This is a genomic window from Mycoplasmatota bacterium, assembly GCA_018394295.1.
Classification (GTDB): domain Bacteria; phylum Bacillota_I; class Bacilli_A; order Haloplasmatales; family Haloplasmataceae; genus JAENYC01.
On record CP074573.1, the window covers coordinates 2306854 to 2364524 of the forward strand.

Consider the following 57671-nt stretch of genomic DNA (forward strand, 5'->3'; position numbering starts at 1 on the left):
ATTTTAATGGAACGGATTTAATCGTTTTAACATTATGGGAAATATTTTCTCCTGTTACCCCATCACCTCTCGTTGCTGCATAGGAAAATAAACCATTCTGATAATGAATAGATACTGCCAGACCATCAATTTTTAATTCGCACATATACTCTGGATTAGGTATTATTTCTTCTACTCTTCGACTAAAATCTAAAATTTCAGTTTCATTAAAAGCATTACCTAAAGATAACATAGGTACTTCATGGGTTACTTTTTCAAATTGAGATAATACTTCTCCTCCAACTCTTTGTGATGGAGAATCTTCTGATTGATACATAGGATAATCTTGTTCTAAACTAATTAATTCCTGCATCAATCGATCATATTCGCGGTCACTAACAGTAGGTTTATCTAAAACATAGTATTCATAATTATATTTATTAAGTAAAGTTCTAATCTCTAATATTCTTCTCTTAATTTGTTCCATAAATTCAACTCCTAAATTATTCATTATCATTATATCTTATTTTTTTCATTGTTTCTATCTCTTATTATTAAAAATTTAAAAACCTTGAATATATTCAAGGCTCTTTTAGGAGAGAGAATTTATAAAATAGCTCTTTGTTGATTCTTCACTTAAATAGCGATCTAAGAATAAAACAAACTCTTCGTAATTATAACTTGCTAAAGCGTATTGAACGGCTTTTTTTGCTTTTAGTTGATACTTAAGCTTTTTAAAATCATTTTTACACCAGACATATAAAATACCATAGATAATTGAGATAATTGAAACTAAACCATATTTATTAAGAATAGATTGGAAGTTAATTCTCTTCATGAATAGAATTATGATAGTAAAAGAAAAAATTGTCAATCGTGTTTGTTTTAAATATTTATAGATGGTAAAAATATTAGGTTCATGTAGTTCTTTGTAAGTATTTGAATCTTTAAAATTATGATTCTTTTCTCTTAAATAAACTACATCATGAATATAAATCAAAAGATTTATATCGATTATTAATGATTTCATTTTTTCATTTTTCATCCTATTTCCCCCCAAATAAATATTCTCTTTTTGTAGAATAAATTAACGTCGTGACAGTTATTAATTATATTTGTTCTCTATTGTCACTGTCTGTCGAAGTTTATGAATATAAAGATATTTTATAACTTTTAAAACAAATAGCATATGATAATTGATGAATACTATTATTAGAATCTTTATCTTAATTAGAGGATATGCTATAATTGAATTATTAAATAATGGAGGTAAATTATGGAATCAATTAAATATGATTTAAATGCCTTATACCCTAGTTTTTCAAGTAGTGAATTCCAAAATGACTTAAAGAAATTAGAAGAAGATTTAAAATCTTATAGCCAATACGTAGAAGAAAACTGTATGAGTTATGATGATTTTGATAAAAAATTAGAAAAATTAATCAAAATGGATGAAGCATTCACTAAGCTTGTAGGAAGAATCTATCCTTTTATTTCATTAACAAGAAGTGCAGATACAACAAATGAAGAAGCTAATAAATATTTAGCAAAAGTACAAATGATACTTGCTGAAGCTACTTTACCATTCACAAAATCTTCTAAGTTCATTGGAAAATATGAGTATTTAGAGGAATTAATGGATAAGGAACCATTTATTAACTATCAATTTTACTTATCACAAATTAAAAAAGAAACAAAGCATTTATTAAGTGATGAACAAGAAGCAATCATCAGTAAAATGCGTCAAACAGGTTCTACTGCTTGGAGTCATCTTCAATCGTTACTTACTTCTAAACTTGAAGTAAGTGTAAAGTTAAAAGATGAAACAAAAATAATGACGATATCAGAAGTCGGTAATTTAATGCATAGTCCTGACGCTGATACAAGAAAAGCTGCTTATTTAGGTATACAAGATGCCTATCAAAAAATAGACGATAGTATCGCAATGAGTTTAAGTAGTATTAAAGGTGAAGTAAATTTCGTTTCTAAATTAAGAGGATACGAAACTGCATTAGACCAATCACTTGACGTATCACGTACAAAAAAAGAAACTTTAGATGCGATGATAAGTGCTATGTATGAGTATTTACCATATTTCCATCAATATTTGAAAAGAAAAGCAAAACTTTTAGGACATGATGGTGGAATCCCTATCTATGATTTATACGCACCGCTTGGCGAAGTTCATAAATCTTATACAATAGAAGAAGCAAAAGATTTTATTATTAAAAACTTCAAAACTTTTGATGATAAATTAGCGAATCTAGCAAAAAAAGCTTTTGAAAATAACTGGATTGATGTTTACCCAAGAAAAGGTAAAGTGGGCGGAGCTTTCTGTTCAAATGTTAGATCAATTAAAGAGAGTCGTGTTTTATCTAACTTTAACGGCAATTTAACTGATGTTATTACTTTAGCACATGAATTAGGACATGCTTATCATGGAGAATGTATTTTTGAAAATAATATCTTAAATACTTCATATCCAATGCCAGTAGCAGAAACAGCATCAACTTTCTGTGAAACAATTGTGATGAACGCAATCATTAATGCAAGTAATGATGAAGAAAAATTACCACTCATTGAAAGTGAACTTCAAGACCATACCGCAATTATTTGTGATATTTTATCTCGCTTTATTTTTGAAAAAGAAGTATTTGAAACTAGATTAGATCATCCACTAAATTCAAAAGAACTTCAAAATATCATGAGAAACGCTGTAAAAGAATCTTATGGAGATGGATTAAATCATGACTATGTTAATCCATTTGCTTGGTTAAATAAACCACATTACTATAGTGCTGGCTTATCATTCTATAATTGGCCATATGCTTTTGGACTTCTATTTGCGAAAGGTTTATATGCACAATACTTAAAAGACAATAAGACCTTTATTGATAACTATGATAATTTATTAAAAGCAACTGGAAAGATGAATGTTGAAGATGTTGCTAAACAAGTAAATATTGATGTAACAGACATTAATTTCTGGCGAAGTTCATTAGAAATTATTAAGAAGAATATTGAATTATTCTTAGAATTAACTGAAGAAAAAATAAAGTAATCTTTATTTAAAGTTTAGAAAAAAAGTATCACCAAATTAAACTGTACCCTATGTCAAGGACATATTGAAAAAAAGAATATATTATATTATGCTGCTTTAAGCTGATTCCTGAATTCAATAGGAGTCAGCTTATTTAGTTTCCACTGATATCTTTGGTGATTGTAATAGTACATATAATCATCTATTTTTAGTTCTACATCTTTTAATGTTTTACATTCTGAAAAGTCTATATAGTCTTTCATATGGCCAAAGAACGATTCTATAGGTGCATTATCCCAACAGTTACCTCTACGAGACATTGATTGAAGTAAGTTTCTTGACCTCACTTCTTTTGAGAATTTAGGACTTGTATAATGACTTCCTTGGTCCGAATGTATAATGGCATTTTCGGGTAAGTTTATATTGTCTAATTCTTTAACTGTATCCAATACAAAGTCAATTTTAAGATTATTTGATACCTTATAAGCAACTAATTCTTTCGTACTACCATCTAATATGGTAGATAAATATGCGAATCTATTATTATACCTTATATACGTAATATCAGTCAGTAACACCTTATATGGAGACTGCTGATCAAAGTTTCTATTTAAATGATTCTTGTGTACTCTATGGTTTTGATCTGCTTTTAACATCTGCTTATAAGGATCCTGTCTACGTATTTTACATACTAGACCATATTTACTCATAATTCTTCTAATGGACTTCAAATTCATGTTTTCCTTTAAATGCATCTTAATTTGTTTAGCACCATACTTTTTCTTTCCAACCTCAAATACTTCCTTGATGAGTTTAAATCTTTTCTTATCATTTTGTTCCTTTTTCATTCTATTCTTCTTTGATTTTTCTGAATGGTAGTTATAGTAACCACTTCTTGATACTTCTGCCACACTACATAAATAATCTTGTATTCCTGGTCTTCTAGATTTATGGATGACTTTTTTGATCATCTCAAATTTATCACTTTTTCTTATTTCTTTCCCATTCCTCCTTTCGCTTTCGTCGAGCTTTTTTAACATATCATTTTCCATTTCTATTAAAGCAATTTTAGCCTTTAATTTCTCAATCTCTTGTTCTTCGGTTTGAATTTCATGCTTATATCTTCCTCGATTATCTTTACGGGAATCATCAAGTGAAACAACGCCTCCGTCATTATAAAGTCTCTTCCATCTAGTTGCACATTGTTCTATTCGTTTCATCCCTATAATATCAACATCAAAACCATGTTCAATAAATATTTGACGTGGTAATTTTCCGCCTCTATATTCATGCATAAAGTCAATCTTGAATTCAAGGGTATAAGTAATAGATTTACTTGACACACGCTTAACATTTGGATTATTTTTTATTAGTTCAATTTCTGTTTCATTAAATACATTAATGCTCATATCCTCTTCTCCTTAATACACACTAAAATTATTATAACATACAAAAATACCCTATAGAGGGAACACTTTCTTTTTCAAAGTGTCCACACTATAGGGTATATTTTAAAATTGTGATACTTTTTTTTACATATTATCATATACAAAATCTTTTAAATAACTATTTTTTAAATCATATAAGGCAACTTTATTAATATCTATCCTATCAGCTGTTACAAGTCCTGTTTTTAAAAAATTAACACTATTTGCATATTCAACGGTATGGTCATCATAATATTTTCGATCTAACTCATAAATATCTGTTAATACTTCTAAACCATAGATTCCTTGATAAGTAGATCCGTAAGCAGAAAATTCAATTTGAGTTTCTTTTAATTCTTCTTTTAGAATATCATTAAATAATAGTGGAAACAAACCCAGTGGCCAATCATGAACATTAATCACATCAACGGTTTGATCAAGCTTTTTAATCGTTTGAATGGATGCTTTCGCTAAAAAAGCAAAACGTTCTGCATCATCTGGATAACCATATACTTCACTACGATTAAAATAATCACTATCAACCAAATAATAATCACTATGTTCATAAGTTGTTTTATAAACTTTACCTATTTTATTTTGATGATTAACACTTATATTAAGTTCAAGAACACCATCTAATAATTGACTATCAAAATGATATTTAGGCATAATAACAATTGTTTTATTTCCCTTTAATTGATTAAATTTTATTTTATTCTGTACCATATCCCCTAATCCTTTTGAGATAAAAGGGGAACATTCCATCGCTATTAAAACAATCGTTTTTGATTCTTTTTTTATTTCTTTTACTTTTTTTTCAAAATCTATTGTATCTAATTCATCTATCAATTTTTCAGGAACCAGTGATAAATGATTTTTAACATGTTTAAATCCTAACTCATGTAATTTTTTAACCACATCTTTACTTTTAATATTTCTATTTCTAGCGTATTCATATATTTTCAAATTAAACACCTCTATTAAATAATAAATGACAGTAACACACTGTCATTTATATCTATGTATCTCACTTATTTAAAAAACTCAATGCTCATAAATTGATTCTGTTTTTTTCCACAAGCAACAATTCCAATTCCAGAATACAACCTTGCAACATTCTTTTTATTGATAAAGAACTCTTTATTAAAGTATTTCCCAAAACTCAAATAAATATCACGGTTTAAAGCGTCTAAATTAAATCCAATTCCATTATCTTTAAATTTGAGTTTTAGTAAAGTTTCATTATCTTTGTTTAAGAAATGTCTAAAGTAGGAAATGTCTTCCTTAAAATCAATGGTTTTTGAACCAATTTCTAATTGATGTTTTAAGATAGATTCCTTCAAATTACCTGATAGGTTAAAAAATATTACATGACTTAAATTAATAGGAAAATTGGTATCATACTCAATTAATATCATATTATTCAGCAATGAATACTTTACAATAATATAGTCATCATTATTGCGATATGTAAATATTAACGTATTATCTTCAAATGTACATTCAAAGTAATAATTTAAACCACAAGGCTCTAAATGAGTAAATTTCTCAGTGTCAATCAAACATCCAAGATGATATGGATTTAGTTTATAATCTTTATAATCATAATACCTTAGGATGATGTTTTCTAATTTATCATTTTTATTTGGTACAATCATCTTAGTAATCGTTGCACCGATATTAATAACACTTAAACTATACTTGCCATTTTTAATTGTATATTCATTGACTGGTTTGTTATTGAAATTATAAATATATCTAACTTCAAGCATTTATATCACATCATTATATAACATTAACTATTCATAAGCCTTTCAATATCTTCTACACTTTTAATAATGTCCTTTGATAAGTTTTCATATCCATCTTCAGTTACTAGAACATCATCTTCAATTCTAATGCCAATACCTTCTTCAGCGATATATAAACCTGGTTCAACGGTTAATACCATACCTGGTTCAAATTTTCGTTCCAAAAAGTCTCTTCTTCCAACATCATGTACATCAAGTCCTAAGAAATGACCCACACCATGATAATAGTATTTTCCTACATCTTTTTTATCTTTAATTAATCCTAACTTAATACATTCTTCTGCCAACATGTTTTTTGCTGTATCTAAGAAATCTTTATAAATTAAACCTGGTTTAATGATCTTAATGATTGCTTCATTGACTCTTAAGACACTTTCATAGACTTCTTTTTGACGAGGAGTAAATTTTCCATTAACAGGAATAGTACGTGTAATATCAGAACAGTAATGCTCGAATTCAGCCCCTAAATCAAATAAGACTAAATTCCCATCTTCTAAAATATGATCATTTTCTTCATAATGCAAAATGGTCGCATTTTTACCATTTGCCATAATGGTTTTAAATGAGCAGCTATCAGCCATATGATATTTTATTTCGAAATCAAAATAAGCCTCTAATTGTTTTTCATAAATACCACTTCTAGAATTTTTCATAATGGCTTCTATTCCGTGTTTTGTTATCTCAATTGCTTTCTTTATATATTGAATTTCTTCTTTTTCTTTAATTGTTCGAAGATCATGAATGATATAATTAGCATTTGATATTTTAAAATGTGGATAATGTTTATTTATATGTTCAGAAAATGATAGACCATTTAAGAAGGTGTTTTCATGGTATTCAGTATCCAAATAAATATTTTCAAAATATCCAGAACCTGTAATTTGTTCGAACAAGGTTGGAAATGACTCAATAAAACTAATATTTTGAATCCCTGATACCTCTTTTGCTTCTTCAACACGCATTCTAATCCCTGTCCATTTTTCAATATCTGGATTTGGTTTTGTGATGAATAATTGCGTATTGGTTTTACCTTTATATTTTCTGATAAGTAAAATAAATTCTTCACGTTTTATACCTGTAACATAATAAAAATTACGATTAGGTGTAAATTGATAAGCTTGGTCAGCACTTCTATGAGGTGCTTTACCTGCAAATAAAACAAGTAATGAATTATCTTTCATTTGAGAAAGTAATTTATCTCGGTTTTTAATAACTAAATTTCTATCCATAACATACTCCTTAACTTAATTTTTCAATTCGATCTAAAACATACTGTTTAATCTGATTATTTTTGTTTTCACTTTCTTGTTTGTCCTCACTTGTGACACCAACATAGATTTTAAGTTTTGGTTCAGTCCCAGATGGTCTTAAAACAAACCAAGAACCATCTTCTAAAGTAAATTTAATCACATTTGATTTAGGTAAAGTAAGTAATGAAATACCATTTGTATCATATCGTTTTCCTTCTAAATAGTCTTCTACTACAATAACTTTTTGACCAGATACATTTTCAGGTCTATTTTGTCTAAAATCAGTTAATATTTGTTTAATTTTCTCTTGACCTTCGATTCCTTTTAAAGAAATATTAACTAGAGATTCTATATAATAACCATATTCTTCATACAATTCTAATAATACATCATATAAAGTTTTATTTTGTTGTTTATAATAATTTGCAGCTTCACAACACATTAATACTGACTGTATAGAATCCTTATCACGGACAAAATCAGCGATTAAATAGCCATAAGATTCTTCGTATCCAAAGACAAATGTTTTATCTGTATTCTCAATTTCTTTTGCTTTTTCACCAATGAATTTAAATCCAGTTAATGTAGACTCAACTTCTAGACCATATTTTTTAGCTATTTCAGCACCAAAACTAGAAGTTACAATCGTATTAAAAACAACACCTTTATTTGGTAATGTACCCTGTTGTTTTCGTTGAGATAATATATAACTTAGTAAAATAGCACCTGTTTGATTACCAGTCAATAATATATACTCATTTTGATGATTCTTAACAGCTAATCCAACGCGGTCAGCATCTGGGTCTGTTGCGATTAAAATATCAGCATCCACCAATTCACCTTGTTCAATTGCTAGTTGAAAGGCATCTCCGTCTTCAGGATTAGGAAATTTTACTGTAGAAAAGTTAGGATCTGGTACACATTGACTTTTGACAGGATAAACTTGTGAATATCCACATTCTGATAAAACTCGTTGAGCTGGAATATTTGCCGTCCCATGGAGTGGAGTAAAGACAATTTTAATATTCGATTTATCCATATCCTTATTAAGTTGAATTCCTTTTACTTTCTCAATATAAGCATCATCAACCGCTTTCCCTATAGTAACAATTAGCCCTTTGTTTCTTAGGTCTTTTTCTTCCTCGATGTGAATTGAAAAAATATTTTGAATGTTATTGACATTTTTTATGACTTCATCAGCTAAATGAGGAACCAATTGACATCCATTCTCATCATATATTTTATAACCATTATATTGTGGTGGATTATGACTTGCAGTCACAACAATTCCACCAATGGCGTTTAAATGGCGTACCGCAAAAGATAATTCTGGGGTTGGTCGTATGCCATCAAATAAATAAGTTTTAATACCATAAGTGGCCATCACTTTTGCACTTTCAATCGCAAATTCACTTGAAAAATGTCGATTATCATAGGCAATTACAATTCCACGGTCTTGACTGTTTGGAAAATGATTTGATAAATATTGGGCAAATCCAACATTTGCTTTTCTAATAGTATATATGTTCATTCGATTTGTACCAGGGCCAACTTCACCGCGCATGCCACCTGTTCCAAATTGTAAATCTGTATAAAATGCCTCTTCTAATGCTTGACTAGTCATTTGAGATAATTGTTTTCGCAAATTATTTTCTAGATTTGGATAATCTATCCAATGATTGTATTGTTTCTTCCAGTTCATTTATTTCCTCCAAAAAATAATATATAAATATAGTATACCATATCTTAGTTATTTTTACATAATAGCCTTATAAATATTTAAAAAAGTGACTTAAGCTAATCATAGTAAATTACCTTAAATCACTTCATGTAATTCATTTTTACTTCACTTTTTCGATAAAATCGACAATATCTTTTACTGTTTTAATATTCATTAAAATATCATCCCCTACTTCAATATCAAATGCATCTTCAACTGACATGATAATTTCAACAGCATCTAATGAATCAGCCCCAAAATCTTCTTGTAGATTTGAATCTAATTTAACCTTATCTACATCTAAACTAAGTTTCTCAGCTACAATAGCCTGTACTTGTTCAAAAATCATAATTATTTCCTCCATATTGTTTATTTCATTCTTTATTATAAACGATATTTGAAAATATGCAAATATTTTTATTAATTATTCTTTAATTTCATTAATATAATGAAGTAAGAGGTGATTATATGCTTGGCTTAATTTCTTCACCAATTGCCAAATTAGGGAATAAAGCTCATAAATCTAGTGAGAGATTAGATGAAGTTTTATATGGTTCTTCTGTTGAAATACTAAATGAAGAAAACTCCTATTTCTATATTAAATCTTTCTATCATTATAAAGGTTATGTTAAAAAAGAGGATGTTACTCTTATTAAACGACCAATTAACCATATCCATGAATATAATGGAATCTTAGTTAAGCACTTTGTTGATATTTTAGATCAACCAAACGTTAAAAGTTTACCCATTATAAGTTTACCTAGAGGTTCATATATTAAGATTATTCCTGAAGATATAGAAAATGGATTTCAAGCAGTAGAACTAATCAATAAGCAAAAAGGATACATAAAAAAGGATTGTTTTAGATACCGTAATATATTAAATCGAATTCAAAATGAGGATATCTTAAGAAAAAATCTCGTTAGCAATGCGATGATGTATTTAGGAAGTCAATATCGTTGGGGTGGGAAAACAATCTTAGGGATTGATTGTAGTGGTTTATGTCATATGAGTTATTTATTAACAGAGATGCATATATGTCGAGATGCCATTTTAAATAATGAATTAATAAACCAATACCATATGAGAAGAATAAACAAAGAAGATTTAAAAATGGGAGATTTAATTTATACCCCAGGACATATCATGATGTATATTGGTAATGAACAATACATTCATTCATCATCTATCACATCAGGTGTTACCATCAACTCTCTTCAAGAAGATAATTCTAATTATATCTCTAAATATGCACAGAATATCACTGATTGTGTAACCCTATTTTAAAAAGAGAGGAAATAATTTCCTCTCTTATACATTTGGTCTTTGTTTTAATGTAAGGGTAATTGGTATAGAATCTCCATTACGATAAACAGTTAATGTAACTTGGTCGCCAACTTTAGCGTTAGCTAGTTGTAATCTTAAATCATCAAATGTGATGATCTCAACATCATTATACTTAAGAATAATATCTCCTTCTTGTAAGCCACTATTAGAAGCACTTGAGTTATCAACAATCGAACTAACCAGTACGCCAGTAGTAATTCCCTCTGGAAGCTCAACTATTTCCCCTACATATACTCCTGCTTCTATATTATTATTATTTTGAATTATATTCGCTACACCACTACCAATGATTCCTAACGATGGTCTTTCAACTTCACCATTTAATTCAAGTTGATTAATAATATATTTCACAGTATTAGATGGAATCGCAAATCCTATATTACTTACTGTATTCTCCACAATTTTCATATTATTAATACCTATTAATTTACCAGATATATCAAATAATCCACCACCACTATTTCCTGGGCTAATAGCTGCATCGTGTTGAATAAGCGTTGCATACCAATCAATAACATGATCTTCATCATAATCAATCGCCATATCTCTTGATAACCCTGAGACAATTCCAGAAGTTACAGAACCATAATATTCATAACCTAATGGATTTCCAATCGCTATTGCAAATTGTCCGATTTGAAGTTCATCAGAATCAGCAATTTCTACCACAGGAAAACTAACTGATGAAGTAAATTTTATAACTGCTAAATCTGTTATCGCATCAGCACCTATTAATTCTGCATCGATATACGTATTATCAGCTAAAACAACACTTAATTTGTCAGCATCTTTAACAACATGCTCATTTGTGATCATATAATATTCATTCTTATCTAAAGTGTGTTTATAAATAACTCCAGAGCCACTTGAAGCTTCATTATATACATCTTCAGTTAATTTAAAATTTGATACGCCTAAAACAGCTCTAGCATTTGCTTTAACGGAATTAATAATCATAATTTCAGTTTCAGTTAAGTGTTGTGAATATTCATTTTGTATTTCTTGTCTTAACTCATCCATAATTTGTTGTTTAATGTTATTAAGGTCTTCTTCACTTAATTGAGCCAAATTATCTGTTGTTGTCGTGTTAGAAGATACCTCAGTTTCAATAGGTATTGAACATCCTGTTAAAATTAAAGCTATTGTGATAACTAAAAATAATTTCTTCATATTATATCCTCCTTCGAAGACTCACATCTTATTTTATTGTATCTTTCTCACATAAACATTTACACTATACTATCATGTTATAAACATAATATATTCATATTATACTACAATTATGTTTTAAGTAAAATAATCTTGTTATTATTTTTCTTAATTGAAACATCAATCCTATCTGTTATTTAAGTCTATTACTTTCGCTTAATGTTAAGGTAGTTGTCGCATATTTTTAATTGTTTTATAAGATTTTGTTTCTTCTCTTTCCAATATTGATGATTTTATTGAGTTTAACCAATGGGTAAACTGGACAATATATGAATGTTTTTAATATCGACTGCACATAAAAATAATCGGAATAATAATACCATAAATTATTTTTTACTGGGTATTGTGGGTATAAATTTTAATATTTGATTCTTTACAGATATAACATCAACTAATAAATCTACAATTGAATTTAGTTTATAATCATGAGGTGATAAAATCATAACATGTTTATTAATATCTTGGCATTCGAAAGGAAGTGATAAAACATTTTTAAATGTAGAAACAACTTCTCCATTTCCTATACCAATAATAAATAACTTACTGGCAAAATGGTTATAATATTTTTCATCCTTCATCCAATAGCACTGACTTCTTTCATTAACTTTAAAGTATAATGATGAAGGGTTACCACAATACATAGGTACTAACCAAATCAAATAATCAAATTCTTTGGTGATCTCAAATAAGGAAAATAAATCGTCCTTAATAAATGGACATACATTTTCCATGCACTCATATTCACAACCACTACATTCATGAATGATTAAATCTCTAACATTAATAGTTGAAACATTTTCATTAGAATAATGGTCTCTTATAAGATTCATTAACGAAGAACAATTTCCTTTATTTCTTCCACTAAATGATACTACTTGAACCTTCATTATAAGCACCAACTTTCTTCACTATATTTATACTCCCTAAAAAATATAAAATGTATCATACAATATTTCTTAGACATATTAATTATATCATATGATATTACATTTATTATATTTTTTTATTCAATAAATCCATTCAATGTTCTATAACCACTCAAAAAATTCTAGCTAAATGTGACGACACGCTAACATTAGATAAATTTTGATCGAAGGATTTCTTTCTTTATTTAATTCATCTATGCAGTTTTACATTTGTATAACCTCCCCGGTTTTACAGATGTAAAATACACTTTGTTTTAGGTCTATTGTGATACAGATCACCTTATAGCACTATACTTATAATAAAAGACTAACTTATGGTATTATCCTTATTTTGATTAAATCTTAAATCATGACGACACACTACAACAGGTAAACCTGTAATATTTAGATGTGATCTTAATGTAGAAGCATTAATAATATATTCTTCTGCATTATTAATGCTTCACTATACCTACTATACTATTCTTAGAGCTCCATGACATCTATTCTAACAGAAGGCTTTGCTATATAAGAAGAAATAAAAGAAAACATAAAAAAAGGATTCAAATAATCATTTGTTTGAATCCTTATACTTGGCATTCAATAGATGCTTTGTCATCTCTTAATCCTTTAAATACAGGTTGTCTTAATGAATTTGTATGTGTTCGCATCATATATTTAACAATACATACTAATTCTGGTTTTATCCAAATTTCATTTTGTTTACTTTTATCCATTTCAAAAGGACAATTACTAGGATTTTTAATCGCAAATTTTAATATTATTTTAGCATCTTCTTTAGATATTCCTAGCGCTACATGACCTTGATAAATTAAGTTATCCCCTCGATAAGCACCTAAAACAACACTTTTAATTCCACCTGTGTTTTCATCTTTAACATATCCACAAATCACAAAATCTTCATCAAACATTTTTTTCACTTTAACCCAGTCAGTTGATCTTTTACCATAATAATATAAACTTGTTTTTTTCTTAGCTACGATCCCTTCAAGGTTCTGTTTTTCCACTAGGTGATAAAAATCAATTCCTTTTTCTTCAATAAATCTAGAAATAACTATTTTTTCATTTTCTTGTACGACTTCTTTCAAAAGTTTTTTTCTTTCTATTAAAGGTTTTTCAATAATTTCATGGTCTTCAAAATAAATAATATCATATACGACAAAGTGAACTGGTTTACTTTTACTTGCTAATTCAATTTTGAATGCATTAGTCATTAAACTTCTTCTTTGTATATCAAAAAAATCAGGAACACCATTAACTACTACGATTAATTCACCATCTAGTATACATCTCTTTGAAACTTGTTTATGAATATCTATTAATTCAGGATACAGAGAAGTAACATTTTTATTGCGTTTATTACGTATATCTGTTTTGTCATTTAAATAAGCTAAACAACGGATTCCATCAAGCTTTAATTCATATATATAATCAATTGAATCAAATGGTTCACCATCTGTTAGAAGCATTGGTCTTGCTAATCTACAGTCAAAAACGTTGTCTGTCATACCCTTGTTTGCGTTGTCTGTTTTATACTTTCTTGTAAAGCATCCATTAGGTTAATGATGTTTTTCTCTTCTTTTTCTTTCGGTACAGATATTTCCTTACCTTCTATTTTTTGCTCAATGGCTACTTTTAATTTTTCTAAATATTCATCATGATACTTTTCTGGACTAAATGGTTCTACCATTTGCATAATTAACTGCTTTGCTAAGTCAACTTCCGCTTGATTTAAATCAATATTTATATAGGGAACTTGAATACTATTAATCTCCTGAACAAAATATAATGTATTTAGAATCATTTTATCATGAGCAACACGCAAAGCAACTAATGTTTCCTTTGTCCCAAAGACGACCTTAGCAATTCCAACTTTATTGGTTTCAGATAGTGCCTTTTTCAATAATTCATAGGCTTTCTCTCCACCATTTGGTACAATAAAATAAGCTTTCTCATAAAAAACTGGGTCAATTTCACTTATATCCACAAATTGTAAAATATGAATATTCTTATCTTTTGGTGTCTTTATTTTTTCTAAATCATCATTTGTGAAGATAACATATTTGTCATCTTCATAATTATATCCTTTAACAATATCATTACTTTTAACTTCTTTGTCACAATAATCACAAACTTTCTTATAATGGATTCGCATGTGGCAATCTTTATGAAGCATATTAAAACCAATACTTTCTTTTCGTGTAGCGACATATAAACTCACAGGAATATAAATTAATCCAAATGATATTGAACCTTTCCAACTAACACCCATTTTAATCACCTCGTATAATGTAATTACAGTCATAATTTGCTGTAACTACATTTTTTATATTATAATTATATTTAATAACTAGTAGACTATTTTCTGTCACCTTACAGCTTATAAGACTGTTTTAGTGAGTTTATAGCTACAGCTTTATTTAATATGTTAATTAGTTAGTTACAGCGAATAGACTGTTTATCAATAGCGAGGTTACATTTATAAAGTTTGTAGTGACACGCTACTAGTAATAGCTATTTATATGGGAGGATTTATATATCATGATTTATGTAGGTATTGATGTTGCTTCGAAAAAACATGATTGCTTTATTACTGATCACAACGGAGTAGTTCCCTGTGATGTATTTACGATTACTAATGATATTGAGGGTTTTAAAAAACTCTCTAAAGTTATTAATGACTTTAAAGAGTTAGTTAATGATAATTATGTGCGTATAGGATTAGAGTCTACAGGGCATTATTCTAAGAACATACTGAATTATCTTTTTGACCAACAATTTGATGTTTACTTATTTAATCCACTTTTAACCAGTATGGCTAAGAAAGCTTCATCTGTTCGTAAAACTAAAACAGATAAAACCGATGCAAAAGCCATCTGTAAATTTCTACAAGGAAATTGGAAAGACTTCCAACCCTATACAAGAAAATTATACCATGCCGAAGAACTAAAGTCATTAACACGTCACAGAATTAGATTAACTAAAGAGATTTCTCAAACTAAAATTCAATTATCTAATCTAATTGACTATGCTTTTCCAGAATATAAAACTGTATTTAGTAACTTATATATAAATTGTTCATTAGAATTATTAAAAACCTACTCTATTCCTTCTGTAATCAAAAACACACGTATAGATGCGTTATCTAATCTTCTTAAGCATTCTAAGGGCCATCACTATTTAACCACTGCGAAATTAATTAAACAATTAGCGAAAGAATCTATTGGCGATGATGCTTCATATTATGCTTTTGAAATCCGATTAATTGTTGAGAAAATTCAGTTTTTAAATTCACAACTAGATCAATACGATAACTACATAAAAGAAATAATGGATAAACACTTTTCTATAATTCTTTCTATTCCTGGCGTTGGATATACAACAGGAGCAATATTAATTGCCGGTATTGGCGATATTTCATTATTTTCTAGTGAAGATAAACTAGTTGCTTTTATTGGTGCTGAACCATCTATTTATCAATCTGGTGAATTTGAATCTAGTAATTCGAAAATGTCAAAACGAGGCTCAAAATACATGCGTTATGCAATACATCATGTATCTAATAGAATCATTCATTCAGATGAAAAATTCTCTAAATATTATCAAAAAAAGATTAATGAAGGTAAACACCATTTTGTTGCATTAAGCCATGTAGGAAAGAAAGTTATAAGAACCATATATTCTATATTGAAATATAATACAGCTTATGTAACTAATCATTAACATATTAAATTATCAAAGATCTAAAACTCAAAGTTCCTTGAGTTCTTTTTAGCATACTTATTTATTTAGAAAATATTTTTTAAAATTTTTATTAAAAAACACTTGCATTCTAAATAGTTAGCTCACTTTTATTGTTTGATAAATAAAGGTGAATATGATTTTTTTTGACGTCAAATTTTACCATCAAGAGTTTTAACAGTTTTCTCTTTATTACCCATTATTTCTTTATGAATTAAAAAGAGTGGGGATTTAAAATTAAATCCTCTTATATTATCATATCTATTTTCTTTAAACAGATCTTCTAAAGATTTTCCTAATACCTTCTTATCACTCATGTTATCACTCTTTCATTAGTTACTTCTTATATACTATACAATCTATCTTGTTGTTTTTCACATTAATTTGTAGTAAAGCAAAAAAATTATATAAAAAAAAGAAAAAACCATATAAAATGGATTTTTCTAAATTAAGATATTGTATTTGTTCATCATTATATTAACCAATTAAGTCTATTCTATTCACTAACTAATAACATAAATGTTTTAAATGCCATAGTCCCTTTATATATTTTTAATCACACCAAATTGTTCTAAAATATTATTCCTGATGTTTTTATACTAGTTTTTAAACCCTTTTGGATTGTTTTGATGCCATTTCCAAGCACTCTCTATAATTGCTTCTACACTTTTATAAACTATTTCCCAGCCTAAACATTCTTTGGCCTTTTTATTTGAAGCAACTAACTTAGCAGGATCACCTGAACGTCTACTTTCAATTCTAGCAGGAATTTTATGACCAGTTACATTTCGTGCTGCTTCTATTATTTCCTTAACTGAAAAACCTTCACCATTTCCTAGATTAAATATATCACTAGCAGAACCTGCCAATAATTTTTCTAAAGCTAGAATATGTGCTCTACTTAAATCACTAACGTGAATATAATCTCTTATACATGTTCCATCAGGTGTATCATAATCTTCACCAAAAATACTGATATAGTCTCGTTTACCTAAAGGTACCTGTAACACAAGTGGAATCAAGTGCGTTTCAGGATGATGATCCTCTCCTATTTCTCCTGTATAATAAGCGCCAGCGACATTAAAATAACGTAGTGATATATATTTAATATGATGTGCTACATCAAACCACTTAAACATTTTTTCCATTGTCAGTTTGGTTTCACCATAAGTATTTGTAGGAGTTGTTTTATCAGTTTCTAAAATGGGAATATTTTCTGGTTCTCCGTAAACTGCTGCAGTTGATGAAAAGACAATTTTATCAATCTTCATCTCTTTCATCACATCAAGTAGTGTTAAAGTACCTACTACATTATTATCATAATATTTATAAGGATCTGTCATACTTTCACCTACTATAGAATTTGCGGCGAAATGAATGACAGCATCAATATTTTCTTTTTTAAAAACTTGGTTTAAGAATTGTTTATCTCGAATGTCTCCCTTATAAAACTTAGCATCTTCATGAACTGCATCCATATGACCTGTTTGTAAATTATCTACAATAACTACATCATAACCACTATTAATCAATTCATAAACACAATGTGACCCAATATAACCTGCACCACCACACACTAAAATTGACATATTAATACCTCCTCTAATTGAATAACTTTTTTACGCTATGAAAAATAAGAACAATATAACGAACCTCATCAAAATTATAGCATATTATTTTAGTAAAATATATTAATTATCCCAAAGAAACCTAATAAAAAACCATCGTTTATAAAACAATGGTTTTCTTATATCTATTTAATTTCTATCGTATACTTTGAAACAAACTTGTCATCTGGGATAACAGATTGAATATAGGCCTTATCACTAATTTCTCTTGGACCTCCTACATAATCTGCTATACCATACCAAGGCTCAATACAAATATATGGACATTTATCCTCTTTTTTTCTAGTCCATAAACCTAGTAGTGGGAAATTATGACAGGTCAATTTAACTTCTTCATCATTAATATTATTTTTCAAAGTGACTTTGTCAATATTTTCAAATATTAATGTATTATCTTCAAACATCGCATTTCTTAAATTCAGTTTATCTTGATTTTCCATTACTAAGGTTTCTTCATTTGTGATAAGATTGACTTCTTTATCTACTACTTTAGATTTTAATGTTTTTTCTTTTTCAAAATCTAAATAGTAATCTTCAATCCCTTTCTCTGATAAATTAGTATTAAATGCAGGATGAGCTCCTATAGAAAAATACATTAATTCACTTGAATTATTATACACTTTGAACTTTGTTGTTAATTTATTTTCTTCTAATCGATAAGATACAGTTAATTTAAAGTTATATGGATAGAATAACATTGTTTGTTCATTTGCTTTTAATTTAAACTTAACATAATCTCCTCTTTTTTCAACAACTTCAAAATTCATATCTCGAGCGAAACCATGTTGCGTTAAATGATAATCTTTTCCTTTAACATAATAGGTATTATTGGCTAGTTTTCCTACAATCGGAAATAAAATAGGACTTCGACGATTCCAATAAGTCTCATCTCCTTGCCATAAATATTCCCTATTATTTCTTTTATTATAGATACTTTGTACTTCTGCTCCGTGTTCTGAAATTGATATTTTCAAAACATCGTTTTCTAATGTGTGCATGGCTAATACCTCCCTATAATAATATTTATATAAAACATTGTATTACCAATGTTTTAATCAAAAATAAAATTTTCACCTTTGATCTTTTCTACTCTAGATAGACCAAAATAGTCTTGTTGACGCAACACCTCGTAAACCATTATTGCGACAGTATTTGATAAATTAAGTGATCGAATATTACTGGCCATTGGTAATCGATAACATGTATCCAAATAATCTTTCAAAATCATTTTAGGAATCCCTGTTGATTCACGACCAAATATTAAATATATATTTTCATTAACATCACTAAAATCATGATTACTTGGTGGTTTTTTGCCATATCTAGTTAGAAAGACATATACACCTTTATTTTTGGTTTTAAATTCTTCCCAATCTATATAGATAGTATAATCAACGTTATCAATATTACTTGCTGATGAACGTTTAATATACTTTTCATCCATTCTAAATCCCAAAGGTTCAATTAAATGTAGTTTAGCGTTTGTTGCTGCACAAGTTCTCATGATATTGCCTGTATTTTGTGGAATTTCGGGACTATATAATACAACATGAATGGGCATGTTATTCCTCTCCTTTATTTAATATATCTTTAGCATAGTCTATCGCTTGCTTCAAATAATTATTTTGATTAACATTTATATGATCTATATTTTTTAAATCTTCTTTATTTTTAGAATTAGCTGAAACTAAAATTGCATTTCTTAATAGAACATTTTTACCCCTAAAACTAGCAGATAAAGTTTTATATTCCTCATTGAACCTTCGATTAGATAAATTCTCTAAATCCTTCACCTGAATAATTTCTCTACCAGATGGTTTGAATTCTGATAAAACCGGAAGGTCAACATTACTATTATATACGCAAGAGATTTGGCAAAAATCACATCCAAAGCTAAACTTCGTGAATTTCTTCAAAAATTTTATCGGAATTTCTGTTTTACTTTGAGTTAAATAAGACATACAACGTTTAGCATTTATGAATCGATCCTCACTAATGGCTTGTGTTGGACATGCTTTCAAACAGCGATTGCAGTTTTTACAAATGTCCTCATATACTGGCTTATTATATTCATAATCATTTAATTCTAAATCGGTTAATATTAAACTGATAAAGAAGTAAGACCCATACTTTGGATTAATTAACAAAGTATTTTTTCCGTAGTTTCCTAATCCAGCCAAATAAGCAATATGGCGTTCATGTAATGGATGATTATCAGTTAAAACAACCCATTTTTTAGTATCTATCATTTGTTTAATTTCATTTAATTTATCTTTAATTACAAGATGATAATCAATTCCCCAAGAACTACGTGATACCACATGACTTTGATTCTCTATCTCTTTTGCATGCGATTGATAAGGAAAAATCACAACTATAATTGTTTTTACATCTTTATCTATTAAATAAGGATTGATTCTTTTATCTATATTATTTTCTAATAATTGTAAATCATGATTGATTTCTTGATATTTCTCTAAATTCTCTTTTAATTCATCAAAAATACGTGCCTTAACAAAACCAACTTGACAAGGAAATCTATTTTCAATCATTTCTTTTAGGTCAATTGCTTTCATGATGCTCACCTTATCTTTATTTTAACACTAGAGAAAACAAATGAAAAGTAAAAAACGACCGAAAAAGGCCGCTAATTATCAATGCTCATAGAAAAGTTATACTTATTAAACATTTTATTATAACCTTTCCCATTTTTAAGACATTTACTCACACGTGTGATTGTTGTAGAACTCATTCCTGTCTTTTCTTCGATTTGGTTAAAAGAAAGACCATTTTTTAACATTTGAGCAACCTTAAAACGCTGAAAAATTGCTTCTAATTCTTTAAGCGTACATACATCTAGTAATAATTGTTCAATATCTTCTTCACCTTGAATAAGATTGAAGATATTAACGATTGTTTTTAAATGTTCTGCTGAAATATCATTCATAACAAACACCTCATTCCATGTCTATGCTTCATATGTGATATTTATTTTTTATGTTCTATGGACTATAATTATACACAAGTTATTTACTTTTGTAAAGCGTTTTTATTTAATCCGAGATAAACTTAACATTATCAGCAAATAATTTATTTCTTATCATTACATTTGTAAAGGTATGTGTACCATTCTGATAGATATGAAGTTTGCAATTTTGATAAATCTCTTTATATTTTTCGCTTATAATCAATGGAACAGCTGTATCATTTGATCCATGATGAATCGATACAGGTTTTTTAAACTGATCAATACCTGTCCATAAATCTTTTTCTTTAATATCATCAATAAAGAGAGAACTGAGTTCAATTCCACCTAAATCACAATTTCCATTTTCTGAAGTAGAGAAATGTGAATTTTCTATAATTTCACGGATGTTTCCAGCAGGAGCCCACAGAATTAATTTATCAATCTCAGATGCTCTTTCTTTAGCAACTTGAGTAGCTACTGCTCCACCCATACTTAAACCCATCACAATGATTTTCCTAACAAAAGGGAAAGTTTTCGCTAGGGTTAAAATCGCTTTAGCTTCTTCTACTTCTTTAGAAAACGTCATATATTTAAAGTCATGATCACTTTCACCACTACCTAAAAAATCAAATCTTAAGCTAGCAATATTATTATCACACAAGTAACGAGAAAATTGTGTAAATAAAAAAGCATTCTCTCCTTTGTGTCCAGTAAATCCATGATACATAACAACAAGAGGCATTTTACCATTAATATCTGGTTGATGTAAATAACCTCGTAATATTCCTTCATTTGTTTTTAATTCTTTATAAATTTGCATAACTGCTTCCTTTACTATTTAACTACTTGTTTATAATTTTTTATATAATTACGATACCAATGGTCAACAAATCCAGGGGCAAAGGGACCTTCATGATTTTTAATAAATTCCAATAAAATTCTCATTTCACTTTCAATTATTTTTTCAATATCTTCGGGATATTGCATCTTCTTACGATGTTTATCATATTCATCTTTATCTAGAATACGATAATTATAATTAGGAAAAACTTTAACATCTAGGTCATAATCAATATATTTAATCGCACCTTCTTCAAATAAATAGGGAGAGCAAATATTACAGTAATAATAAATACCATCTTTCCTTAACATCCCTATCACATTAAACCAATGGTCTTTGAAGAAGTAACAAATAGCAGGTTCTCTAGTATACCAGTACCGCCCATCGGACTCAGTGACCTTAGTACGATTATTAGCAGCAATTAAATAATTTTCTGTATGGTCTACAATAACCGCCTCTTTCCAAGCTCGATGAATTTTTCCATTATGTTTGTAGCTATGTATTTGAACAACATCGCCTATCTTTGAGGTATTCATCATATCACTTCTTTCTTGATAGTTTTTTATACAATTCATGTATTCATTATATAATTTTTTGTCAAAAATGAAAATAGATAATCAAAATATATCATTAAATATCTTCATAAATTTTTGATATAAAAATGTGACCGAATGAAAAGCGTAAAATTGTTCAACTAATTTTCCTTCTTTAAAAAGTAAAAAACAAGGAATGCTTGTGATATGATAATCTTCAATTATGTTTGGATAATGGTTAACATTAAGTTGATAAATCAATAAATGCTTCATTGTTTTAGAAACAATATCTAACATGATTTTAGCACTTTCACATGTCCCACACATGTTTGTATAAACTAACACGACACAATTATCATGACGTTTTAATGCTTGATTTAAATCATCTTGTGTAATATCATTCATTCATTAGCGCTCCATATTCATCTTCTTTAAAGCCAATATAAACTTTATAATCAGTCACTAGAATAGGACGTTTAATAAGCATCCCATTTGTTGAAAGAAGGTCATAACATTCATCTATTGTCATGTCTTTAATTTTGTCCTTTAATTTTAATTCTTTATATACATTTCCACTAGTATTAAACAATTTTCTAATATCTTTCCCACTTCTTTGATGAAAGTTTTTTATATCACTATTTGTAAACTTTGCACTTTTAATATCAATTATTTCATAGGGAATGTTTCTTTCATCTAGATACTTTTGTGCTTTTTTACAAGTACTACATTTTGTATAACAGTAAAATTGATTCATAAATCCTCCTTGAATTTTATCGATTTATTATTATTATAACAACTTATTGTTATAAATAGTTAAAATATGCAAAAATATCCATATAGAAAAAAAGGACTGATGCCAATTCAGTTCTTATTTTACTCTTTATCTTCTTTCCATAATATGACTCGCTCAGGGTGTAAAAGCATATTTTGAAAGTTTAATTTCGCTGAAGGAAATTTTTTATATAAATCGTGATTCAACCAATTTTTAATCTCTTCTCTTGCAGTTAGTTTATCTTTTGGACAAGTACTCGTTATTATAGGTAAATGATGCTTCAATGCAGCCTTTTTTATTGCTTTTTCTGTACATAATATAAGCGGTCTAATAAACGTTACACCAGATTCATCTAAATACATCTTCGGTTTAAAAGAGGCTATATACCCATTATAAATAGCGTTCATCCATAAAGTCTCTATCCCATCATCATAATGATGTGCCATAGATACTTTATTACAATTTAATTTTTTAGCTTCGTTATTTAAAATCCCTTTTTTCAATTTAGAACATAAAGAACATTTTATTCGATCGTTTTTATCAAGATTTCGTTTTAATATTTCATAAACTTGTGTTTTAACTAAATGATACTCAATCCCTTTATCACTGCAAAAATCAACAACTCGATCAAAATTCATATCAGGAAATCCTAATTGTAGTGTTATTCCTACTACTTCAAAATCTATATCAGCAAATTTTTGATATAAACTCAAAGCATACAACAAGATCATACTATCCTTGCCACCACTAACACCAACTGCAATTCGATCACCTGGTTCTATTAAATTAAATTTTTTATTCGCCTCAACAATTGAACCTAATATACTACGCATAATATCACTCATTTCTTTTCTGATTATATACTAAAAAGAATATTCTTACAATAAAATAATTGTTTATTTATTTTTCAATTTAGTATATAATAATAGCATGCGCCTGTAGCTCAAAGGATAGAGCATCAGATTCCGGTTCTGAGGGTTGTAGGTTCGAGTCCTATCAGGCGCGCCAATAGTAAAATAACTAGTGCTTCTAGAGTCCTTGAAACGGTTTATTTTAACCGTTTTTTTATATTAATTGTTAATTTTATTAACTTATAATTTAACTTTTAGTAACTTAATTTCATTTTTTAATTATGGTATACTTGTTTTTAGATGAAAAATCTATGAAAAGAACAACTATAACAACCATAAATGGTGGAGGGTAAAATGGAAATCAAAAAAGTATTTAAAAATCGTAGATCAGTTAGAAAATTTAAAAATATAGAAGTCAGTAATGAAATCATAAATGATATACTAGAATCAGCAACTACTGCACCGTGTACAGATTCATGCAATTACTATTTTGGTGTAATTACTGATAAAAGTGTTAAAGAAAAATAGCGAAGGAAACAGTTTATGCAGAATGGGATGCGGAAGCACCAGTAATATTTGAATGTTGTGCAAATATATCGTTTGATTTTAAAAATAAGAGTGCTGAAAGTTATACACATAAAGGGATTAAGTCAAGATATGGACAAGATATAACTGATTTTCTTATTAAACTAGATGATAGAAAGAAAGTGAAAACATTGATGCAGTCATCTCCTACCTATATTGCTGCTCAACATATTATATTAAGCGCAGTATCACATGGGCTTAAAGGTTGTCTAGTAGACTTTTTTAATTTAGAAAATATTAATAGGGTATTATATTTGCCTGATTATTTAACTGTTGAATTTATTGTACCAGTTGGATACCCAAATGAAAAAGGAAACCCAGTTAATGTTAATGATAGAAATAATGTCTTTTATAATCATTGGAAATAATATTTAAGGCTTACATAGTAACCATTATTATTATATCCAACAAATAATCATAATAAAAAATAAAGCTTACCAATTAAAAATGGTAAGCTTTTTGTTAATAGTTATTTATTTTTAATATCATTAAATAATTCTACATAATCAATATCAATAAAAGGAATATCATTGAGTATACGATATTCAGTAGACTCAATATATGCTTTCTGCCACGGATGAAATGTTTTTTTAGGATTACTTCTATAGACTGAACTTAATAAAATAAATTCACGTAGTCTAAAGAATAGTGGTAATTTATCAATCCATTCCACTAAAATTATATTTTCTTCAAGATATCCTTTCATAAATTGTTTAAACAATTCTATATTTGGTTCTTTATCCATATTCGCTGGGTCTCCACCAAGAAGGTAATAAAATAAATAAACAGCAATATCGTAGATGAACCAGTGATACTCAGCTTCATCAAAATCAATAATTGTTAATTGATCTTCATTATAAATAATATTCGCAAAATTATAATCTCCATGAACAAGACCAAAGACATCATTTGATTGCTGAAGTTCATTTAAAGAAGCTATTAAATCTTCCATTTTCTCTAAAATATCTTGATTTGGGATTACTTTATAAGCATCTTTTAAGTATTGATTTTCACTCCAATTTTCTCTTTGTTTATCATTCTTCATTGTCTTTGATATACGATGAATTTTACCTAATTGTTTACCTGCCATATAGTAGGTACTATCATTAGTTTTAAACTCAGTCCAAGTAAGTCCATTAGCTTTATCAAAGACGACTACAAGATATTCATTATGATCTGTTTTAAATCTTTCAATTAAATCACAATGAGGAAGTTTTATCCCTCGTACAACTGGTACATGATTCTCAACAAGCATCTCTAAAAATAATAATTCTGCTTCAATTTCTTTAACACTTCTGTGATTTACATCTGTAATTCTCATAACATACGAAACATTATCTTTCTTAAACTCATAGACAAAATTTTGGTAACCTCCCAATGCATTTAACGAATTGTTATCCACTTGATATCTAATAATTAACTTGCTTTTTAGTTGTTCAATTATATTCTTATTCATGTTCCCCCCCTAAAACTAATAATATAATTTATTATACCATAATAAATCACCTATTTTTTTCAAAAAAAACAAAAAATGCATTCCAGATGATTTAGGAAAGCATTTTATATATATAAAACTATTCAGTTTCATATCACAATTTAGAAGCAGCCTCTTCATCTACATAAACAGTAACATTATCATGCATTTGAAGCGCTGAGGCAGGACAACTAGAATCAAGTGGTCCTTTTACCATTTGATAAACAGCATCCGCTTTATTCTTACCTGATGCCACTAAGATAATCTTATTAGAATTTAATATATTTTGAATTCCCATCGTAACAGCATGTTTAGGGACTTCTTCAATTGATGCAAAAAATCTTGCATTATCACTTCTTGTTTTCTCATCTAATTTTACATAATGGGTTGTAGATTGAAATGAAGTTCCTGGTTCATTAAACCCTATGTGCCCATTACTACCAATTCCTAATATTTGAATATCAATTTGATTCTCTTCTAACATACGATTATATGAATCACATTCAGAATCAATATCAGAAATAGAACCATTAGGAATATGAATATTTTCTTGCTTAATATCGATATGTTTAAATAAATGTTTCATCATAAAATGATAATAGCTTTGTGAATGATCTTGATTAATACCATAATATTCATCTAAATTGAAAGTTTTAATATTTTGGTATGATGTATGATGGTTTTGATAATCTTTAATCATCTCATCATAAATCCCAATAGGAGAACTCCCTGTTGCTAGGCCGATAATAGAATTTGAATCTTCTTTTACTTGATTAATCACAGCTTCAGCTGCTGCTTTACTTAATGTTTCATAATTTTTAAATACTTTTACTTCCACAATTATACTCCTTTTTGATAAACTATTTTTCCTTTAACAATTGTCATCAAAATATCTAAATCTTTATCTAATATAACTAAATCAGCATCTTTACCAACTTCAATGCTTCCTTTTTTATCGTAAATATTTAATTTCTTAGCAGGATTTGTTGATGCCATTAATACTGCATCTTCTAAACTAATTCCTAAAAATTTTATTGAATTCTTTACCGCATCAATCATTTTTAACACACTACCAGCTAGCGTCTTATCAATTAGTCTTGCTTCATTATTTTCAACAAATACTTTTTGACCACCTAATTCATATTCACCATCTTCTAATCCTTTAGCACGCATTGAATCAGTAATTAAAGTTATATTTTCTTTACCCTTATTATTATAAAGTAATTCTACTGCTTTAGGATGTACATGTATTCCATCTACAATCACTTCAGCGTTTAATTTTTGATGTAAAAAACTTCCTCCAACAACACCAATTTCACGGTGGTGAATACCTGTCATCGCATTAAAACAGTGGGTTACAGAACAAGCTCCTTCTTCAATCGCTTGAACTGTTTCTAAGTAATTAGCTTTTGTATGTCCAATTGAAGCAATAATATTATTTTCTTTACAAAAACGTATTAAGTCATAGCCCCCTTCTGCTTCAGGTGCTATTGTTACGATTTTGATATGATTACCACTCGCTTCTTGATATTTTTTAAATTGAGCGATACTAGGATTGACAATATATTCTTTAGGTTGAGCTCCACATGCTTTTTCATTAATAAATGGACCTTCAAGATGAACCCCTAAAACTTCAGCTCCACTAGAATCTTTAAGTTTCATATACTCATTAACATTTTGAAGCGCATCAGTAACTACAGTTTCTTTTTGTGTCATTGTCGTTGCTAAGAAACTAGTTGTCCCCTCTTTTACCAAGGTAGTAGACATGTTACGTAAACTATCAATACTACTATCCATTACATCAGATCCATTAGCTCCATGTATATGTTCATCAATAAATCCAGGAACAACAATAACATCCTCATTAAAACAAATTCCCTCAATCGCTTGACTAGAACTAATACGTTTAATCTTCCCATCTTCAATTTCTATATTGCCATTCAAATATCCTTGAGGTGTTAATAATTTCACATTTTTTATTCCTTTTAGCATCCTATTCCCTCCTATCTAATTTATCTAATCCTATTATATACTATTCAACTTATCTATACAAGTGATTAGACAAGTAAAAATAAAAAAACTACCCAAAAGGTAGTCTATCTTACTGCATGTTGTATAAATCGATATTGGTCTGCTCGATAATAAGACTTTACATATTCAAAAGGTCGTCCATTATCTAAAAAAGAATTTAATGAGATATGTAAAACTGGTGCAGTTTTAGATATTCCTAAATAATCAGCGATTTCATTTGTTGCTAGCCTTGCTTCAATTGTTTGAATACTGTAATTAATTTTTAAATGTAGTTCTTCTTCTATATACTGATAAAAGGATCCATCCATGATATCTTCATTAATTACCTTAAACAAACGATAGGGTACATACAATTGTTCAAATAATACAGGAATATCATCACCATAACGTATTCTTTCAACTAAATACACTAATTCATCTTTATTCAAAAATAATTTAGCACTCACTTCTTCATCTGCTGGTATTAAATCTATAGATATAATTTTATTGGTTACCTTACGGTTCATTTGATTCATTTCCTCTGTAAAACTGATTAACCCTTGAATCTTTTTATCAATCTTTACTGAATTAACAAATGTACCTTTCCCTTTATGCTTATACACATAACCTTCATTAACTAAATCATTCAATGCTTGTCTAACCGTCATCCTTGAAACATTATATTTTTCTTTTAATTCATTTTCACTCGGAATCATATCCCCTTGTTGTAATAAACCATTTTTTATTTGATGTTTAATATCATTTTCAATCACTTGATATATCGGTATATTCTTCATATTATAACCTCTCTAATCTTAGAACTATTAATCTTCTCATACTTGTAATATTACCATATCAACATCCAATAAGTAAAGACTTCCTAATATTGGAAGTGATTAATACAAGACTTAATCAATTTTTAATATCTACAAATAAACTTCCATCAGGTTGTAATTCTGCATAAAACACATCTTCTACTTTATCTATTCCATGATTGTGAAGTTGTTCATATAACCAATCATAAGATAAATTCAGTTCTTTCATATTTTTTCTAACAATAAAACCAGAAATAATTATTTGAGTAGGCATATATAATTGTGGTTCAGGTATAATATCTATATCTTTTTTAATTAAGGCTTGTTTATCTGGTTTTTTTAGAATAGTCAATTCACCATTCGGTTCAACAATCGCATAGTCAATATCCATGATTGAAAACACATCTTTTTCTCTCATTAAAGTCAGTAAATTATCCATATCTAGTCTTAATTTTTTTAAAGTCTTATGTTGTAGTTCACCCTTTTTTATCACAATAGATGGTTCTCCATCCAAAAAAACACGTGCTTTAGGAAACTTTATGACAAGTACATCAACCACATAAGTTAATAAACACCACCAAATTAATGATGATATCGTTTGAACAAAATCTTCACCTTCTAATGTAACAATATTCGCCGCAATAGACCCAATCGTTATCCCAGTAATATAATTAAAAAAAGTTAATTGAGACATTTGTTTTTTTCCCAAGGATCTTGTAAGTAATAAGAGGACTAAAAAAGATAATGTTGTACTTAAGAGTGCCTGTATCAAATAATTTCCATTCATGTTATCACCTTCAATTTATTTTTTACACACTTTTCCAATATATTCATCAAAAAAAAATGTAAAACCTGTTTACATTTTTTAAATCAAAGTGTATAATGTAAAAGCATGCCAGCGTGGCGGAATTGGTAGACGCAGTGGACTCAAAATCCACCGGAGTCAAATCCTTACGGGTTCGAGTCCCGTCGCTGGTACCATGATTTTAAGACTACCTCAACACACGTCCGTTTAACGGACATCATAAGTAAATTATATACTATGATTTCTTATAAATCAACTATAATTTACAAAAAATTTAATTGAGGGAGGTATTTTTAAATGAGACTAAAACAAATACGAAAAAAATTAAATTTAAAACAAGAAGATATTGCAAAAATTATTAATTTAAAACGCAATAACATATCAAGAATAGAAAATGGAATACAAACATTAAATAATGAACAAATAGTTGAAATATGTAAAACATTAAAAATATCAGCAGATTATCTTTTAGGATTAGTTGATGAAAACACAGAAAATGAATAACACAACTTAGAAAGTCATCACGAATGACTTTTTTTTATTTACAAAAGAAAGGAGGATAATTAAATATGAAATTCAAAAAATTAACAACTAAAATTGATTTAAACGAATTAAGAAAATGTCAATTAAACTTAACTAAAATTTATAAACCTGATCTTTATTATTATTCATATAAATACGAAACTACTATAGACAACATACTTAATATACGTAGTCATATTTTAAATGCTAATCAATTTAATTTAATATTACTAATAATCAATAATAATGATCAAGATATATTTAATAAAGACATTAGCCTATTAACCTATGAACGCCCTTATCAATTAGAACATATAGAAAAAATAGATGAAGATATTTATTATTGCAATATTTTTTTAGACGAGATAAACTATATAGAAAATAAACTTAATCCAGATCAAATAGAAATAATAAAAAGAACTGACATGAAAATAGATAAAGAAAACACATCAAAAGTTATTCCATGGTAAACTAAAGGTAGAGACTAAACTCTACCTTTTTTTTTATATTACTGTTAATAATTAAAATTACTAAAATAATCATTCTTAATTTAATAAATTTTTTATTTCTTTATCATCAGGTAACTGACACTATATCCCCAAAAAACTTTTTTTATAATATGATTTATTTCATTATCATTAAATTTACATCTAGATAAAAACATAGCATAAGTCAAATACTCTAATATTTTAATATCAAATATTTGAAATTGATCAAATTGTGTATCATAATTTTCATGAACAATATCATTTCTTATATCACATACTTTTTTAGCATAAGAAAATAAATCATCATAATCTAAATACTTATACTCTAAAGTACCCTCTATACATTTTTTATATTTTTGTAAACTATTTATAATTTTTTCAATAGTTTTAACTCTTTTACCAATATTTCCAATTACACTTTTAGCATCTAATAAACATTTCTTCTCATTTTCATTAAAATAGTCACAATTGATTTCATTAATCTTATTTAATAAAATTTTTTTTATACCTTTCAAACTAGAATCTTTATGGTTTTTTGTATTATCATATATTTTATTGTATTCACTTTCAAATGCAGAAAAAATTAAAAAATATCTTATGACGTCAATATCAAATAAGTCATCATATTTATTAGGCAAATGTTTTACATAAAAACATTTATCATCTACAAGAGTTTGAAAGATATCAGAAATATGATTATTTGTTAGTAAAAAACTAGCATTATATGAAGAACTAGAAATTACATCATTACTTTCTATATTTGCATACAAATATCCTATTTTATTTTTTTCATTATCATCAATTCCTTTTAAAATTATTTTATTAAAACTAACATTTTTTCTATATGACATCATTTGTAAAAATTTTAATACAATGTCAAAAATTTGAAATGATATATCTAAATTACTAATTTTATTTAATTGAAAATTTAAAATAGTATTTAGTTTTAAATCACTTCTTATACCATCTTTCAAAATATTTCCAACACTTATACTTGATTTGATTCTAATATCTTCAAGATAAAAATTAAAATCCAAAATATCTATTGACTTATATAATAAATCTTGATTTTGTATACCTTTCCTTTTATTAAACCAAAAATAATCAATTGGACTAATGTAATCAGTTAAATAATTTGACTCAAAACTAATTTCTTTGAAATTTTTAATACCATATGATCTAATATAGTATTTTAAAATAAATTCAATATCATTATTACAGTAGTGAGAATATTTTACATTAGCATAAATAATTTCTGAAGTTACTTCTTCGATAATTGTTATATTAAAATTATACTTAAAAATATACTGTCGCATATATTTTCTATCCGTTTCATTGTCTATACTTACGGTGATTCTAAATTTATCAAATACAATATGTGATGTTATATTAAATTTATCTTCAAAATTAATTTTAGCTTTCATATTTCACCTCAATATAATATATTATTTATCAAAATTAACATTTTAAAAAATGAATAACTTTTCAGATTAACATAATTACAATTATAAGAAGATAACAAAATAGTTTCTTAATCTTGTTCAATTAAAGAATTATATATCAATTCAATAAAATGTTCTGGTTTTAAAGGAACTATTGAATTATCAATTTTAGATTTTTCAACAACATCAAACCATTTTTCAATTGCATCTTGTATTAAGTCACATTTTTCACACATAAAATTATCTCCTTAAGTTTTATTTATTATCTTCTTTTAATTTTAATAATAAATCAGTTTTCTTTAATATCATTGGAAATGAAGGTATCAAAAGAGAAACAATATAATCATCAAATAAATTTACATTTTTCATAATTGCAAATATTACCATATAACAAAAACATACAATATATAACATTGTAAATATTATATAATAAAAATAAGCACAATAATTTTTGTCATATTTTTCCTGATACTTTTCCTTAGTTTTTAAACAATAGAAATGAAAAGTAAATAAAATTAACATTACATATAAATTAATTATATATAACTCTTGTATATATAATCTAAATATTCCATAAAAAATAACAAAGCATAGTACTGTAAGAAACAGCCTTAAGATAATATGTTTTTGTATATTAGTAGTAATTTTTTTTGCACACATATAAATTAAGTTATACATTTTATTGTAATAATTAAGTATTAGAAGTGCTATATATAAAAATATTATAAGTAATAAAAGCGCAGTTAAATATTTTAAATCATCACCAACTAAATTATTGATATCTTTTACGAAAAACAACCAAAAAAAGAATAAGTATATTATAGAATGCTTTGATAATATTTTGTTATACCATTTATTTTTATTCTTAAACATAAACTCTTCCCCCAACCTACTTGAAATAATAATCGAAATACTATAATTAATAATAATATATATTATAATTTTTAGATTAATTAAATTATAACACGAAAACTAGGCTTTTCACCTAGTTTTTTTTAACTAATATCAAATTATTTCAACAAAAATTTTATTATGAATATAAATTATGACTATGTTTCTCGTAATCATTTTTCAAATGCTTAAAAGACATATGAAGATATATTTCTGTAGTTTTTAATGATGTATGTCCTAATAACTGTTGCAAAGATACCAATGAACCACCACTTTCAAGAAATAATGTCGCAAATGTATGACGTAACATATGAGGATGAAATTTTTCAATTTTACAATATTCTTTAATTCGATTAAATAAACTCCTAATATTATCATAATTATAATACTTATAAGTTCTATAATTCCATAATAAATATTTACGTTCAGGTAATAATGATATATATTTTATCATTAATTCTTTAGTTAAATGAGTAAAAAATACAATTCTTTCTTGTTTAGTTTTTGTCTTAGTTAATAAAATCATATTATTATCAAAATCAATATTATTAATTTCAATATTTAATAATTCATTATTTCTTACTCCAGTATCCAATAATAAAAATATAATTAATTTTTCAGATAATTCTACTGGATTATCATCATTAAATCTTAACATAAAAGTAATAATTTTTCTTAAATCACTTTCTTTTACTAAATCAAATCGTTTTTTATCTTCTTTTAATTTTTCTAAATTAAATAAATAATCATTATTAATATTATTAAAATAAAATACTCTTTTTAATAGATTAATTTTTTTATTTAATGTAATATTTTTACAATTATTATGATTCTTAAAATATAAAATCATTTGATTTATAGCCAAATCATCAATATCTTCAATTAATACAACTCCTTTCATCTTAAAATAATTCAACATCGGTTTTAAATGTTTACATTCATATTTATAAGTATTAATACTTTTTACTAATTCTGAATGTAATAAATAATTTGTTACTGCATTTTCTAATAACATATACTTTCATCCTTTCATAAAAATAAAAGGTAGTGCAAACTACCCTTCATAATTATAAAATACATTGTAGTCCATAATACTGCAGCTGCACAATGAACATCTTAGTTATTTTCATGTAAACTAAAAACTATTTTATCCGTTTGAGATTGATTAAAAACATTTTGATAAGTTGTATAATAAATTTCATTGTATTCTTCTGTAAAATCTTCATTTATTTTAACTTCAGGCTTAATTAAATTTTGAGAATTATAATATCTTTGTTTATTTAATCTATCTAAATACTCTGTTTCAGATAAATTTTTTATTGATTTCATTAAATAACCTGCAAGATATGTAATAACTCTATCCTTATCCTTAATTTCTTCAATATCTGATTTTCCATATTTCCATATTTTAATACCTTTTCCATATCTTCTTTCATTTATTTCATAATCATAATCTAACCAAGACGGAATTTCATATAAAAACTCACTAGGTAATTCATTCATTAATAAATGAAAATGAATATTACCAATAGTTTGATATTCTGGAACACCTAAATAATATAAATCTAACCCCTTTTTTTTCATTTTCTTTTTCAAATTATCTTTAAAAGAAGTGAATTTTTTAATACATTCTTCATAATCTTTAGGATCCTTTACATATATAAATTTTAAATTACAATCACTTGTATCACGAGTATCATTATAATGTAAATGTAAATCCTTTTGTTCATACTCAGCGAATGTTAGAGTAACAAACATTTTAAATTTATCTAAATTACAGCGAGCATAATCAATAATATATTCATAAGATCTACTACAAGAACGTCTAATTTTATCAACTGTTGGAGTCGGAATTGATTCATCTAATAATAAATATTTCAAAATTGTTTCGTCACTTAAATCTGTTTTATCTTCATTAAGTAATGATTCATCATGATTAAATGCATATTCTAACAATCGTTTATATTTTCCATAATAACCTATTTTTATATTTTCACCTAAAACTACATTATTTTCAAAAACATCTTCTTTCAATGAAGTTAAGTCTTCTGATAATAAATCATATTTTTCATTATTAACTGCATAGTCATATAATCGATTATAACGTTCCTCAATATATTCTAAATAATCATGATTATATAAACGATTATATAAACGATTGAAAAGAATATCATCTATATTTCTTATAAAATAACGTGCTTGTGAAGTTAATTGATTATACCAATTGATTGTGCCAACTTCTAAAGTTTTAAATTCACGATATAATGTGTTATTGTCATATTGATATATTGGTTTATCATATTGAATTAATTCTACAAAATTATCACCAAGCATACGTTTTTTAGATTTAATCTTTATTCTAAACATTTGAACAACAGCACTTTTATAATTTGACGTCCAAATCTCATTTTTAAAAAATTTAAAATGTTTAGGTAGATTTACAATATCTTTAGATGTAGTAGTTAAACTTTCATGAAGCAACATACTTACACCTCTTTTTTATTCAAATTAATGCATTGATTTTTATTTTAACGATAATATGTCCTTATTGACAAGTAATATAAAATACACTATAAAGTTTAATTTGTCAAGAATTATTTTTAAAAACTATATAAATTCATACATAGATAATTGATATGTAGATCGATCTATAAATAATTTATAAAATAATTTCTCTAAAACTGAAACCGGAATACTATTACCAGCTAATTTATATAATTGATCTCTTTTAAAACCATTTTTAACTAACACTTCATAATCTTTATCATCAAAACCTTGAAGTCTTAAACATTCTAAAGGTGTTAAGTACCTCAATCTATAATCATCATCAACAACAGTTAAATTATTATTACATGTTATTGTTTGACAATATTGTTTACCAACTCGTCCACGTCTAGTTTTTGAATTACTATAAGCTAAATTAATACAATCACCAGGATAAGCATAATCATATCCTTTTTTAGTTGCTTGATACACCTTTATAAGTCCTGGGTTATTCCAACGTTGCATTTTAGTTGTAATAGAATAACAAAAATTATCTATAATTTTCACCTTACCAATTTCAACAGCTTTTAACATAGAAGGACAAATATTATAATAGTATTCATCAACATCAGTTTCTAAATAATCAGATAACCTTTTTTCTAATTTCATTATTAATGGAAATTCATAAGGAAAATTAACATCATTTCTAATAGATACACAATAAACCCTTTTACGATTTTGAGGTAAATTATAATCTAAAGAATTTAAAACTTGATAATAAGATGTATATCCAAATTGAATTAATTTATTTAAATATTTACGAAAATTGTATAAGTTATTAGATCTAATTGCTTGAGGTACATTTTCCCATATAATATATTTTGGTTTAACTTTTTCAATTATTTTAACAGAATACCACATTAAACTTGAACGAGTTCCTGTATTTTCTTCTCCACCTTTATGTTTGCCAGCAATACTAAAATCCTGGCAAGGTGAACCATGAACAATTAAATCATAATAACCTAAATCTAAAATATTAACCTTTGTTATATCACCTAAATTTTTATCCCTTGATTCATTATGTATTAAAGAATATGCTTTGCTTGGAATAGGATCACATTCACAATAATTAACTAATTCAAAATCTATATCTATATTACTTAAAGCTTTTTCAAAAGCACCAATACCACTAAATAAAGACAATACTTTCATGTTATACCACCTCTAATACTACCAATTAAAATTATTTTCTTCCCCTGTAATATTTTCATCTGCTTCATCTTCAATAATTACTTCTTTAGATTTATCAAAATCATTAACAGCATTCATTCGATATAAATCGTTTTGATCTCGTTCATGATTAATAAACTTGAATAACTTTCTTATAATTAATAAATATGTAATTAACATTGATATTGTAATACCAACTAAAAAATATATTATTTCTCTTATAATTTAAAACACCTCCTAGATTGTAAAACAATAACGTTATAATTATATTGTTTATTGATATATCGCTTAAAAGGGCTTAAAATCGCTTTAAATCGATATTACTTAAAATAGCTTTTGTTTACTCTATTAAACATTAATGCTTGTTGCAAATCTTCAAAATGTACATCAGAATGTTTTATTAATTCACTTTCAATATAAGAATACTCATGAGTATTGAAGCAGCCAAAACAATATGCTAACGGAATAACAAAAGTATAATCATCATAATAATGTCTAGAATTTGTGTTCTCTTTGCCTACATCTTCCTCTTTTTGATAAATATTACAATTAAATTCACAGTAGGATTTTGAGAAAAGGAACTTTTGTAAAAATGTTAATTTATATTCAAGTTTTCGACCGAATACTTTACCTTTTAATTTAACATTAATAAATTGTTCACGTTCATCAACATCAATAATACCTTTTAATAAAGCTAAAATCATAAATCGATATCTATTAAAACTATCAACAAATGATAATATTTTATTAATAAAATAATTAATCTTTTTAAAATTTCCAATAACATTTACTTTATTTACAATCTCTATATTTGTTTGGTACAATCTTCTATGCCTAGCTATTTCATCACTTGAATCTTGTTTAGATGTAATCATATAATTTTTTTCTCTATGCATATTACCATATTTACGCTTATATTCTTTAGCACCTGATTCATCTTTCATATCTTCATATTGATTAGCTGCACCTAATTCATCTGTTGCTTCATCTTGTAACTCAACAAAATTATCATAAATAGCATAATTTTTATTCCTATACGCTTCTTTTATTTTAGTCCAATCTAAATCATATTCTAAATTCATTTTATTCGTAATATGACTATAAACACGAGTTTTAGAATAAACATATTGATCTCGAATATAAATAACATAATAAGCTTCAACATAATTTTTTATTAGTTGTTTAACAGATTCAAAATTTAAAAAATTATATTTTAAATAATCGCCAAACAAATTATATTTTAAAAGTAATTTATCAGTTATTAAATCTAAATCATTTATATTTTCACGATAATAACAATCTGAAATCACTTTTTCAAATTCATTAAAATCAATAAAATAAAATTCATTTCTTACCTCTTTCATAATTTCATTATTATTACCCATTATAATTATTTGAAATACATGACTTAACCCAGACAACAAGCTTGATTTACCCATTCTAATTTTACCGCAAATACTAATTAAATAACCCAACCTATATTTACAATATCCAACGCTAAAATTAAATAAATTTTCATAATATTTTCTATATCTAAATAAAACTAAAATAGGCAAAACCATTAAAATATCAAATAAAATCAAAAGCCAAAAAATTAATAACATTAATAAATCACCTCTTTCATAGATCATATATATTACATTTTTCTAAACTTCTTATAATGATTATGTTTCTTTGATGATGAACTTACTATATTAAGTGGTAACAACAAAATAGAGAAAACAACCTTAATTAATAAAGATACAGATTTTAAAATAACAGGTAATAAAGTTAATACAGGTGATAATACAGATAATAAAATAAGTAAAACAATAATAATAACAATAACATCTAAATTATCAATTATAAAATTAACTACTGGATGATTAACAATATTATTAATCTTATTTTCTGTATTAAGCATGGCTTTTTGTACATCTGATAACTCTTTAGTTGTATCATCAGCCAACGGAACATCAATTACTTCATCCGATACATATGCTACACCTTTATATGAATACCAAAATTTTAAAACTACATAATCTTTAATAAAATAATCACTAGGTCTAATCATAGAACTAACTGCTTCTTGTATCCAACTATCACGTTTATACCATAATTCTGTTTGATTCATGTCACCAAGAAATATCTTCCAATCATAATTTTCTTTATCACTATGTTCAATAGCATTAACTTGTCCTTTCTTTCCGAAAAGCCCACTAGTATACCAATCTAATAAACCATGTGAAATATCATAAGTTTCATCAGATTTAATTATTCTTTCATGAGTTTTTTCTGAGCCTTGTATCCAATTAGCATTTTCAAACATATCAAAAGCCCCAAACGTATAGTAATCTGTATAAGATACTTTCATCATATATATATCATCCATTGGAACATCAGTGTTAAAATGTATATATATTTCATATTTATTTCTTTTTTCACATTCATCTGATGTTATAGTAACTACATTAACTTTCTCGTATTCTTCATCATTAAGATTCCAAATTAAAGTACTACCATCTTTCAATGAAAACTCTAAAATATAATAATTTTGATTATTATATTCAGACCTAACCCACTTAGCGTAATTTATATCTTCTTGTTCAATATCAGATGGTAAATTTAAATTATTCCAAATATATACATTACTTATAGCGTAAAATTGCAAATCATAAGATGTATCTGTTTTAATGACATTTAATCTACCATAATTTTCATAATTATCTTTTAAAACATTATCCAATTCAGTCACATTATGAATAACAGTATCATCCGATTTCATATAGATTTCTACTACTGGAATAAACATAGCATTTATAATTTTTCTGTTTATTATATCAGTTGCTTGATAATATTCAGGTATAATTTTAATATTATGAATTTCCTTATTAGGATTGATATTAATAAATAAAAAATCATTGTTAAATTCATCTATAATTAATCGTTCAGTCTTTCCATCATAATGATATAATAAATCTTTAATTGGATAATATTCATCATAAATAGATTCAAACATAAATTGAATATTTACACTAGATACCTCATTTATATCTAAATTATTATCAACCAATAACTGATTTAAGTTAAATTCAATGTCCCACGATATAGTCTTAGGTAAAAAAACTTTTCTAATAGTTTCACCAAAATCATAATGTAAATTCATTATTTTAGCACCTGATGGTAAAGTTAAATATTTAGAATATTCTTCGCAATCAGAATAACATTCCAATATACCACCATACATATCTTTGTTTTCGTCATAAGTTAATGGTTGAGTAAAAGCATATGTTTTAAGGTCTTGAATAATCAAGACCTCAAATATTATGACTACTAGTGAAATAAAATAAAATATCCTCTTTTTCACTATATCACCTCATTATTAAAGTAAATTAACTATCCAATTCCAAATAGTTTTAAATAACCAACATATCCATTCCCAAACCGAAATATACCATGCTTTTTTTACTGGCTCTTCAGGTGTAATAGTAACTGTATCATCTGATTCATCCTCTATTACATTTACTACAGTGCTAATAGTATCTTCACTACCATCAACAGATGTAACTTTATACGTAACTGCATACATTCCAATAGTAGTTTCATTACCTAAATATTCGTTACTCAAAGTCATTACAGATGTTGTTGCAACTACTTCTATCTGATTAGTTGCAGTTAACAAATCAATAATATCTTGATTAGTTAACGTTACAGATTGAGCAACAGTAATAAAATAATTATCAGTAAAAAATACTGGTGGAATATCATCCATTACTTCAATAGTAACAGTATGAGTTTGAACATTATTTGATAAATCTTTAACTTCAAAAATAACAGTATAAGTTCCTTTAATATGACCTCTACCAGTATAATTATCTGTTTTTATTGTAATTGAATCTGTTATATTACCATCTTTATTGTCATTAGCAGTTAACTGACTTTGAATATCAGAAATAGTCAATGTTTCACTACTATTTTTAACAATATTAAGAGGTCCAGTAAAAGTCGGTTTTACATCATCAATAACTTCAATAGTTACATCATATGTATCATAATTTCCCGAAGTATCAAAACATTCATATGTAACTGTATAAGTACCAACTATATTATAATTAGCAGTATAATTATCTGTCTTTAATGTAATAGGCAAATCAGAATCATAATTATCGTCAACTGATAAAGCATTTAATACAGTTGTATTAACATCCAATAAAGTAGTCATAGATTGAGTATAATTATATGTACCATATATTTCAGGAGAAACAGCGTCACGAACTAATACAGAACAGTCTAAAGTACTTGTATTACCTGATGAATCAGTAACAGAAAAAATTATATGCCAATCACCAACAGTATTTTTATTAGCAGTATAATTATCTGTAACAACAGTAATATTAGAAGATATATCACCATCTTCATTATCAAATGCTGATAAACGTGATTGAATTTCATCTACTGACTTAGGTGAATCTACATTAGTAATAAAAGCAGTTTCACCATTAATAACTGGCTTAGAATCTGTTTTAGTAAAATATAAAGTCCATACTTGATTAGTATCTATTTCTTGTACATTACTAAAACTTTGAGCATATATTAATAATTCTGTTTGTGACTCTTCCTCTACCATAATAGGATAAGTACCTACATCATCATATGTACCTAATTTTACTTCTCTTAAAAATGTCTTTCCTTGAGCATCATAAACAAGAAAATATAAATCTTTCAAACCTACAATATCAGGTTTTATTACATTAATATCACTATATAAACCAAATAAATCTTGCTTATCTCCTGAATATAATTCAATGCCATCAAGATAAGTCGCTCCACCCATATCTTGGTCATCACCTAATTGTAAATATACTCTATCATCTTGTTCTATCCAGTGAGTATAATCAAAATCTTCAGCATTAACATTGATATTTGTAATAAAAGCAAAACTCATAAATATTGTTAATACAACTAAATAAGAAATAAATTTTTTCAATATGTTCACCTAACCTTCTAAAATTTTACGTATATCTTCCAATTCCATATCGTGAACATCAATAACATTTAATTCAGTTTTTAATGATTTCATAGCTTGTTTTTTAGCTTCAACATCATCAAGTCTATTCTTTTTATTATCAAAAAATAATTCATAATAAACTACTTTTTGAAAATCTTTATTTGTTTTAATAAAATGTTTTAAGTATTTATAAACATCTTCATTTTGTGCTAAGTACTTAACTTTATTTTTTTTATCATTAATAACTAATTCATGTTCACCAATATAATTACTTCTAAAAAAATCATTCAACATTTTTGATTTTAAGTTTAGATAATACTTTCTCTTTTTATCAAAATTATAAATATCATCATAACTAATTTTATGATCTACTTTTATTTGAGTATTTTTTAAATGATTTTTATCTTTTTGTTTATTGTTTTCTTTACTGTTTTGTAATTGATCTAAACGAAATTGAGCATATCCTCTTTGACGATTAGTTAATTTATCATCATTTTTTCGTTTAGAATAATAATTAATTTTATCTGAATCTGAATAATAATTATTTCTAACATTCAAATAAATCACCTACAATAAATTAATACTTTTTACTTTTATAATCAGGATTTTTAAATTTAAAAGCTCTAGAAATATTTTTTAATGCTTGAAGATAACCACGAGAACGAGAACGTTCTGCTTTAGTGTACTTCTTATTAGTTTTTGGATTGATTGAGTCTTTCTTAGCTCTCTTTGTGTGAAATTGTCTCTTTTCTTCTAAAGAATATGGAGCATAATCATTTCCCTCTAATATTTGATTGTAACGATTTTTAGCATACTTTCTTTGTCCATCTGTTAAACTATCATCATTCATTCTTTCACCAAAATGCAAAAGTTTCTCTTCTTTTGTATATTCAACTTCTTTAGACATATTTTTCATCTCTTCTTTCTTTTTATTATTTATTTTTTTTATCAAATTTTTTTTAAAAAAATACTAACCAAAAAGAATTAAGGTTAGTATTCGTAATACTAATTATTTAATTTGATTGAAAGTACCACATTTTTCACATTTAACAGATATTTCACCATGTGAAATAATTAAATCATTAGACTTTGCAATCATGTTATTACATTCACTACAATGATATAATTTACATTCCTTAGCTTTAATATTTTTACCAGCTGCCAATATCATCACCTTTTTCATCAACTTCTGAATCTTTAGTAACTGTAATAAATTTAATATCCTTGTTTTCTTTAGATACTAATATCGCTTCTGATTTACTAAAGTAATTAGTAAATATTTCATTTTCAGTTAAGAAAACATTATACTTTTTATAATTGATATTTTCTAGATCATTAATTACATGATAAGTTCTTACTGGTACATCATTAATGTATATTGTTTCAATATCTTTAAATTCTTCTTTTTTCATTTTATACTTCGTTGATTTTAATTCATCTATTACATTGTAATATCTAGCAACATCATTTATTTTAATCCGACCATGAACATGACCACTAAATCTAACAAATAAATTATATGATGTTTGATTATATTTTTTATTAAATTTTTTAACTATTTTAACTTGAAATTTCTGTAATTTAGATATTTCTTCTTTAGTCATATCTCTAGAAAACTTTAATACAGATTCAGAAACATTATTTTTTACACCTTGTTTATTTTTGTTTTCACTTGCATTTACTTCATTATTAGTAGCTGTTGCCACTTAAATCACTCCTTCTATCGTATAGATTTTACGTAAATTTACGTTTATTTTTCATTTGATCACTTAAATAAATTAAATCTTTTAGTTCTACTAACTCAATACTTGTTAATCCTGTCTTAATTGCACCAAATATAATATCTTTATTACTTGAATCAATAGAAATATACTTTGATAACTCGTTAATAATTAATTGACTTTTTTCAATCTTATTCATGCTTATCCTCTTCCTTTAACGAGATAAAACATATTTTTGATACATACAATATATTTGTTTATCTGAATAACAGACCCATTTATACAATCTACCTTTCTTTTCTAACTTAGCAATCATATTACTTCTAGTCATATTTATAACTCCTTTCATTAAATTTAAAGGTATGATTATAAAAACAATTATTATGGTGGTTTACACCAAATCATCCTACCAACTCCCTTAAATAAATATTAATTACCAAATATTTAAATCACTTTCTACATCACAATGTACACAAAGTAATACTTGTAATTCTAAAAATCTTTTTTCAACTTCTTCTTTTGACTCAGACACTTCTGTTACAACATAAATATCATCTTCTTTTTTAGTTGGATGATGTAATCTAGAAAATCTCAAAACAATACATTCATCTTCAATATCAATAGAAGAAATCACTTGAACATTAATTAATTGATTATTAAATTTAATAAACATATTTTCACCCCCCTTTTGTTTTTTTTCAAAATCTAATTAACATAACTCCTCACAACTAAGGTAAATAAAAAACAATCCAATATTAGATTCATCTTTACGATCTAAAAATAACTTGAATTGTTTTGATGTAATTTCTTTAATAGTCATTTCGTAAACAACTCCTTTAAATTTTAAATAAAAAAAACTACCCACTTCTTTTTAGTTGGTAGTTTAAAAAAAATATACAAAAATACCAACTATTTATAGTTGGTAGTCTCAAAATCCACCGGAGTCAAATCCTTACGGGTTCGAGTCCCGTCGCTGGTACCACTAAAGACCTCTCGAATAGTATGGAAATATGATAAATTAATACTATTATATTATTAAATAGTAATTATTTCAAGGAAAATATTACTTTTTTTCCATATTTTTTTATTAAAAGGAGGTTGTGTTATGATATTAAGACTAAAAGAAGCAAGAAAATCTAGAAACATTACACAAAAAGAATTATCTAGACTAACAAACATAGCACAAGACCAAATATCAAGATATGAGAACGGTCAAGATATGACCAGTAATAATCTAAAGATATTTTGTAAAGCATTAGATGTTAGTGCAGATTACTTACTAGGATTAATAGATGAAGATATAAAATTGACAAAAAAAGAAACATTAAATTTAGCAAAAAATTTAGATAATGAACAAATCAAGGAAATTAGTGAAACATTACAAAAATCAGCTAATTATTTTCAAGAATTAATTAAACAGAATACAGAATAGCAGAAAGGCGAATAAAACATACAAGTTTATAAGTTTTATTCACCTTTTTTTTAATTATCTTATATGTAGTGAAATAAAAGAAAAAATGAACTTTTTACAATCTATTTAAAATGAAAATGAATATTAGTAAATACAGTAAAAATAAAGAGTAGTATAATGAACTTATACCTGTCAAGTAGACAGAAACAAAAAAATTAATATATTAATATTTTATGCTGCTAGTAGATGGCTTCTGTATTGCGCAGGGGCCATCTTTTTTAATGTCCATTGATAACGCTTATGATTATAATAATTCATATAATCATTTAATATAAACCTCAATGATTTAATATCAGTAGCATCATAATACTCACACTCGTCTTTAAAATGTCCAAAAAATGTCTCCATTTTTGCGTTATCTAGACAATTACCTTTACGTGACATAGATTGAATAATATTTAATTCCTTTAGTTTATTTACATACATTGAATTAGTATAATATAAACCCTGGTCTGAATGGATTAAGGTATTTTTTAGATTTTCATCTCCATATCTTTCAACAAGTTGATTAATTACATCTAACGATAAATCTAGACTTAGATTTTGAGATACTTTCCAAGCTACAATTTCACGTGTACAAAGATCCTTAATTACAGATAAATAATATCGATAACCATTAAAAATTAAGTATGTGATATCAGTCGCGAATACTGTACCAGGTTCATCAACATCAAAATTTCTATCTAATACATTTTCAAATGTATGATGATTTTTATATGAGTCTTTTAAATGTTTATAGGGATCTTTAATCCTTACTGTAGAACGTATACCATTCTTTTTCATTAAACGATAAACTTTTTTAGGGTTCATTACTACACCTAAATCATTTCTTAGATGCATTGTAATTCTTTGATATCCAAATACTTTATTTTTTACCCACAAATCATTTATTAATTTAAAATCTGATTTGTCTTGTAACTCTCTTTGTCTTCTCTTGTTAGCAGATTTAATCCATTTATAATAACCAGATCTTGATACATTAAAATATTTACATAATGTTTGTATTGGTACATTAATTTTAGTTTTTAAATCATCGATAAATTGAAATACTAATTGAGTTGGAACATATTTATTTTCTTTTATTTTCACTTTCCTTCCTTGCCATAATTGCTTTTTTAATGCTTCAATCTCCTGCCTTTGCGCTTCTATTATTTTCTCCTGTATTAATACTTTTTCATCAGCTGTTATTGCTTCTTTCTTTGGTCTTCCTGATTTACCATTTATATTACGACCTCTTGATTCATTAAAAAATGATTCTTTTCCCTTTTCTTCATATTGTTTAGTCCAGTTTGTTATGTAAGTATTACTTTTAGGTTCTTTATAGGGTAATCCATGACTTTCAAATATTTCTCTTATAGATACTCCCTTTTTCTTTAACTCAACTGCTTTAATTTTAAATTCAGGTGCATATTGGATTGTCTTACCAACTTTCCTAACATAGGGATTCTTTTCTAATTCATCTCTATGTTTTTTTATATAATCTTTAATTCTTAATTTCTTCTTCATTAGTACATCTCCCTTAGTTATCTAAATTTATTATAAAATAAAATACCTACATAGCCAACACCTTTTTATTTAGTGTCTACTATATAGGTATAATATCATAAAAATGACTCTTTATTTATGAAAGAGGGGAAATAATATGAATTTGAAGAATTCTATAAGCAATATGATGTCTTTAAAAGATGGGAAATCAAAAAAAATAAGTTAAGAGAATAAGCTGATAAAATTAAAGATAAACAATATTTTTTGATTTTATAAATGCTTTTAACAAAAAAGAATTATATAAGAATGATGTAAATAATTGTGAAGTTGTAACATGGATTAATATAATTACTATTATGAAAAAAATAAAAAAGAAATTGACTTTGCAAATCATTATTATGAATCAAATAAATAAAATTTTCATCTTTAAAAAACAATGATGTAACATTTAAAAAGTAAGCGTACAATATAGCACACATTTAATTTATGAAAATAATATGAGATAATCCTCTTAGCTAATATGTTAGGAGGATTTTAAAATGAATTATAATAAGTTAAGATCTGAATGGAAAGAAAGAATTGAAGAATATCAAAAAAGTGGATTATCAAAATCAAAATGGTGTAAGGAAAATGGGTATAAATTACATCAACTTCTATATTGGATTAAAAAGAATAATCAAAATGAAAAACAAGCACAAGAAATTAATTGGGTACCCATTCCTATTAATCATGAAATGGTTGAAATGAATGAAGAAAAATGTATTACGATTAAAATAGGAAAATGCAATATAAAGGTTGAACCAGGGTTCAATGGGAATCATTTAAAAGATGTGGTAAAGGTGTTATCAGAATTATGATTAAACTCAAGGATGTAAAAACAGTTTATTTCGCGACAGGATATACTGATTTAAGAAAATCAATTGATGGACTATCTCTTATTGTAAAAAAACAGTTTGATTTAGATCCATTTTCAAATAACTTATTTGTTTTCTGTAATAAAAGCAGACAAATTTTAAAAATTTTACATTGGGATTATAATGGTTTTTGGATATATAAAAAACGATTAGAAAGTGGTAAATTTAATTGGCCTAAAAGTGAACAGGAGATTACAAGTTCGTCTTTAAAAGAATTTTATTGGTTTTTAGATGGTTATGAAATACGTAATGGAAAGGCCTTTAAAGAGGTTAAGCAAAGGGGGATTGTATAGTCCCTTTTCTTTATATAATTAGACTTTTTTCTCATTTTATGGTAAAATAAAGTATCAAAAAAAGGTGAGAAAAGCAATGAAAAAAGTAGACTTAAATAAACTAACTAAAGAAGAATTAATTGAATATATCTCATCACAAGATTCTAAAATAGTAGAACTTCAAAATAAAGTGAAAAATTATGAAGAGTTCTTTAAATTATATCAACAAAAGCGTTTTGGATCTTCTAGCGAGAAAATTGATCCTAATCAACAAAGTCTAGAATTATTTAATGAAGCTGAAAAGGAATCAAATTTAAATCGCGAAGAACCTAAACTTGAAAAAATTACCTATACTAGAAATAAAAAAGGACGAAAAAAAGTACTGATTATTTAAAAACTCTTCCTGTTGAAGAAATACATTATTATCCTGAAGAAAAAGATTGTCCACAATGTGGTTTTCTACTTCATGAAATGAGTACTGAAGAAAGAACTGAAATTGTAGTTATTCCGCCTAAAGTAAAAATCAAGAAACATATCCGTCATATAGTATCCTGTCGATTATGTGAGAAAAGTGAAATTAGAACGCCTATAATAAAAGCTAATATGCCTTATCCTGCAATACCAGGAAGCTTAGCTTCATCATCTTTAATTGCGTATATAATGGATCAAAAATATACAAATGGGTTACCTCTTTACAGACAAGAGAAACAATTTGAAAGATTGGGAATATTTTTACCGCGACAAAATCTTTCTAACTGGGTAATTAAAGGTGCTGCTTGGTTGGAAATCTTATATAATCGTATGCATAAATTATTACTTCAAAAAGATATCCTACATGCAGATGAGACAACTACCCAAGTATTGAAGGAAAACGGGAGAGAAGCAAAATCAAAGTCCTACATGTGGCTTTATCGAACAGGTTCAGAGGGGAAAGCAATTGTTTTATATGATTATCAGACGACAAGAGCAGGTAAACATCCCGAAGAGTTTCTTGAAGGATTTAAAGGATATCTTCAGGTGGATGCATATACTGGATATCATAATATTCCTAATGTAATACTTGTTGGGTGCTGGGCACATGCGAGGAGAGGATTTGCCGAAATAGTAAAAGCTCTATCGAGTGATGATGTGTCCATTGCGAAAGAGGGATTAACTTTCTGTAATCAGTTATACTCAATTGAGCATAAAATAATGGACTTAACACCTGAAGAAAAGTATGAAATAAGAAATAATGACAGTCGAGAGATTTTGGATGATTTTTTAGTATGGCTTAAAAATCAAGCAGAAGAAATTTTACCTAATTGTAAACTAGGTAAAGCTATTAAATATTGTCTCAATCAATGGGATAATCTTGGAAGATACCTACTTGATGGGAGATTAGAAATTGATAATAATAGAGCTGAAAGATCAATTAAACCTTTCGTGATTGGAAGAAAAAACTGGTTATTCTCTAATACTCCTAAAGGAGCAAAATCAAGTGCCATCATATATAGTGTTATTGAAACCGCGAAGGAGAATAATATAAAACCAATTGAATATCTAACCTATTTATTTGATAGATTACCAAATGTAGATTTGAATGATGAACAAATTCTAGACACATTATTACCTTGGTCAGATGAACTCCCTAAAAATTGTAAATTGAACACATAAAAAAATCCCTCATTTTAGTAAATGAGGGATTTTTTATGTGTGTTATATTTGACGGTTCTTTCCAAAGTTATTGGATTTATAGTAAAAATTAATAGTAGACTTTATTTGCCTACTTTACTTAAATCTATCATTTTAATGATTCCAATAATAATACTTTAGACCTCAGTAGATCAAATTTATTTCTGCCATACATAATCCTTTTTATAGATTTTAGTTTATTAACACTTCCTTCTGCTAAACCGTTATTATAACTATACTTTATGGCATTTTCTACGGCATCTTGGTCATTTTGTATACCATTAATGAAACTATCAATTTCCTGAATTTCAGATTCTCTTGCCCGTTTAATCCATTTACTTAAACTGTCTTCTGTATCTTCAAGTAACAAAAGTCTGAATTCTTTTAGTCTTTCAAAGAGTACTTTTATGTCTGGATATTTTTTGAAAAATTCATTCAATTGATTCTCCGTGATCCCTTTTACCTTTTCAAGTGGTTTATATAATAATTTATTGATCAAACGTTTGTCTAAAAATTCTGTAGGTTCTTTTGTAGATGAGGTGTCTTTAGCTAAACGCTTTTCTTTTGAGATAAAAAATCTCAATCCATCTACAGTTCCTGTGTATCCTTTTTCCCTTATATGTTCTGTAATCTTCTTATATGTTATCCCATTAGCACGCATATCAATAACTTCATCTCTAAATGGCATTAGTTTACCATTTCGGCCTGTTCCATATTGTCCGTGCACAGGATTGAATTCACCTTTGAGATAAGTATCAATGCTTGTAGTGCTATATCCTGTTTTCTTTGATATGTCTCTTTTTGTATACCCTTTATTCCATAATTCTAGCACCTTATTTCTTTTCTGTTCCACTTTCGAAATGGCGTTGATGTGCTCTTTTCCACGTACAGTTATTTTCTCTTTAGGTATATCTTCTTCCTTCATTTTTATATATTTAGCAACTGTTGTTGGTGAAACACCTAACTTATTTCCAATCGTATCATAGCTATTTCCTTCCTTTGCATATAAACGCCTGGCTTCAATAATTTTTTCTCTACGGCTTAAACCACAAAGATAATCATAACGTTTCTTTCCATCTTGTGATATGAGTGGTATTTCAATGCGACCTGTAATTATTCGTTTCATATACTTTGATATGGATTTCACTAAATTTTTAACTAAATGAAAACGATCACTTACCTGAGTGGCTTTAGGATGAGCGTCTGCAATAGCCGAGCGATAAGTTGTTGAGCCATCACGTGAGACGAGTTTAATATTTGGAAACGTAGTAAGCCATTCCGTAACTTTCATACTATCTCTTGATTCTAATAAGTCTATAATACATTTAGTTTCAATATCTACCATAATTGTTCCATATGATTTTCTCTTTTTTATCGCAAAGTCATCTATACAGACATATTTAACTTCACTCTTGTTTATGACTAGAGTTTTTTTTTAGGTAATTACAAATTGAGCTTTTCTTGATTTCAACGGTCGTATCTGAAAGGTATTTTGCCGCCGATATAGAACTTTGTGTCAAAGAAACTCGTATAATTTCATCAATTAATCTTTTCGTTTTCTTGCCTTTTTGATCAATAAAACCAAAGCTTTCTGAGAATGTATACTTCTTACAATTTGGATTTGTACAGAACATATTTTTATTATTTAGTGCAATAACAACTTTTTTCCCCTGTAATGGCAAGTCCTGAAAGCTTTTATTGTATCTAGAATGTACTTTTGTACTTTCCTCTCCGCATAGAGGACATGGGAGTGACTCCTTATTTGATTTTACATTAATGTATAAAGTATCATCAATTAACTCATGTGATATGTAATCAAGACTTTCGTCAAGCATTTTAATTATTTCGTCCATAAGGTACCTCCACTTTTGATACCTTTATTATAACATATTTTTACATAAAATTCCAATAACTTTGGAAAGAACCTATTTGACACTTACTTTAAAAAGGAGAAAAGGGTGAAAAGAAATTGAACAAAAAAATACTCTTTTAAAATTTAAAAGAAGTAACAAGAAATTATTAGTAGTGGGTATGTGCCCTAAAGATTATAAATTTATCGATATCAGAAGTAAAAAACCATTTTTCGTAAAGGATAATCCAATAAATAAAGATTATAAAATAGACAAATCAGTTATTTTTCATGAAAAAGATGAAATTAAAATAATGACATTTTATGATAATAATGACACTATACCAAAAATAATCAAAAATAAAAAAACTAATCTTAATATTAGTACCATTGATATATTAAATGAAAAAGTTACAAATATACAAAAGTGAAAATAATTAAAAGAGCCAATTTGATATGATTCCCTTTCTGTAGTTAGTACAAATAATTTATTTGTACTAACTACAGAAAGGGAATCTTTTCTTATGGGAAGAAAAGCTAAATTTAGTAAAGAAATAAAGATAAAAGCAATTAAAGATTATCAAGAAGGAAATAGGACAAAGAAACAAATAGCAACTATTTTAGGGTGTAATGTATCATCAGTTAATAGATGGATTAATAGTTATAAATCGATGGGAGAAAAAGCATTTGATATTAAACCTACTAATAAAGTATATACGAAGAAATTAAAGCTAGCGGCAATAAATAATTATCTAAATGGAGTAGGTTCACTTAATAACATAATAAAAAAGTATAAAACTCATAGTATATCTACACTGATAAACTGGTTAATGATGTATAATGATCATAAAGAAATTAAAGATTACAAATCTAAAGGGGATGTCTATATGGCCAAATCAAAAAAAAACAACTTATGAAGAAAGATTAGAGATTGTTAAACATTGTATAAAAAATGGGAAATCATATACGTTAACTGCTACTCACTATGGTATAGCTTAAATCCAAGTTTATAATTGGGTAAAAAAATACATTAAAGAAGGTAATGAAGGACTAAAAGACCGTCGAGGAAGAAAAAAAGATGAATCTGAATTAACAGATATAGAAAAGTTAAAACGCGAAATACCTTGTAATGAAAGAATTAAATGAAACAAAAGAATATCCAATACAAACAATGTGTGAAATCTTAGACTTAAACCGTAGTTCTGATTATAAATGGCTTAAGTGAAGAAACAGAAAAAGAAAGATTAGATCAAGAGCTTTGTCAAATCATCTTAGAATATCATGATAAATTTAAAGGAATACTAGGTTACCGTAGAATGACTTTATGGATTAACCGATTAAATCAAAGACATTATAATGTAAAACGAATAAGACGCCTTATGAGACTTATGGGAATATCAGCAAAGATTAGAAGAAAGAGAAAAGGATACATTAAATCAACACCACAAATAACAGTTGAAAATGTCTTAAATACAGAATTTAAGGCTGAAGCACCAAATGATAAATGATTAACAGACGTTACAGAGTTTAAAGTGATTGGTATGACTAAAAAACTTAATTTAAGTGGAATACTCGATTTATATGATGGTACGATTGTTTCTTATGCCATGGGAACATCGAATAACAATCCGTTAGTATTCGAGACATTCGATAAAGCAATGGAAGCTAACCCAGGAGCCAAACCATTATTTCATAGTGATCGTGGATTTCAATACACGAGTAAAGTATTTAAAAGCAAGTTAGATAAAGCTGAAGCAACTCATAGTATGTCTAGAGTAGGAAGATGTATTGACAATGGACCAACGGAAGGTTTTTGGGGTACATTAAAAGCTGAAATGTATTATCTTAATGAATTTCATAGCATCGAAGAGTTAAAAAAAGCAATTGAAGAATACATAGATTTTTACAACAATAAAAGATTTCAAACAAGTTTAAAAGGCTTAACTCCGGTGGAATATCGAAATCAAGCCTTAGCTTATAATAATATTTAATTTTTTTCACTGTCTACTTGACAGGGACCAGTACAATTGAGGCTCTCCTTTTTATATTATTTATAATTAAATATTTCATGTAAACGTCAACTTCACATTTTTAATTTTATTTCACCATATTAACTTTTTGTTTTTAGGTACTATTTTTATCCTAAAATAATAATACATTTATCTATTAACAAAATATGATTTATGAAATTTCTACCAAATGTCCTAAATCCATTTTAAAAACACGATCACATAAAGTTTCAATATCCTCTTTTATATGACTTGCTAATAATATTGTGACTCCCTTATTTTTTAAATCTAACAAAATTTGGTGAAACCTTTTTACACTACTTTCATCTAAGCCATTAAATGGTTCATCTAATATAATTAATTGAGGGTTATCCATTAATACTTGAGCTAATCCTAATTTTTGTTTCATCCCCATTGAATAATGTTTTACCTTCTTATTCCAAGCAGACTTCTCTAAACCAACTAATGCTAAAGTATCTTCGATATTTTTTTTATTAATTTGACCAGATAATAATGCTAAATACTCTAAATTTTTATAACCTGAATAAAATCCTAAAAAATTAGGAGATTCAATAATCGCTCTTGTTTTCTTTGGATAAGTTTGCTTATTTGTGATTTCTTCATCAAATACAGTAACAGTACCAGATGAAGGTAAATACAAACCACAAATTATTTTAAACAATACACTTTTTCCTGAACCGTTTCGCCCAACTATACCAATAATATCACCCTTATTAACTTTAAAAGTTATATTACTTAAAACTAGTTCATCCTTAAAATATTTTATTATATCGTTTATTTTTAATGCATAACTCATTCTATCACCTCTTTATTAATATCATTTTTATTAAATAAAATTATTGCTGTTAGTGAACAAATAATAATAGAAATAATATAAAATAAAAAATATATTTTATAATGATAATAAATTACATTCATATGAGTAGGGATTAAAGCATTTAATACAATATTGTTTGATTCTTTAATAATACTTATTCCATTATCATTTTTTGATAAATTTAGTATGTATGGATAACAAAATAAATAATTACCATATGATAAAATAAGAAAATTAATTAATGTGATAACACTTGCTATCCAATCATTTTTCAAAATTTGAACATTTATCATAATTACAACAATTAATAAATAAAATAAAATTGAAAATAATAAGTTAACAAAAAAGATACTCCAATTTATAACTATATTTTGATACATTATAATAATTAATAATTGATAAAAAGAAAAAAATAATAATATAGATAATAATAATATAAATACCTCCTTAAAATAATTTAATAACTTGTCTTTTCTTGATATTCTTAGAAAAAGAAATGTACTATCCATTTCAAATGAATGATGAAAATAAGTTATGGTTAAGAATATAAAGTAAAGATATGTTGGAATCGAAAGTATAAATATATAATATATTGTATACACCTTAGTTATTACACTAGGAATTAAAAAAATTGCTAAATTTTCAGAAAAAATATATTGTTCAATACTTATACCTTGTTTTAAATACAATAAAGATATATTAATTTTTATAGTTAAAATTATAATTAAATATAAAAAAGTAACTATAATAAACTTAGGAGTTTTTAGAAACGATATTAAATTATATCTCATACTTTTGTTTTCTCCAAAAAATCATAAATAAAATGAATAAAATTATAAATAAAGTAATTATAGATATTAAATATGGGATAAAATATATTTTTTCACTATTTGTAAACAAACCTAGATATGGCATTAAAAAAATCTCACTTAATTGATCATATTTATCTTGTAACTTATTAAATAATTTTTCGATAATTAAATAAAATGATATAAGCAAGAACACAAAACCATTAGTATAAAGCATTAATAATGATTTTCTTTTAGCAATAAGTGAAAAGGTAATAACAGTTATAGCAAATAAAATACCAGCAATAAAAGGTTTTACAAGTTGATTAATTAATATATTTAAAATAGGATAATTATAGTCGTACATTAAATCAATTAAAGCTACTCTACAATTACCAAAATTATTACAACCTGAATAATCTATTATACTAGGAAGTGTATATGTATAAGAAAAAGAATAAAAAGTTAAGAAAATTAATTGTGGTATAATAAATATAACTCCTATTAAAAATGAGTTAACTATTAATTTAGACATAATATATTCTTTTTTCGATATTCTCAAATATTGATATTTTATATAACCTTTTCTTTCATCTACGTATATACCCAAGGATGAATTACTTAAAATTATAAAAATAAGTATAATTAATATAATAAATGTTTGTGATGTATCAGAATAAAAACCACTCAAAACATTAAATATATTTATAAAATTACCATGATTCGAAGAATTTAGAAATTGTTTAGATGACATTTCATAAACCTTCATTATTTCAATATTATTACTAATGGAATAAAAACCAAATAATGTAATTAGAAAAATTATTACTATCCAACAATAATTAGAAAAAAAACATTTTATCTCCTTTATTAAAGTATATATCATGTTATCAACCTCTTTTCTCAATCTATAGTCTAATTTCCCACCCTAATATTAATATTGAATTTCTGATTTTATTGTATCAGTTGCCCCAAAAAGAGTAAAATAATAATTACCTACATAATAAGTATAACCATCAATTAAACCATCAACTGGTATTTCAGACCATCCATTATTAACCTTACCAGTATGATAAGTAGCTACTTTAGTACCATAATGACACTCATAAATATTTATGTCCATATTATGATCAGGATCATTAGTTCTTATTTTTATTGAACCACCACTAATTTTAAAAGATGGTGAAAAATACTCTACCTTGTCTTTTAAAGACTGAGATTCTCCTCTCCATGGTAATGAATTTGTTAGACATTCTGGTCTAGATACTTTTAATTTGGTTTGAGAAGTAGCAGCAGATGCATTAACAAATCCAAATATAAAAACAAATATAAATACACTAAATAATGTAACGCATTTTTTCATTTCTAATATATACCTCCACTTTCAATTTTCATAAACCCACCCTAGAAATAAACTTTAAACCATCCCTCTGTGTTAGAATAGTTGTCATGGAGCTCTAAAAATAGTATAGTAGACATAGTAAGTTATTTCAAGACAACTAGTTGTCTTGAAATAAAATTTAAAAACTTAGTAAGGAGAACAACTTTATGGCAAGATACTCAAAGGATTATAAGTTATCATTAATACAAAGAATGATGCCACCACATAATGAATCAGTCAAAGAATTATCAAGAGAATCAGGAATACCAGAAATAACACTTTTTACTTGGAAAAAGAAAGCGAAAGAAAATGGAATCCCTGTTAACGAACAACCTTTAAAATCAGAAGAATGGAGTACACAAGATAAGTTTCATATTGTCTTAGAAACTGCAACATTAAGTGAAGTAGAATTATATAAGTATTGTAGAAATAAAGGACTATATGTTAATCAAGTTAAAGAATGGCGAGATGCATGTATGCAGGCTAATGGTGGTGTAGCTAAACAAGCAACAGAACTACAAAAGCAGTTAAGAGAAAAAAATCAAGAACTTAAGAAATTAAATAAAGAACTACAAAGAAAAGAATCAGCACTTGCAGAAGCAGCAGCCCTTCTTGTACTTAGAAAAAAGGCAAGTGCGATTTGGGGGGAAGACGAGGAAGATTAATCAGTGCCACAGATCGCAAAAAAGCAATATCACTGATAAGAGAAGCTGTAGATAATGGAGCAAGACAAGAAAAAGCATGTGAAGAAATAGGAATTAGTTTACGAACACTTCAACGATGGAGAAGTGATTCATCACCAAATGAAGATCAAAGACCAATTAGTAAAAAAAAGTACCCAAAAATAGATTAACTAAAAAAGAACGAGAAGAAATTTTAAAAGTCGTAAATCAGCCTGAATATAAAAACTTATCTCCTAATGAAATTGTGCCACTCCTAGCTGATAAAGGAATATATTTAGCATCTGAATCAACAATATATAGAATCTTAAGAGAAGAAAAACAACTAAAACATAGAGGAAATACTAAAAAGCCCCAAAATAGACCTATATCAACACATTATGCCACAGGTCCTAATCAAGTATGGATGTGGGATATTACTTATCTAAAGGGACCAATAAAAGGGATATATTATTATTTATATTTGATCCTAGATTTATTTAGTAGAAAAGTAGTAGGATGGGAAATATGGTCTGAACAATCTGCTCAACACGCTAGTGAACTAGTTAAAAGAGCAGTATTAGCAGAAAATATACTTTTACATAAAAAACCTTTAGTGCTTCATTCTGACAATGGAAGTCCGATGAAAGGAGCCACTCTTTTAGAGACCCTTTATCAACTAGGTATTACTCCATCAAATAGTAGACCTAGAGTAAGTAATGATAATCCTTATGCGGAGTCTATATTTAAAACATTCAAATATTGTCCAGGTTACCCAGATAAGGGCTTTGAGACTATTAAACAAGCAAGAACTTGGTCATTACAGTTTATAAACTG

Annotated in this window: 69 protein-coding genes, 2 tRNA genes and 1 pseudogene (2 of these 72 only partly in view); 21 read left to right on the top strand and 51 right to left on the bottom strand. The window is 26.7% G+C overall.

Translation table 11 applies throughout. From position 1 onward, the window contains the following. Both ligA and KHQ81_10660 read right to left on the bottom strand, forming a co-directional pair. Positions 1-466, bottom strand: the 5' portion of a protein-coding gene (gene ligA / locus KHQ81_10655; protein QVK17312.1) for an NAD-dependent DNA ligase LigA. It extends 1541 nt beyond the left edge of the window; the window shows 466 of its 2007 coding nt (coding positions 1-466); it begins with the start codon at positions 464-466; the stop codon falls past the left edge of the window. Positions 467-571: 105 nt separating this feature from the next. Further along, on the bottom strand, positions 572-1024 hold the full coding sequence (locus KHQ81_10660) for a hypothetical protein (GenBank protein ID QVK17313.1): 453 nt from the start codon (positions 1022-1024) through the stop codon (positions 572-574). 231 nt (positions 1025-1255) lie between these two features. On the opposite strand from KHQ81_10660, the gene KHQ81_10665 reads away from it, so the two are divergent. After that, positions 1256-3040 (top strand): M3 family oligoendopeptidase, encoded by a 1785-nt coding sequence (locus KHQ81_10665; protein QVK17314.1) that lies wholly within the window; start codon positions 1256-1258, stop codon positions 3038-3040. 86 nt (positions 3041-3126) lie between these two features. On the opposite strand, the gene KHQ81_10670 is transcribed toward KHQ81_10665, so the two are convergent. The 6 genes from KHQ81_10670 to acpP form a co-directional block, all read right to left on the bottom strand. Next, on the bottom strand, positions 3127-4428 hold the full coding sequence (locus KHQ81_10670; GenBank protein ID QVK17315.1) for an IS3 family transposase: 1302 nt from the start codon (positions 4426-4428) through the stop codon (positions 3127-3129). A gap of 123 nt (positions 4429-4551) precedes the next feature. Further along, positions 4552-5412, bottom strand: coding sequence for a translation initiation factor IF-2 N-terminal domain-containing protein (locus KHQ81_10675; GenBank protein QVK17316.1), 861 nt, complete (start codon positions 5410-5412; stop codon positions 4552-4554). Between the two features lie 65 nt (positions 5413-5477). Then, on the bottom strand, positions 5478-6218 hold the full coding sequence (locus KHQ81_10680; protein QVK17317.1) for a hypothetical protein: 741 nt from the start codon (positions 6216-6218) through the stop codon (positions 5478-5480). 23 nt (positions 6219-6241) lie between these two features. After that, positions 6242-7486 carry an aminopeptidase P family protein gene (locus tag KHQ81_10685; protein QVK17318.1) on the bottom strand — a complete coding sequence of 415 codons (1245 nt, stop codon included), beginning with the start codon at positions 7484-7486 and terminating at the stop codon, positions 6242-6244. A 10-nt stretch (positions 7487-7496) separates the two neighbouring features. Beyond that, positions 7497-9209 carry a phospho-sugar mutase gene (locus tag KHQ81_10690; protein QVK17319.1) on the bottom strand — a complete coding sequence of 571 codons (1713 nt, stop codon included), beginning with the start codon at positions 9207-9209 and terminating at the stop codon, positions 7497-7499. Between the two features lie 139 nt (positions 9210-9348). After that, complete coding sequence (gene acpP / locus KHQ81_10695; GenBank protein ID QVK17320.1) at positions 9349-9576, bottom strand: acyl carrier protein; 228 nt, start codon at positions 9574-9576, stop codon at positions 9349-9351. A gap of 119 nt (positions 9577-9695) precedes the next feature. On the opposite strand from acpP, the gene KHQ81_10700 reads away from it, so the two are divergent. Further along, complete coding sequence (locus KHQ81_10700; protein QVK17321.1) at positions 9696-10514, top strand: C40 family peptidase; 819 nt, start codon at positions 9696-9698, stop codon at positions 10512-10514. 24 nt (positions 10515-10538) lie between these two features. Here KHQ81_10700 and KHQ81_10705 read toward each other — a convergent pair whose 3' ends face one another. From KHQ81_10705 to KHQ81_10720, 4 genes are all read right to left on the bottom strand, one after another. After that, positions 10539-11744, bottom strand: a complete 1206-nt coding sequence (locus KHQ81_10705) for a trypsin-like peptidase domain-containing protein (protein QVK17322.1) — start codon at positions 11742-11744, stop codon at positions 10539-10541. Between the two features lie 365 nt (positions 11745-12109). Next, the gene (locus KHQ81_10710) at positions 12110-12670 is read right to left on the bottom strand and encodes a flavodoxin family protein (GenBank protein QVK17323.1); all 561 of its coding nucleotides are present in this window, start codon (positions 12668-12670) and stop codon (positions 12110-12112) included. A gap of 605 nt (positions 12671-13275) precedes the next feature. Beyond that, positions 13276-14217, bottom strand: coding sequence for an ATP-dependent DNA ligase (locus KHQ81_10715; GenBank protein QVK17324.1), 942 nt, complete (start codon positions 14215-14217; stop codon positions 13276-13278). Then, positions 14214-14981 carry a Ku protein gene (locus KHQ81_10720; GenBank protein QVK17325.1) on the bottom strand — a complete coding sequence of 256 codons (768 nt, stop codon included), beginning with the start codon at positions 14979-14981 and terminating at the stop codon, positions 14214-14216. The genes KHQ81_10715 and KHQ81_10720 overlap by 4 nt, the downstream gene beginning before the upstream one ends. A gap of 269 nt (positions 14982-15250) precedes the next feature. On the opposite strand from KHQ81_10720, the gene KHQ81_10725 reads away from it, so the two are divergent. Continuing rightward, positions 15251-16432 (top strand): IS110 family transposase, encoded by a 1182-nt coding sequence (locus KHQ81_10725; GenBank protein QVK17326.1) that lies wholly within the window; start codon positions 15251-15253, stop codon positions 16430-16432. Between the two features lie 170 nt (positions 16433-16602). On the opposite strand, the gene KHQ81_10730 is transcribed toward KHQ81_10725, so the two are convergent. From KHQ81_10730 to KHQ81_10780, 11 genes are all read right to left on the bottom strand, one after another. Beyond that, a complete protein-coding gene (locus KHQ81_10730; protein QVK17327.1) occupies positions 16603-16767 on the bottom strand; it encodes a hypothetical protein in 165 nt (54 codons plus the stop codon). Positions 16768-17049: 282 nt separating this feature from the next. Further along, positions 17050-18039: a UDP-glucose 4-epimerase GalE gene (gene galE / locus KHQ81_10735; protein ID QVK17328.1), complete on the bottom strand. Its 990-nt coding sequence runs from the start codon at positions 18037-18039 to the stop codon at positions 17050-17052. 164 nt (positions 18040-18203) lie between these two features. Further along, the gene (locus KHQ81_10740) at positions 18204-19076 is read right to left on the bottom strand and encodes an aldose 1-epimerase family protein (protein ID QVK17329.1); all 873 of its coding nucleotides are present in this window, start codon (positions 19074-19076) and stop codon (positions 18204-18206) included. Between the two features lie 53 nt (positions 19077-19129). Beyond that, entirely contained in the window at positions 19130-19639 is a 510-nt protein-coding gene (locus KHQ81_10745; GenBank protein ID QVK17330.1) for a tRNA (cytidine(34)-2'-O)-methyltransferase, read from the bottom strand. A gap of 1 nt (position 19640) precedes the next feature. Further along, complete coding sequence (gene queG, locus KHQ81_10750; protein QVK17331.1) at positions 19641-20654, bottom strand: tRNA epoxyqueuosine(34) reductase QueG; 1014 nt, start codon at positions 20652-20654, stop codon at positions 19641-19643. A 71-nt stretch (positions 20655-20725) separates the two neighbouring features. Further along, positions 20726-21025 carry a DNA-binding transcriptional regulator gene (locus KHQ81_10755; protein ID QVK17332.1) on the bottom strand — a complete coding sequence of 100 codons (300 nt, stop codon included), beginning with the start codon at positions 21023-21025 and terminating at the stop codon, positions 20726-20728. Between the two features lie 106 nt (positions 21026-21131). Then, entirely contained in the window at positions 21132-21866 is a 735-nt protein-coding gene (locus KHQ81_10760; GenBank protein QVK17333.1) for an alpha/beta fold hydrolase, read from the bottom strand. A 14-nt stretch (positions 21867-21880) separates the two neighbouring features. Then, positions 21881-22423 (bottom strand): DUF402 domain-containing protein, encoded by a 543-nt coding sequence (locus tag KHQ81_10765; protein ID QVK19621.1) that lies wholly within the window; start codon positions 22421-22423, stop codon positions 21881-21883. A gap of 81 nt (positions 22424-22504) precedes the next feature. Then, complete coding sequence (locus tag KHQ81_10770) at positions 22505-22825, bottom strand: thioredoxin family protein (GenBank protein ID QVK17334.1); 321 nt, start codon at positions 22823-22825, stop codon at positions 22505-22507. Continuing rightward, positions 22818-23174, bottom strand: a complete 357-nt coding sequence (locus KHQ81_10775; protein QVK17335.1) for an arsenate reductase family protein — start codon at positions 23172-23174, stop codon at positions 22818-22820. Before KHQ81_10775 ends, KHQ81_10770 begins: the two co-directional genes overlap by 8 nt. Positions 23175-23293: 119 nt before the next feature. Continuing rightward, the gene (locus KHQ81_10780) at positions 23294-24025 is read right to left on the bottom strand and encodes a tRNA 2-thiocytidine biosynthesis protein TtcA (GenBank protein QVK17336.1); all 732 of its coding nucleotides are present in this window, start codon (positions 24023-24025) and stop codon (positions 23294-23296) included. 99 nt (positions 24026-24124) lie between these two features. Here KHQ81_10780 and KHQ81_10785 point away from each other — a divergent pair. The 3 genes from KHQ81_10785 (at position 24125) to KHQ81_10795 (ending at position 24996) form a co-directional block, all read left to right on the top strand. Next, a tRNA-Arg gene (locus KHQ81_10785) sits at positions 24125-24200 on the top strand. Positions 24201-24397: 197 nt separating this feature from the next. Beyond that, a complete protein-coding gene (locus KHQ81_10790; GenBank protein QVK17337.1) occupies positions 24398-24571 on the top strand; it encodes a nitroreductase family protein in 174 nt (57 codons plus the stop codon). Between the two features lie 191 nt (positions 24572-24762). Beyond that, entirely contained in the window at positions 24763-24996 is a 234-nt protein-coding gene (locus KHQ81_10795; protein QVK17338.1) for a nitroreductase family protein, read from the top strand. A 101-nt stretch (positions 24997-25097) separates the two neighbouring features. Here the strand turns inward: KHQ81_10795 and KHQ81_10800 are convergent, their stop codons facing one another. The 5 genes from KHQ81_10800 to KHQ81_10820 form a co-directional block, all read right to left on the bottom strand. Further along, positions 25098-26084: a phosphotransferase gene (locus KHQ81_10800; GenBank protein QVK17339.1), complete on the bottom strand. Its 987-nt coding sequence runs from the start codon at positions 26082-26084 to the stop codon at positions 25098-25100. Between the two features lie 133 nt (positions 26085-26217). Then, positions 26218-26940 carry a glucosamine-6-phosphate deaminase gene (nagB, locus tag KHQ81_10805; GenBank protein QVK17340.1) on the bottom strand — a complete coding sequence of 241 codons (723 nt, stop codon included), beginning with the start codon at positions 26938-26940 and terminating at the stop codon, positions 26218-26220. A 2-nt stretch (positions 26941-26942) separates the two neighbouring features. Next, positions 26943-28094 (bottom strand): N-acetylglucosamine-6-phosphate deacetylase, encoded by a 1152-nt coding sequence (gene nagA, locus KHQ81_10810; protein ID QVK17341.1) that lies wholly within the window; start codon positions 28092-28094, stop codon positions 26943-26945. Positions 28095-28198: 104 nt separating this feature from the next. Then, positions 28199-28909: a GntR family transcriptional regulator gene (locus tag KHQ81_10815; protein QVK17342.1), complete on the bottom strand. Its 711-nt coding sequence runs from the start codon at positions 28907-28909 to the stop codon at positions 28199-28201. A 115-nt stretch (positions 28910-29024) separates the two neighbouring features. Continuing rightward, positions 29025-29714, bottom strand: coding sequence for a DUF421 domain-containing protein (locus KHQ81_10820; GenBank protein ID QVK17343.1), 690 nt, complete (start codon positions 29712-29714; stop codon positions 29025-29027). A 107-nt stretch (positions 29715-29821) separates the two neighbouring features. Here KHQ81_10820 and KHQ81_10825 point away from each other — a divergent pair. From KHQ81_10825 to KHQ81_10835, 3 genes are all read left to right on the top strand, one after another. Beyond that, positions 29822-29908, top strand: a tRNA-Leu gene (locus KHQ81_10825). A 121-nt stretch (positions 29909-30029) separates the two neighbouring features. Then, positions 30030-30236, top strand: a complete 207-nt coding sequence (locus KHQ81_10830) for a helix-turn-helix transcriptional regulator (protein ID QVK17344.1) — start codon at positions 30030-30032, stop codon at positions 30234-30236. 65 nt (positions 30237-30301) lie between these two features. Then, complete coding sequence (locus KHQ81_10835) at positions 30302-30724, top strand: hypothetical protein (protein ID QVK17345.1); 423 nt, start codon at positions 30302-30304, stop codon at positions 30722-30724. 92 nt (positions 30725-30816) lie between these two features. Here the strand turns inward: KHQ81_10835 and KHQ81_10840 are convergent, their stop codons facing one another. From KHQ81_10840 to KHQ81_10915, 16 genes are all read right to left on the bottom strand, one after another. Beyond that, positions 30817-32166, bottom strand: a complete 1350-nt coding sequence (locus tag KHQ81_10840) for a hypothetical protein (protein ID QVK17346.1) — start codon at positions 32164-32166, stop codon at positions 30817-30819. Positions 32167-32273: 107 nt separating this feature from the next. After that, a complete protein-coding gene (locus tag KHQ81_10845; GenBank protein ID QVK17347.1) occupies positions 32274-32420 on the bottom strand; it encodes a hypothetical protein in 147 nt (48 codons plus the stop codon). Positions 32421-32439: 19 nt separating this feature from the next. Continuing rightward, positions 32440-33057 carry a hypothetical protein gene (locus KHQ81_10850; protein QVK17348.1) on the bottom strand — a complete coding sequence of 206 codons (618 nt, stop codon included), beginning with the start codon at positions 33055-33057 and terminating at the stop codon, positions 32440-32442. A gap of 157 nt (positions 33058-33214) precedes the next feature. Further along, complete coding sequence (locus tag KHQ81_10855; protein ID QVK17349.1) at positions 33215-34090, bottom strand: site-specific integrase; 876 nt, start codon at positions 34088-34090, stop codon at positions 33215-33217. A gap of 101 nt (positions 34091-34191) precedes the next feature. Next, positions 34192-35559, bottom strand: coding sequence for a hypothetical protein (locus KHQ81_10860; GenBank protein ID QVK17350.1), 1368 nt, complete (start codon positions 35557-35559; stop codon positions 34192-34194). A 123-nt stretch (positions 35560-35682) separates the two neighbouring features. Then, on the bottom strand, positions 35683-36771 hold the full coding sequence (gene dcm / locus KHQ81_10865) for a DNA (cytosine-5-)-methyltransferase (protein QVK17351.1): 1089 nt from the start codon (positions 36769-36771) through the stop codon (positions 35683-35685). A gap of 18 nt (positions 36772-36789) precedes the next feature. Next, positions 36790-36969: a hypothetical protein gene (locus KHQ81_10870; GenBank protein QVK17352.1), complete on the bottom strand. Its 180-nt coding sequence runs from the start codon at positions 36967-36969 to the stop codon at positions 36790-36792. Between the two features lie 140 nt (positions 36970-37109). Continuing rightward, on the bottom strand, positions 37110-38393 hold the full coding sequence (locus KHQ81_10875) for a hypothetical protein (GenBank protein ID QVK17353.1): 1284 nt from the start codon (positions 38391-38393) through the stop codon (positions 37110-37112). Positions 38394-38425: 32 nt separating this feature from the next. Continuing rightward, positions 38426-40135, bottom strand: coding sequence for a hypothetical protein (locus KHQ81_10880; GenBank protein ID QVK17354.1), 1710 nt, complete (start codon positions 40133-40135; stop codon positions 38426-38428). A 15-nt stretch (positions 40136-40150) separates the two neighbouring features. Continuing rightward, on the bottom strand, positions 40151-41755 hold the full coding sequence (locus KHQ81_10885) for a hypothetical protein (GenBank protein ID QVK17355.1): 1605 nt from the start codon (positions 41753-41755) through the stop codon (positions 40151-40153). Positions 41756-41764: 9 nt separating this feature from the next. After that, the gene (locus KHQ81_10890) at positions 41765-42334 is read right to left on the bottom strand and encodes a hypothetical protein (protein ID QVK17356.1); all 570 of its coding nucleotides are present in this window, start codon (positions 42332-42334) and stop codon (positions 41765-41767) included. 19 nt (positions 42335-42353) lie between these two features. Then, on the bottom strand, positions 42354-42683 hold the full coding sequence (locus KHQ81_10895) for a hypothetical protein (protein ID QVK17357.1): 330 nt from the start codon (positions 42681-42683) through the stop codon (positions 42354-42356). 102 nt (positions 42684-42785) lie between these two features. Beyond that, entirely contained in the window at positions 42786-42941 is a 156-nt protein-coding gene (locus KHQ81_10900) for a Com family DNA-binding transcriptional regulator (protein ID QVK17358.1), read from the bottom strand. Beyond that, positions 42928-43482 carry a hypothetical protein gene (locus KHQ81_10905; GenBank protein QVK17359.1) on the bottom strand — a complete coding sequence of 185 codons (555 nt, stop codon included), beginning with the start codon at positions 43480-43482 and terminating at the stop codon, positions 42928-42930. Before KHQ81_10905 ends, KHQ81_10900 begins: the two co-directional genes overlap by 14 nt. 28 nt (positions 43483-43510) lie before the next feature. Then, entirely contained in the window at positions 43511-43696 is a 186-nt protein-coding gene (locus KHQ81_10910) for a hypothetical protein (GenBank protein ID QVK17360.1), read from the bottom strand. A gap of 234 nt (positions 43697-43930) precedes the next feature. Then, positions 43931-44170, bottom strand: coding sequence for a hypothetical protein (locus KHQ81_10915; protein ID QVK17361.1), 240 nt, complete (start codon positions 44168-44170; stop codon positions 43931-43933). 432 nt (positions 44171-44602) lie between these two features. Here KHQ81_10915 and KHQ81_10920 point away from each other — a divergent pair, with 432 nt between their 5' ends. Then, positions 44603-44929 (top strand): helix-turn-helix transcriptional regulator, encoded by a 327-nt coding sequence (locus tag KHQ81_10920; protein ID QVK17362.1) that lies wholly within the window; start codon positions 44603-44605, stop codon positions 44927-44929. Between the two features lie 210 nt (positions 44930-45139). On the opposite strand, the gene KHQ81_10925 is transcribed toward KHQ81_10920, so the two are convergent. Continuing rightward, positions 45140-46474 carry an IS3 family transposase gene (locus tag KHQ81_10925; GenBank protein QVK17363.1) on the bottom strand — a complete coding sequence of 445 codons (1335 nt, stop codon included), beginning with the start codon at positions 46472-46474 and terminating at the stop codon, positions 45140-45142. A gap of 518 nt (positions 46475-46992) precedes the next feature. Here KHQ81_10925 and KHQ81_10930 point away from each other — a divergent pair. The 3 genes and pseudogenes from KHQ81_10930 to KHQ81_10940 all read left to right on the top strand — a co-directional run bounded on the left by KHQ81_10930 (position 46993) and on the right by KHQ81_10940 (position 49292). Beyond that, entirely contained in the window at positions 46993-47310 is a 318-nt protein-coding gene (locus tag KHQ81_10930) for an IS66 family insertion sequence element accessory protein TnpB (protein ID QVK17364.1), read from the top strand. Then, positions 47307-47660 carry an IS66 family insertion sequence element accessory protein TnpB gene (gene tnpB, locus KHQ81_10935; GenBank protein QVK17365.1) on the top strand — a complete coding sequence of 118 codons (354 nt, stop codon included), beginning with the start codon at positions 47307-47309 and terminating at the stop codon, positions 47658-47660. The genes KHQ81_10930 and tnpB overlap by 4 nt, the downstream gene beginning before the upstream one ends. A gap of 76 nt (positions 47661-47736) precedes the next feature. After that, positions 47737-49292: pseudogene (locus tag KHQ81_10940) on the top strand (IS66 family transposase). Between the two features lie 127 nt (positions 49293-49419). Here the strand turns inward: KHQ81_10940 and KHQ81_10945 are convergent. Together KHQ81_10945 and KHQ81_10950 are read right to left on the bottom strand one after the other, a co-directional pair. Next, a complete protein-coding gene (locus tag KHQ81_10945) occupies positions 49420-50730 on the bottom strand; it encodes an ISL3 family transposase (GenBank protein QVK19622.1) in 1311 nt (436 codons plus the stop codon). Beyond that, positions 50717-51163 carry a transposase family protein gene (locus KHQ81_10950; protein ID QVK17366.1) on the bottom strand — a complete coding sequence of 149 codons (447 nt, stop codon included), beginning with the start codon at positions 51161-51163 and terminating at the stop codon, positions 50717-50719. Before KHQ81_10950 ends, KHQ81_10945 begins: the two co-directional genes overlap by 14 nt. Positions 51164-51341: 178 nt before the next feature. Between KHQ81_10950 and KHQ81_10955 the strand changes: the two genes are divergently transcribed. From KHQ81_10955 to KHQ81_10975, 5 genes are all read left to right on the top strand, one after another. Then, positions 51342-51590 carry a hypothetical protein gene (locus tag KHQ81_10955; GenBank protein QVK17367.1) on the top strand — a complete coding sequence of 83 codons (249 nt, stop codon included), beginning with the start codon at positions 51342-51344 and terminating at the stop codon, positions 51588-51590. Between the two features lie 93 nt (positions 51591-51683). Then, a complete protein-coding gene (locus KHQ81_10960; protein QVK17368.1) occupies positions 51684-52076 on the top strand; it encodes a transposase in 393 nt (130 codons plus the stop codon). 82 nt (positions 52077-52158) lie between these two features. Next, entirely contained in the window at positions 52159-52305 is a 147-nt protein-coding gene (locus KHQ81_10965; GenBank protein QVK19623.1) for a helix-turn-helix domain-containing protein, read from the top strand. Between the two features lie 56 nt (positions 52306-52361). Then, positions 52362-52667, top strand: coding sequence for a transposase (locus KHQ81_10970; protein QVK19624.1), 306 nt, complete (start codon positions 52362-52364; stop codon positions 52665-52667). Between the two features lie 33 nt (positions 52668-52700). Beyond that, a complete protein-coding gene (locus KHQ81_10975; GenBank protein ID QVK17369.1) occupies positions 52701-53150 on the top strand; it encodes an IS3 family transposase in 450 nt (149 codons plus the stop codon). 190 nt (positions 53151-53340) lie between these two features. Here KHQ81_10975 and KHQ81_10980 read toward each other — a convergent pair whose 3' ends face one another. The 4 genes from KHQ81_10980 to KHQ81_10995 all read right to left on the bottom strand — a co-directional run bounded on the left by KHQ81_10980 (position 53341) and on the right by KHQ81_10995 (position 56157). After that, complete coding sequence (locus KHQ81_10980; GenBank protein QVK17370.1) at positions 53341-53985, bottom strand: ATP-binding cassette domain-containing protein; 645 nt, start codon at positions 53983-53985, stop codon at positions 53341-53343. After that, the gene (locus KHQ81_10985; protein ID QVK17371.1) at positions 53982-54797 is read right to left on the bottom strand and encodes a hypothetical protein; all 816 of its coding nucleotides are present in this window, start codon (positions 54795-54797) and stop codon (positions 53982-53984) included. The genes KHQ81_10980 and KHQ81_10985 overlap by 4 nt, the downstream gene beginning before the upstream one ends. Further along, positions 54787-55548: a hypothetical protein gene (locus KHQ81_10990; protein ID QVK17372.1), complete on the bottom strand. Its 762-nt coding sequence runs from the start codon at positions 55546-55548 to the stop codon at positions 54787-54789. The genes KHQ81_10985 and KHQ81_10990 overlap by 11 nt, the downstream gene beginning before the upstream one ends. Positions 55549-55728: 180 nt before the next feature. Next, a complete protein-coding gene (locus KHQ81_10995) occupies positions 55729-56157 on the bottom strand; it encodes a hypothetical protein (protein ID QVK17373.1) in 429 nt (142 codons plus the stop codon). A gap of 185 nt (positions 56158-56342) precedes the next feature. Here KHQ81_10995 and KHQ81_11000 point away from each other — a divergent pair, with 185 nt between their 5' ends. The 3 genes in view from KHQ81_11000 to KHQ81_11010 are tightly spaced (at most 20 nt apart) and all read left to right on the top strand, a layout consistent with a single transcriptional unit that may run on beyond the window. Next, the gene (locus KHQ81_11000; GenBank protein ID QVK17374.1) at positions 56343-56840 is read left to right on the top strand and encodes a transposase; all 498 of its coding nucleotides are present in this window, start codon (positions 56343-56345) and stop codon (positions 56838-56840) included. Continuing rightward, entirely contained in the window at positions 56816-57028 is a 213-nt protein-coding gene (locus tag KHQ81_11005) for a helix-turn-helix domain-containing protein (GenBank protein QVK17375.1), read from the top strand. Before KHQ81_11000 ends, KHQ81_11005 begins: the two co-directional genes overlap by 25 nt. 20 nt (positions 57029-57048) lie before the next feature. Beyond that, a protein-coding gene (locus KHQ81_11010) for an IS3 family transposase (protein ID QVK19625.1) crosses the window boundary here: on the top strand, positions 57049-57671 show its 5' portion. It continues 232 nt past the right edge of the window; 623 of the gene's 855 nt are visible here — the first part of the coding sequence; it begins with the start codon at positions 57049-57051; its stop codon lies off the right edge, out of view.

Excerpts from the sequence above, each read along its gene's own strand:
- KHQ81_10660 (QVK17313.1), bottom strand. The coding sequence starts at position 1,024 with ATGAAAAATGAAAAAATGAAATCATTAATAATCGATATAAATCTTTTG.
- KHQ81_10665 (QVK17314.1), top strand. The coding sequence starts at position 1,256 with ATGGAATCAATTAAATATGATTTAAATGCCTTATACCCTAGTTTTTCA.
- KHQ81_10670 (QVK17315.1), bottom strand. The coding sequence starts at position 4,428 with ATGAGCATTAATGTATTTAATGAAACAGAAATTGAACTAATAAAAAAT.
- KHQ81_10680 (QVK17317.1), bottom strand. The coding sequence starts at position 6,218 with ATGCTTGAAGTTAGATATATTTATAATTTCAATAACAAACCAGTCAAT.
- KHQ81_10685 (QVK17318.1), bottom strand. The coding sequence starts at position 7,486 with ATGGATAGAAATTTAGTTATTAAAAACCGAGATAAATTACTTTCTCAA.
- KHQ81_10690 (QVK17319.1), bottom strand. The coding sequence starts at position 9,209 with ATGAACTGGAAGAAACAATACAATCATTGGATAGATTATCCAAATCTA.
- acpP (QVK17320.1), bottom strand. The coding sequence starts at position 9,576 with ATGATTTTTGAACAAGTACAGGCTATTGTAGCTGAGAAACTTAGTTTA.
- KHQ81_10700 (QVK17321.1), top strand. The coding sequence starts at position 9,696 with ATGCTTGGCTTAATTTCTTCACCAATTGCCAAATTAGGGAATAAAGCT.
- KHQ81_10705 (QVK17322.1), bottom strand. The coding sequence starts at position 11,744 with ATGAAGAAATTATTTTTAGTTATCACAATAGCTTTAATTTTAACAGGA.
- KHQ81_10710 (QVK17323.1), bottom strand. The coding sequence starts at position 12,670 with ATGAAGGTTCAAGTAGTATCATTTAGTGGAAGAAATAAAGGAAATTGT.
- KHQ81_10715 (QVK17324.1), bottom strand. The coding sequence starts at position 14,217 with ATGACAGACAACGTTTTTGACTGTAGATTAGCAAGACCAATGCTTCTA.
- KHQ81_10720 (QVK17325.1), bottom strand. The coding sequence starts at position 14,981 with ATGGGTGTTAGTTGGAAAGGTTCAATATCATTTGGATTAATTTATATT.
- KHQ81_10725 (QVK17326.1), top strand. The coding sequence starts at position 15,251 with ATGATTTATGTAGGTATTGATGTTGCTTCGAAAAAACATGATTGCTTT.
- KHQ81_10730 (QVK17327.1), bottom strand. The coding sequence starts at position 16,767 with ATGAGTGATAAGAAGGTATTAGGAAAATCTTTAGAAGATCTGTTTAAA.
- galE (QVK17328.1), bottom strand. The coding sequence starts at position 18,039 with ATGTCAATTTTAGTGTGTGGTGGTGCAGGTTATATTGGGTCACATTGT.
- KHQ81_10740 (QVK17329.1), bottom strand. The coding sequence starts at position 19,076 with ATGCACACATTAGAAAACGATGTTTTGAAAATATCAATTTCAGAACAC.
- KHQ81_10745 (QVK17330.1), bottom strand. The coding sequence starts at position 19,639 with ATGCCCATTCATGTTGTATTATATAGTCCCGAAATTCCACAAAATACA.
- queG (QVK17331.1), bottom strand. The coding sequence starts at position 20,654 with ATGAAAGCAATTGACCTAAAAGAAATGATTGAAAATAGATTTCCTTGT.
- KHQ81_10755 (QVK17332.1), bottom strand. The coding sequence starts at position 21,025 with ATGAATGATATTTCAGCAGAACATTTAAAAACAATCGTTAATATCTTC.
- KHQ81_10760 (QVK17333.1), bottom strand. The coding sequence starts at position 21,866 with ATGCAAATTTATAAAGAATTAAAAACAAATGAAGGAATATTACGAGGT.
- KHQ81_10765 (QVK19621.1), bottom strand. The coding sequence starts at position 22,423 with ATGAATACCTCAAAGATAGGCGATGTTGTTCAAATACATAGCTACAAA.
- KHQ81_10770 (QVK17334.1), bottom strand. The coding sequence starts at position 22,825 with ATGAATGATATTACACAAGATGATTTAAATCAAGCATTAAAACGTCAT.
- KHQ81_10775 (QVK17335.1), bottom strand. The coding sequence starts at position 23,174 with ATGAATCAATTTTACTGTTATACAAAATGTAGTACTTGTAAAAAAGCA.
- KHQ81_10780 (QVK17336.1), bottom strand. The coding sequence starts at position 24,025 with ATGCGTAGTATATTAGGTTCAATTGTTGAGGCGAATAAAAAATTTAAT.
- KHQ81_10790 (QVK17337.1), top strand. The coding sequence starts at position 24,398 with ATGGAAATCAAAAAAGTATTTAAAAATCGTAGATCAGTTAGAAAATTT.
- KHQ81_10795 (QVK17338.1), top strand. The coding sequence starts at position 24,763 with ATGCAGTCATCTCCTACCTATATTGCTGCTCAACATATTATATTAAGC.
- KHQ81_10800 (QVK17339.1), bottom strand. The coding sequence starts at position 26,084 with ATGAATAAGAATATAATTGAACAACTAAAAAGCAAGTTAATTATTAGA.
- nagA (QVK17341.1), bottom strand. The coding sequence starts at position 28,094 with ATGCTAAAAGGAATAAAAAATGTGAAATTATTAACACCTCAAGGATAT.
- KHQ81_10815 (QVK17342.1), bottom strand. The coding sequence starts at position 28,909 with ATGAAGAATATACCGATATATCAAGTGATTGAAAATGATATTAAACAT.
- KHQ81_10820 (QVK17343.1), bottom strand. The coding sequence starts at position 29,714 with ATGAATGGAAATTATTTGATACAGGCACTCTTAAGTACAACATTATCT.
- KHQ81_10830 (QVK17344.1), top strand. The coding sequence starts at position 30,030 with ATGAGACTAAAACAAATACGAAAAAAATTAAATTTAAAACAAGAAGAT.
- KHQ81_10835 (QVK17345.1), top strand. The coding sequence starts at position 30,302 with ATGAAATTCAAAAAATTAACAACTAAAATTGATTTAAACGAATTAAGA.
- KHQ81_10840 (QVK17346.1), bottom strand. The coding sequence starts at position 32,166 with ATGAAAGCTAAAATTAATTTTGAAGATAAATTTAATATAACATCACAT.
- KHQ81_10845 (QVK17347.1), bottom strand. The coding sequence starts at position 32,420 with ATGTGTGAAAAATGTGACTTAATACAAGATGCAATTGAAAAATGGTTT.
- KHQ81_10850 (QVK17348.1), bottom strand. The coding sequence starts at position 33,057 with ATGTTTAAGAATAAAAATAAATGGTATAACAAAATATTATCAAAGCAT.
- KHQ81_10855 (QVK17349.1), bottom strand. The coding sequence starts at position 34,090 with ATGTTATTAGAAAATGCAGTAACAAATTATTTATTACATTCAGAATTA.
- KHQ81_10860 (QVK17350.1), bottom strand. The coding sequence starts at position 35,559 with ATGTTGCTTCATGAAAGTTTAACTACTACATCTAAAGATATTGTAAAT.
- dcm (QVK17351.1), bottom strand. The coding sequence starts at position 36,771 with ATGAAAGTATTGTCTTTATTTAGTGGTATTGGTGCTTTTGAAAAAGCT.
- KHQ81_10870 (QVK17352.1), bottom strand. The coding sequence starts at position 36,969 with ATGTTAATTACATATTTATTAATTATAAGAAAGTTATTCAAGTTTATT.
- KHQ81_10875 (QVK17353.1), bottom strand. The coding sequence starts at position 38,393 with ATGTTATTAATTTTTTGGCTTTTGATTTTATTTGATATTTTAATGGTT.
- KHQ81_10895 (QVK17357.1), bottom strand. The coding sequence starts at position 42,683 with ATGTCTAAAGAAGTTGAATATACAAAAGAAGAGAAACTTTTGCATTTT.
- KHQ81_10910 (QVK17360.1), bottom strand. The coding sequence starts at position 43,696 with ATGAATAAGATTGAAAAAAGTCAATTAATTATTAACGAGTTATCAAAG.
- KHQ81_10915 (QVK17361.1), bottom strand. The coding sequence starts at position 44,170 with ATGTTTATTAAATTTAATAATCAATTAATTAATGTTCAAGTGATTTCT.
- KHQ81_10920 (QVK17362.1), top strand. The coding sequence starts at position 44,603 with ATGATATTAAGACTAAAAGAAGCAAGAAAATCTAGAAACATTACACAA.
- KHQ81_10925 (QVK17363.1), bottom strand. The coding sequence starts at position 46,474 with ATGAAGAAGAAATTAAGAATTAAAGATTATATAAAAAAACATAGAGAT.
- KHQ81_10930 (QVK17364.1), top strand. The coding sequence starts at position 46,993 with ATGAATTATAATAAGTTAAGATCTGAATGGAAAGAAAGAATTGAAGAA.
- tnpB (QVK17365.1), top strand. The coding sequence starts at position 47,307 with ATGATTAAACTCAAGGATGTAAAAACAGTTTATTTCGCGACAGGATAT.
- KHQ81_10950 (QVK17366.1), bottom strand. The coding sequence starts at position 51,163 with ATGGACGAAATAATTAAAATGCTTGACGAAAGTCTTGATTACATATCA.
- KHQ81_10955 (QVK17367.1), top strand. The coding sequence starts at position 51,342 with ATGTGCCCTAAAGATTATAAATTTATCGATATCAGAAGTAAAAAACCA.
- KHQ81_10960 (QVK17368.1), top strand. The coding sequence starts at position 51,684 with ATGGGAAGAAAAGCTAAATTTAGTAAAGAAATAAAGATAAAAGCAATT.
- KHQ81_10975 (QVK17369.1), top strand. The coding sequence starts at position 52,701 with ATGACTAAAAAACTTAATTTAAGTGGAATACTCGATTTATATGATGGT.
- KHQ81_10980 (QVK17370.1), bottom strand. The coding sequence starts at position 53,985 with ATGAGTTATGCATTAAAAATAAACGATATAATAAAATATTTTAAGGAT.
- KHQ81_10985 (QVK17371.1), bottom strand. The coding sequence starts at position 54,797 with ATGAGATATAATTTAATATCGTTTCTAAAAACTCCTAAGTTTATTATA.
- KHQ81_10990 (QVK17372.1), bottom strand. The coding sequence starts at position 55,548 with ATGTCATCTAAACAATTTCTAAATTCTTCGAATCATGGTAATTTTATA.
- KHQ81_10995 (QVK17373.1), bottom strand. The coding sequence starts at position 56,157 with ATGAAAAAATGCGTTACATTATTTAGTGTATTTATATTTGTTTTTATA.
- KHQ81_11000 (QVK17374.1), top strand. The coding sequence starts at position 56,343 with ATGGCAAGATACTCAAAGGATTATAAGTTATCATTAATACAAAGAATG.